Annotated in this window: 48 protein-coding genes and 1 pseudogene (1 of these 49 running past the window's edge); 32 read left to right on the top strand and 17 right to left on the bottom strand. The window is 66.2% G+C overall.

The genetic code is table 11. From position 1 onward, the window contains the following. The 9 genes from pilW to MXC11_RS07085 form a co-directional block, all read left to right on the top strand. A protein-coding gene (pilW, locus tag MXC11_RS07125) for a type IV pilus biogenesis/stability protein PilW (protein WP_250007039.1) crosses the window boundary here: on the top strand, window positions 1-725 show its 3' portion. It extends 34 nt beyond the left edge of the window; the window shows 725 of its 759 coding nt (coding positions 35-759); its start codon lies off the left edge, out of view; it ends in the stop codon at window positions 723-725. Further along, entirely contained in the window at window positions 722-1,729 is a 1,008-nt protein-coding gene (locus MXC11_RS07120) for a helix-turn-helix domain-containing protein (RefSeq protein WP_250007036.1), read from the top strand. The genes pilW and MXC11_RS07120 overlap by 4 nt, the downstream gene beginning before the upstream one ends. A gap of 1 nt (window position 1,730) precedes the next feature. Beyond that, the gene (ispG, locus tag MXC11_RS07115; RefSeq protein ID WP_250007034.1) at window positions 1,731-2,840 is read left to right on the top strand and encodes a flavodoxin-dependent (E)-4-hydroxy-3-methylbut-2-enyl-diphosphate synthase; all 1,110 of its coding nucleotides are present in this window, start codon (window positions 1,731-1,733) and stop codon (window positions 2,838-2,840) included. 9 nt (window positions 2,841-2,849) lie between these two features. Further along, on the top strand, window positions 2,850-4,139 hold the full coding sequence (hisS, locus tag MXC11_RS07110) for a histidine--tRNA ligase (RefSeq protein ID WP_250007032.1): 1,290 nt from the start codon (window positions 2,850-2,852) through the stop codon (window positions 4,137-4,139). Window positions 4,140-4,168: 29 nt separating this feature from the next. Beyond that, window positions 4,169-4,810 (top strand): YfgM family protein, encoded by a 642-nt coding sequence (locus MXC11_RS07105; RefSeq protein ID WP_250007030.1) that lies wholly within the window; start codon window positions 4,169-4,171, stop codon window positions 4,808-4,810. Further along, a complete protein-coding gene (gene bamB / locus MXC11_RS07100) occupies window positions 4,810-5,952 on the top strand; it encodes an outer membrane protein assembly factor BamB (RefSeq protein WP_250007028.1) in 1,143 nt (380 codons plus the stop codon). Before MXC11_RS07105 ends, bamB begins: the two co-directional genes overlap by 1 nt. Before the next feature lie 125 nt (window positions 5,953-6,077). Continuing rightward, the gene (gene der / locus MXC11_RS07095) at window positions 6,078-7,565 is read left to right on the top strand and encodes a ribosome biogenesis GTPase Der (protein ID WP_250007026.1); all 1,488 of its coding nucleotides are present in this window, start codon (window positions 6,078-6,080) and stop codon (window positions 7,563-7,565) included. A gap of 72 nt (window positions 7,566-7,637) precedes the next feature. Further along, window positions 7,638-8,795, top strand: coding sequence for a pyridoxal phosphate-dependent aminotransferase (locus tag MXC11_RS07090; protein WP_250007024.1), 1,158 nt, complete (start codon window positions 7,638-7,640; stop codon window positions 8,793-8,795). Continuing rightward, window positions 8,795-9,589: an amidohydrolase gene (locus tag MXC11_RS07085; protein ID WP_250007022.1), complete on the top strand. Its 795-nt coding sequence runs from the start codon at window positions 8,795-8,797 to the stop codon at window positions 9,587-9,589. Before MXC11_RS07090 ends, MXC11_RS07085 begins: the two co-directional genes overlap by 1 nt. A gap of 73 nt (window positions 9,590-9,662) precedes the next feature. Here the strand turns inward: MXC11_RS07085 and leuA are convergent, their stop codons facing one another. Further along, the gene (gene leuA / locus MXC11_RS07080; protein WP_250007020.1) at window positions 9,663-11,315 is read right to left on the bottom strand and encodes a 2-isopropylmalate synthase; all 1,653 of its coding nucleotides are present in this window, start codon (window positions 11,313-11,315) and stop codon (window positions 9,663-9,665) included. Between the two features lie 282 nt (window positions 11,316-11,597). On the opposite strand from leuA, the gene MXC11_RS07075 reads away from it, so the two are divergent. Together MXC11_RS07075 and MXC11_RS07070 are read left to right on the top strand one after the other, a co-directional pair. Further along, on the top strand, window positions 11,598-11,975 hold the full coding sequence (locus MXC11_RS07075) for a DUF2946 domain-containing protein (protein WP_250007018.1): 378 nt from the start codon (window positions 11,598-11,600) through the stop codon (window positions 11,973-11,975). A 74-nt stretch (window positions 11,976-12,049) separates the two neighbouring features. Further along, on the top strand, window positions 12,050-14,428 hold the full coding sequence (locus tag MXC11_RS07070; protein WP_250007016.1) for a TonB-dependent receptor plug domain-containing protein: 2,379 nt from the start codon (window positions 12,050-12,052) through the stop codon (window positions 14,426-14,428). A 66-nt stretch (window positions 14,429-14,494) separates the two neighbouring features. Here MXC11_RS07070 and MXC11_RS07065 read toward each other — a convergent pair whose 3' ends face one another. Both MXC11_RS07065 and xseA read right to left on the bottom strand, forming a co-directional pair. Continuing rightward, window positions 14,495-15,769: a mechanosensitive ion channel family protein gene (locus MXC11_RS07065; protein ID WP_250007014.1), complete on the bottom strand. Its 1,275-nt coding sequence runs from the start codon at window positions 15,767-15,769 to the stop codon at window positions 14,495-14,497. Window positions 15,770-15,814: 45 nt separating this feature from the next. Continuing rightward, window positions 15,815-17,173 (bottom strand): exodeoxyribonuclease VII large subunit, encoded by a 1,359-nt coding sequence (gene xseA, locus MXC11_RS07060; protein WP_250007012.1) that lies wholly within the window; start codon window positions 17,171-17,173, stop codon window positions 15,815-15,817. Between the two features lie 132 nt (window positions 17,174-17,305). Between xseA and MXC11_RS07055 the strand changes: the two genes are divergently transcribed. The 5 genes and pseudogenes from MXC11_RS07055 to tadA all read left to right on the top strand — a co-directional run. Then, window positions 17,306-17,854 carry a sugar ABC transporter ATPase gene (locus MXC11_RS07055; protein WP_250007010.1) on the top strand — a complete coding sequence of 183 codons (549 nt, stop codon included), beginning with the start codon at window positions 17,306-17,308 and terminating at the stop codon, window positions 17,852-17,854. A gap of 84 nt (window positions 17,855-17,938) precedes the next feature. Further along, a complete protein-coding gene (gene guaB, locus MXC11_RS07050) occupies window positions 17,939-19,408 on the top strand; it encodes an IMP dehydrogenase (RefSeq protein WP_250007009.1) in 1,470 nt (489 codons plus the stop codon). A 79-nt stretch (window positions 19,409-19,487) separates the two neighbouring features. Next, on the top strand, window positions 19,488-21,068 hold the full coding sequence (gene guaA / locus MXC11_RS07045; protein WP_250007000.1) for a glutamine-hydrolyzing GMP synthase: 1,581 nt from the start codon (window positions 19,488-19,490) through the stop codon (window positions 21,066-21,068). A gap of 118 nt (window positions 21,069-21,186) precedes the next feature. After that, a complete protein-coding gene (locus MXC11_RS07040) occupies window positions 21,187-22,140 on the top strand; it encodes a DUF445 domain-containing protein (protein WP_250006998.1) in 954 nt (317 codons plus the stop codon). 55 nt (window positions 22,141-22,195) lie between these two features. Further along, window positions 22,196-22,672 (top strand): annotated as a pseudogene (gene tadA / locus MXC11_RS07035) (tRNA adenosine(34) deaminase TadA); the annotation flags it as partial. Between the two features lie 129 nt (window positions 22,673-22,801). Here the strand turns inward: tadA and mltF are convergent. Further along, window positions 22,802-24,256 (bottom strand): membrane-bound lytic murein transglycosylase MltF, encoded by a 1,455-nt coding sequence (mltF, locus tag MXC11_RS07030; RefSeq protein WP_250006996.1) that lies wholly within the window; start codon window positions 24,254-24,256, stop codon window positions 22,802-22,804. Between the two features lie 169 nt (window positions 24,257-24,425). Here mltF and purL point away from each other — a divergent pair, with 169 nt between their 5' ends. Together purL and MXC11_RS07020 are read left to right on the top strand one after the other, a co-directional pair. Then, window positions 24,426-28,322, top strand: a complete 3,897-nt coding sequence (gene purL, locus MXC11_RS07025; protein ID WP_250006994.1) for a phosphoribosylformylglycinamidine synthase — start codon at window positions 24,426-24,428, stop codon at window positions 28,320-28,322. A 119-nt stretch (window positions 28,323-28,441) separates the two neighbouring features. Further along, entirely contained in the window at window positions 28,442-28,753 is a 312-nt protein-coding gene (locus tag MXC11_RS07020) for a YqfO family protein (protein ID WP_250006992.1), read from the top strand. Window positions 28,754-28,798: 45 nt separating this feature from the next. Here MXC11_RS07020 and MXC11_RS07015 read toward each other — a convergent pair whose 3' ends face one another. After that, window positions 28,799-29,335 carry a L,D-transpeptidase family protein gene (locus MXC11_RS07015; protein WP_284060429.1) on the bottom strand — a complete coding sequence of 179 codons (537 nt, stop codon included), beginning with the start codon at window positions 29,333-29,335 and terminating at the stop codon, window positions 28,799-28,801. Between the two features lie 176 nt (window positions 29,336-29,511). On the opposite strand from MXC11_RS07015, the gene MXC11_RS07010 reads away from it, so the two are divergent. From MXC11_RS07010 to purT, 4 genes are read left to right on the top strand one after another with little or no spacing between them, the layout of a single operon-like run. Further along, complete coding sequence (locus MXC11_RS07010; RefSeq protein WP_250006990.1) at window positions 29,512-30,114, top strand: CoA pyrophosphatase; 603 nt, start codon at window positions 29,512-29,514, stop codon at window positions 30,112-30,114. Window positions 30,115-30,148: 34 nt separating this feature from the next. Further along, entirely contained in the window at window positions 30,149-30,673 is a 525-nt protein-coding gene (locus MXC11_RS07005) for a gamma carbonic anhydrase family protein (protein ID WP_250006988.1), read from the top strand. Then, a complete protein-coding gene (locus MXC11_RS07000; RefSeq protein ID WP_250006986.1) occupies window positions 30,674-30,871 on the top strand; it encodes a DUF1289 domain-containing protein in 198 nt (65 codons plus the stop codon). A gap of 10 nt (window positions 30,872-30,881) precedes the next feature. Beyond that, window positions 30,882-32,063, top strand: coding sequence for a formate-dependent phosphoribosylglycinamide formyltransferase (purT, locus tag MXC11_RS06995; RefSeq protein WP_250006984.1), 1,182 nt, complete (start codon window positions 30,882-30,884; stop codon window positions 32,061-32,063). Between the two features lie 80 nt (window positions 32,064-32,143). Here purT and MXC11_RS06990 read toward each other — a convergent pair whose 3' ends face one another. Continuing rightward, complete coding sequence (locus MXC11_RS06990; RefSeq protein ID WP_250006982.1) at window positions 32,144-33,430, bottom strand: HlyC/CorC family transporter; 1,287 nt, start codon at window positions 33,428-33,430, stop codon at window positions 32,144-32,146. Window positions 33,431-33,446: 16 nt separating this feature from the next. Continuing rightward, window positions 33,447-34,247, bottom strand: coding sequence for a cytochrome C assembly family protein (locus MXC11_RS06985; RefSeq protein WP_250006980.1), 801 nt, complete (start codon window positions 34,245-34,247; stop codon window positions 33,447-33,449). A 143-nt stretch (window positions 34,248-34,390) separates the two neighbouring features. On the opposite strand from MXC11_RS06985, the gene ffh reads away from it, so the two are divergent. From ffh to thrC, 9 genes are all read left to right on the top strand, one after another. Then, window positions 34,391-35,764, top strand: coding sequence for a signal recognition particle protein (ffh, locus tag MXC11_RS06980; RefSeq protein ID WP_250006970.1), 1,374 nt, complete (start codon window positions 34,391-34,393; stop codon window positions 35,762-35,764). A gap of 265 nt (window positions 35,765-36,029) precedes the next feature. Continuing rightward, window positions 36,030-36,275 carry a 30S ribosomal protein S16 gene (gene rpsP, locus MXC11_RS06975; RefSeq protein WP_250006968.1) on the top strand — a complete coding sequence of 82 codons (246 nt, stop codon included), beginning with the start codon at window positions 36,030-36,032 and terminating at the stop codon, window positions 36,273-36,275. 10 nt (window positions 36,276-36,285) lie between these two features. Continuing rightward, window positions 36,286-36,822, top strand: coding sequence for a ribosome maturation factor RimM (gene rimM, locus MXC11_RS06970; protein ID WP_250006966.1), 537 nt, complete (start codon window positions 36,286-36,288; stop codon window positions 36,820-36,822). A 3-nt stretch (window positions 36,823-36,825) separates the two neighbouring features. Next, on the top strand, window positions 36,826-37,569 hold the full coding sequence (trmD, locus tag MXC11_RS06965; RefSeq protein WP_250006964.1) for a tRNA (guanosine(37)-N1)-methyltransferase TrmD: 744 nt from the start codon (window positions 36,826-36,828) through the stop codon (window positions 37,567-37,569). Window positions 37,570-37,608: 39 nt separating this feature from the next. Next, window positions 37,609-37,965 carry a 50S ribosomal protein L19 gene (gene rplS / locus MXC11_RS06960; RefSeq protein WP_250006962.1) on the top strand — a complete coding sequence of 119 codons (357 nt, stop codon included), beginning with the start codon at window positions 37,609-37,611 and terminating at the stop codon, window positions 37,963-37,965. A 134-nt stretch (window positions 37,966-38,099) separates the two neighbouring features. Continuing rightward, window positions 38,100-38,993 carry a site-specific tyrosine recombinase XerD gene (locus MXC11_RS06955; protein WP_250007097.1) on the top strand — a complete coding sequence of 298 codons (894 nt, stop codon included), beginning with the start codon at window positions 38,100-38,102 and terminating at the stop codon, window positions 38,991-38,993. Between the two features lie 84 nt (window positions 38,994-39,077). Continuing rightward, on the top strand, window positions 39,078-39,818 hold the full coding sequence (locus MXC11_RS06950; RefSeq protein WP_250006960.1) for a thioredoxin fold domain-containing protein: 741 nt from the start codon (window positions 39,078-39,080) through the stop codon (window positions 39,816-39,818). Between the two features lie 102 nt (window positions 39,819-39,920). After that, window positions 39,921-41,225: a homoserine dehydrogenase gene (locus tag MXC11_RS06945; RefSeq protein WP_250006958.1), complete on the top strand. Its 1,305-nt coding sequence runs from the start codon at window positions 39,921-39,923 to the stop codon at window positions 41,223-41,225. A gap of 48 nt (window positions 41,226-41,273) precedes the next feature. Beyond that, complete coding sequence (gene thrC, locus MXC11_RS06940) at window positions 41,274-42,683, top strand: threonine synthase (RefSeq protein ID WP_250006956.1); 1,410 nt, start codon at window positions 41,274-41,276, stop codon at window positions 42,681-42,683. Window positions 42,684-42,814: 131 nt separating this feature from the next. On the opposite strand, the gene MXC11_RS06935 is transcribed toward thrC, so the two are convergent. From MXC11_RS06935 to lnt, 5 genes are all read right to left on the bottom strand, one after another. Further along, a complete protein-coding gene (locus MXC11_RS06935) occupies window positions 42,815-44,119 on the bottom strand; it encodes a lytic murein transglycosylase (protein WP_250006954.1) in 1,305 nt (434 codons plus the stop codon). A 93-nt stretch (window positions 44,120-44,212) separates the two neighbouring features. Further along, entirely contained in the window at window positions 44,213-45,247 is a 1,035-nt protein-coding gene (gene holA, locus MXC11_RS06930) for a DNA polymerase III subunit delta (protein ID WP_250006951.1), read from the bottom strand. Window positions 45,248-45,284: 37 nt separating this feature from the next. Beyond that, window positions 45,285-45,848, bottom strand: coding sequence for an LPS-assembly lipoprotein LptE (locus MXC11_RS06925; RefSeq protein ID WP_250006949.1), 564 nt, complete (start codon window positions 45,846-45,848; stop codon window positions 45,285-45,287). A 60-nt stretch (window positions 45,849-45,908) separates the two neighbouring features. Then, the gene (leuS, locus tag MXC11_RS06920; RefSeq protein ID WP_250006946.1) at window positions 45,909-48,527 is read right to left on the bottom strand and encodes a leucine--tRNA ligase; all 2,619 of its coding nucleotides are present in this window, start codon (window positions 48,525-48,527) and stop codon (window positions 45,909-45,911) included. A 74-nt stretch (window positions 48,528-48,601) separates the two neighbouring features. Continuing rightward, a complete protein-coding gene (gene lnt, locus MXC11_RS06915; RefSeq protein WP_250006944.1) occupies window positions 48,602-50,122 on the bottom strand; it encodes an apolipoprotein N-acyltransferase in 1,521 nt (506 codons plus the stop codon). Between the two features lie 134 nt (window positions 50,123-50,256). On the opposite strand from lnt, the gene hrpA reads away from it, so the two are divergent. Further along, window positions 50,257-54,270, top strand: a complete 4,014-nt coding sequence (gene hrpA / locus MXC11_RS06910; protein ID WP_250006942.1) for an ATP-dependent RNA helicase HrpA — start codon at window positions 50,257-50,259, stop codon at window positions 54,268-54,270. A 68-nt stretch (window positions 54,271-54,338) separates the two neighbouring features. Here the strand turns inward: hrpA and MXC11_RS06905 are convergent, their stop codons facing one another. The 5 genes from MXC11_RS06905 to MXC11_RS06885 all read right to left on the bottom strand — a co-directional run. After that, window positions 54,339-54,869, bottom strand: a complete 531-nt coding sequence (locus tag MXC11_RS06905) for a hypothetical protein (RefSeq protein WP_250006940.1) — start codon at window positions 54,867-54,869, stop codon at window positions 54,339-54,341. Between the two features lie 26 nt (window positions 54,870-54,895). Continuing rightward, a complete protein-coding gene (locus MXC11_RS06900; RefSeq protein ID WP_250006938.1) occupies window positions 54,896-56,101 on the bottom strand; it encodes a GGDEF domain-containing protein in 1,206 nt (401 codons plus the stop codon). After that, window positions 56,070-56,447 (bottom strand): hypothetical protein, encoded by a 378-nt coding sequence (locus MXC11_RS06895; RefSeq protein ID WP_250006936.1) that lies wholly within the window; start codon window positions 56,445-56,447, stop codon window positions 56,070-56,072. Before MXC11_RS06895 ends, MXC11_RS06900 begins: the two co-directional genes overlap by 32 nt. A gap of 11 nt (window positions 56,448-56,458) precedes the next feature. Continuing rightward, on the bottom strand, window positions 56,459-57,127 hold the full coding sequence (locus tag MXC11_RS06890) for a transporter substrate-binding domain-containing protein (RefSeq protein WP_250006934.1): 669 nt from the start codon (window positions 57,125-57,127) through the stop codon (window positions 56,459-56,461). Between the two features lie 112 nt (window positions 57,128-57,239). Continuing rightward, the coding region (locus tag MXC11_RS06885; RefSeq protein ID WP_250006933.1) for a transposase at window positions 57,240-57,671 on the bottom strand (432 nt) is incomplete at its 5' end.

The following is a 57,671-nucleotide window of genomic DNA, read 5'->3' as shown; positions in this document are numbered from 1 at the left end:
CCCTGCTGAGCGGCTGCATGGTGTCGAGCACGCGTGATCCGCTGCGCCACGCCGAGGGCCGGGAGGCCGCCGCTGCCGCGTATGTGCAACTGGGGCTGGGCTACCTGCAGCAGGGGCGTAGCGAGCAGGCTCGTGAGCCGCTGCGCCAGGCACTGGCGCTGGATCCGGCGAGTGCCGAGGCCCATGCCGCCCTGGCGCTGGTCTTCCAGCAGGAAGGGGAGGTGGCGCTGGCCGAGCGACATTATCGCCAGGCGCTGAATCTGCAACGCAGCACCCGGCTGCTCAACAACTACGCGGGCTTTCTGTACCAGCGCCAGCGCTATGCAGAGGCGGCGGCACTGTTCAGCGAAGCGGCCGCCGATCCACTGTACGCCGAGCGCTCGCGGGTCTTCGAGAGCCTGGGTCTGACCGCCCTGCGCCGCGAGCGTCCGGGCGAGGCGCGTGAGCACTTCGAGCGCTCGCTGCGCCTGAATCCCCGCCAGCCCAGGGTGCTGCTGGAAATCGCGGAACTCGCCTACGCGACCCGCGACTATGCCGGTGCGCGCGGGTACTATGAGCGCCTTGTCGGTCTTGAAGCGCACCCGAGTGCGCGCCGCCTGCTGCTGGCGACCCGTCTGGCCCGTCTGTTCGATGACGAGTCAGAGGTCATGCGCCAGGTCCGCCAGCTGCAGCGGCTATATCCCGACTCCCCAGAACATCAGCGTTATCTTTCGGAGCAACCATGAGCACGTCGCCCCATGATGCCGTCGCCGCCGCGCCTGCAGGCAACCCGGGCGAGACCTTGCGCCGTGCCCGCGAGGCCGCCGGCTGGTCGCTGGAAAATGTCGCCACCGAACTCAATCTGACCGTCTACGCCCTGCAGCAACTGGAGGCCGGTGCCTTCGAGCGGCTGCCAGGGCATACCTTTGCGCGCGGCTACGTGCGCGCCTACGCCCGCCTGCTGGGTCTGGATCCGGCGCGCCTGGCTGAAGCCTTTGATCGTTATACCGGCACTGATGCGCGTGGCAGTACGGTGCAGAGTCTTGGCCGGATCCGTGAGCCGCTGCGCCTGTCGCGCAACGTACTGCGTCTGGCTACGGCAGGCCTGCTTCTGCTGCTGCTGATCCTGCTGGGCTTCTTCTGGTGGCAGGAGCGTCCGCAGCCCTTTGGCGAGCTGGGGGCGCTGAGCCTGCAGCATATCGAGGTGGACAGCGCCGAGGGCGTGACCCAGATCCATCCGGTCGAGGAGCCGGCCAGTGCGCTGCCGAGCCCGTCCGAGACCCGTACCGCGCTGCCGGATACCACCACCGAAGTGCTACCCGAGGCTGCGTCCGCTCCCGTGACCCGCCCTGAGGCCGCAGTGCCTCTGGCACTGCCCGCTGCACCGACCTCCGTTGCACCGGCAGTACAGCCCCCCGCGGTACCTGAACAGCCGCGCCTCAGTGCCGCTGAAACCGCCACGGCGCCGCCGCCGGCCGCCAGTGAGCCGCCCCTGGCCGCCGGTGAGGGGCAGATTGCCCTGGCCTTCACCGCCGACTGCTGGACGCAGGTGACCGATGGGCATGGCCGGGTGCTGCTCAGCACTGTCAAACGCGCTGGCGAGACCCTGCAGATCAGTGGCCGGACGCCTCTGGAACTGCGTCTGGGCAATGCCCGTGGTGCGCGGGATGTGCGCTACAACGGCGAGCTGGTCGAGCACCTGAAGAATATGACTGCCAGCGGCACCGTCCGCCTCAAACTGGGACAGTAACATGCACTGCCATTCCCCGATTGTTCGCCGCAAATCGCGGCAGATCCGTGTCGGCTCTGTGCTGGTGGGCGGCGATGCGCCGATCTCGGTGCAGAGCATGACCAACACCGACACCTGTGACGTGGCCGCCACCGTGGCGCAAATCCGCCGCCTCGAGCAGGCCGGCGCCGACATCGTGCGCGTCTCGGTGCCGGACATGGACGCCGCCGAGGCGTTCGGCCGCATCAAGCAGCAGGTCCGCGTGCCGCTGGTCGCCGACATCCACTTCGATTACAAGATCGCTCTGCGCGTCGCCGAGCTGGGCGTCGATTGCCTGCGCATCAACCCGGGCAACATCGGCCGCGAGGACCGGGTGCGCGCGGTGGTGGATTGTGCCCGCTACAAGGGCATCCCGATCCGCATCGGCGTCAACGCCGGCTCGCTGGAGAAGGACCTGCAGAAGAAATACGGCGAGCCGACCCCCGAGGCGCTGGTCGAATCGGCGCTGCGCCATGTTGAACACCTCGATCGTCTGGATTTTCAGGAGTACAAGGTCAGCGTCAAGGCGTCCGACGTGTTCATGGCGGTGGCCGCTTATCGGCTGCTCGCGGCGCAGATCGAGCAGCCGCTGCACCTGGGGATCACAGAGGCCGGCGGCCTGCGCTCGGGTACCGTGAAATCTGCAGTGGGCCTGGGCATGCTGCTCGCCGAGGGCATCGGCGACACCCTGCGCGTGTCGCTGGCCGCCGACCCGGTCGAGGAGATCAAGGTCGGCTTCGACATCCTCAAGTCGCTGCGCCTGCGCTCGCGGGGCATCAACTTCATCGCCTGCCCGAGCTGCTCGCGGCAGAACTTCGATGTGGTGAAGACCATGAACGAGCTGGAGAGCCGCGTCGAGGACCTCTTGGTGCCGCTCGATGTGGCGGTGATCGGCTGCGTGGTCAACGGCCCGGGCGAGGCCAAGGAGGCGCACGTCGGCCTCACCGGCGGCACGCCGAATCTGGTCTACGTCGACGGCAAGCCGGCGTACAAGCTGAACAACGACAACCTGGTGGATGAGCTGGAAAAGCTGATCCGCCAGAAGGCAGCGGAGAAGGCCGAGGCCGATGCCCGCCTGATCGCCCGCAGTTAAGGAATCTTTGTGAGCAAGAATATCCAGGCCATCCGTGGCATGAACGACATCCTGCCGGAGCAGACTCCGCTCTGGCGTCACCTCGAGAACAGCGTCGCCGGCCTGCTCGACGGCTACGGCTACCGGCAGATCCGCATGCCGATCGTCGAGTTCACCGACCTGTTCAAGCGCTCGATCGGCGAGGTCACCGACATCGTCGAGAAGGAGATGTACACCTTCGCCGACCGCAACGGCGACTCGCTGACCCTGCGCCCGGAAGGCACCGCTTCCTGCGTGCGCGCGGTGCAGGAGCACGGCTTGATCGGCGGCGGCCAGCCGCAGAAACTCTGGTACATCGGCCCGATGTTCCGCCACGAGCGCCCGCAGAAGGGCCGCTACCGGCAGTTCCACCAGATCGGCGTGGAGCTGTTCAACTTCGACGGCCCGGACGTCGACGCCGAGCTGATCGTGCTGACCTGGCGCCTGTGGGGCATCCTCGGCATCCGCGAGGCGGTGCAGCTGGAGCTCAACAGCCTGGGCAGCAGCGACGACCGCGCGCGCTACCGCGAGGCGCTGGTCGAGTACCTCTCCGCGCGCTTCGAGCAGCTCGACGAGGACAGCCAGCGCCGTCTGGCGAGCAACCCGCTGCGCATCCTCGACAGCAAGAACCCGGAGACCCAGGCGCTGCTGGTCGATGCGCCCAAGCTGGCCGACTACCTCTCCGAGGAGTCGCGCGTGCACTTTGCCGGCCTCACCGCGCGTCTGGACGCCGCCGGCATCCCCTATGTGCTCAATCCCAAGCTGGTGCGCGGCCTCGATTACTACGGCAAGACCGTGTTCGAGTGGACCACCGACAAGCTCGGCGCCCAGGGTACCGTGTGTGCTGGCGGGCGCTACGATGGCCTGGTCGAGCAGCTGGGCGGCAAGCCGACCCCGGCGGTGGGTTTTGCCATGGGCGTCGAGCGCCTGGTGCTGCTGATCGAGACGCTGGACAAGGTGCCGGCTGAACTGGCTCGTCAGGTGGATGTGTATCTTGCGGCCTTTGGCGAGGCTGCCGAGCTGGCCGCGTTCAAGCTCTCCGAGCAGCTGCGCGATGCGCTGCCCGGCCTGCGTCTGGTGGTCAACGCTGGCGCCGGCAGCTTCAAGAGCCAGCTGAAGAAGGCCGACAAGAGCGGCGCGCTGTTCGCGCTGGTGCTTGGCGAGGATGAACTCAATCAGCAGGTGGTCGGCGTCAAGCCGCTGCGCGGTGATGCGCCCCAGCAGACCATTGCCTGGGATGCGCTGAGTGCGCATCTGGCTGCCTGCCTGGCGCAAGCCTGAACCTGAACACGAGCTAGGGAGTGACCGCGGTGAGCGCGCAGAGCGAAGAAGAACAACTGGCAGCGATCAAGGAATGGTGGCAGCGCAATGGCAAGCCCCTCTTGAGCGGCGCTGCACTGGCCGTGGCCGGCGTACTGGGCTGGCAGATCTGGCAGGACAGCCAGGCCACCCGTGCCGACAATGCCTCGGCCCTCTACCAGCAGCTGGTCGAGCTGAGCCTGGCCGAGCCCGAGACCCGCGAGCTGGGCAAGCTCAGTGAGCTGGGCAATCGCCTGAGTGCTGATTTCTCCGGCACGCACTACGCCCAGTACGCCAGCCTGCTGCTGGCCCGGGTGGCCGTCGAGGGCGATCGCCTGGACGAGGCGGCCGCGGAACTGGGCAAGGTGCTCGACAAGCCGGTGGATGTCACCGTGGGCGAGCTGGCTCGCCAGCGTCTGGCCCGTGTACGGCTGGCCCAGGCGCAGGCCGAGGAAGCGCTGAAGCTGCTGGCAGGCGACGCCCCGGCGGCGTTCGTGGCCAGTCGTGAGGAGCTGCGCGGTGATGTGCTGGTCCGCCTCAATCGCCTGGGCGAGGCGCGCAGCGCCTATGAGAAGGCCCGCGCGGCACAGCCGCAGGATGCCGTCGGCGCCCTGCAGATGAAGCTGGATAACCTGACGGACAAAGAGGCCTGATGATGCGCTGGACACATGCAGTCATGCTGGCAGCGGCCGTGCTCGCGGCCGGCTGCAGCAGCAGCGGGAGCAAGGAGCTGCCACCGGCAGAGCTGACCCGCTTTGAAGAAGAGGTGCGCCTGGAGCGCGAGTGGAGCCGCTCGATCGGCGTCGGTCAGGGCAGCACCTGGAATCAGCTGGGGCTGGCCGCCGAGGGCAGTCGCCTGTTTGCGGCGGATGTCGAGGGGCTGGTCGTCGCTCTGGATCAGGAAAGCGGTGAAATCCTCTGGAAGCAGAAGCTCAAGCGTCCGGTCTCCGGCGGTGTGGGCGCCGGCTACGGCCTGGTGCTGCTCGGCACCCTCAAGGGCGAGGTGATCGCCCTGGACAGCGAAAGCGGTGAGGAGCGCTGGCGCGCCCGGGTCGGTGGCGAGGTGCTCGCGGCACCGGCCAGCAACGGCAGCGTGGTGGTGGTGCAGACCCAGGACGATCGGCTGATCGGGCTGGATGCCGCCGATGGTCAGCAGCGCTGGCGCTATGACAGCACCCCGGCGGTGCTGACCCTGCGCGGCACCAGTGCGCCGCTGGTCACCAACCGCCTGGCCGTGGCGGGGCTGTCCAGTGGCAAGGTGATTGCCGTGGATGTCGAGCGTGGCATCCCGGTCTGGGAGCAGCGCGTCGCGGTGCCCCAGGGGCGTTCCGAGCTGGAGCGCATGGTCGATATCGACGGCGGCCTGCTGCTGTCGGGCGGCGTTGTGTATGTCGTGACCTATCAGGGCCAGCTGGCGGCGCTGGATCTGCAGAGCGGTCGTCCGCTGTGGCAGCGTCAGGCCTCCAGTTATGTGGGGCTGGCCAGCGGTTTTGGCAGCATCTACCTGAGCCAGGCCAGTGGTACGGTCGAGGGCGTCGATCAGCGTTCGACCTCGGCGATGTGGAGCAACGAAGCGCTGGCCCGTCGCCAGCTGACCAGCCCGGCGGCCTTCTCCAGCAACGTGGTGGTCGGTGACCTTGAGGGTTACCTGCACCTGCTGAGCCAAGTCGATGGCCGCTTTGTCGCGCGTGTGCGGGTTGACAGCGATGGCCTGCGCGCGGCACCCCTGGTGGTCGGCGACTGGTTGTATGCCTACGGCAACAGCGGCAAGCTGGCGGCCTATCGCCTGCGCTGAGGCTGGCTGCGGCCGGCCAGGCGCCCAGGACCGCCGGGAGGCGGTCTGATTTATCCATCAGCGGCCGCTGCGTCCAGACTGCAGCGGCCGCTGCGTTTTTCACGAATCACCCCATGGAGAGCCGCATGGTTCCCGTTATTGCCCTGGTGGGCCGTCCGAACGTCGGCAAGTCCACCCTGTTCAACCGCCTGACCAAGAGCCGCGACGCCATCGTCGCCGATTACGCCGGCCTGACCCGCGACCGCAAGTACGGTGAAGCGAAATGGCAAGGCCGCACGTACATCGTCATTGATACCGGGGGGATCTCCGGTGATGAAGAAGGCATCGATGCCAAGATGGCCGCGCAGTCGCTGCAGGCCATCGAAGAGGCCGATGCGGTGCTGTTCATGGTCGACTCGCGCGCCGGGATGACCGCCGCCGATCAGATGATTGCCGAGCACCTGCGCAAGAACAACAAGCACACCTTCTTGGTCGCCAACAAGGTCGACACCGTCGATCCGGAGATCGCCCGCGCCGAATTCAGCCCGCTGGCCATCGGCGATGCCTTCCCGATCGCGGCGGCCCATGGCCGTGGCGTCAACGCGCTGCTGCAGGCGGCGCTGGGCACCTTCCCCAAGGATGAGGGCGAGGACGACGAGTTCGCCGAGGTGGGTGAAGGCGAGGAGGGCGCTGCGCCCGCCGAGCAAAAACCGCGGATCCCAGGCCCGGACGAGAAGACCGGGATCAAGATCGCCATCATCGGCCGGCCGAACGTCGGCAAGTCGACGCTGGTCAATCGCATGCTCGGCGAAGAGCGGGTGATCGTCTTCGATCAGGCGGGTACTACCCGTGACAGCATCTACATCCCCTTCGAGCGTGATGAGGTCAAGTACACCCTGATCGACACCGCCGGGGTGCGCCGGCGCGGCAAGATCTTCGAGGCGGTGGAAAAGTTCTCGGTGGTCAAGACCCTGCAGGCGATCCAGGACGCCAACGTGGTGGTGTTCGTCATGGATGCCCGCGAAGGCGTGGTCGATCATGACCTCAACTTGCTCGGCTTCGTGCTGGAGACCGGCCGCGCGCTGGTCATCGCCCTGAACAAGTGGGATGGCATGGACAGCCACGAGCGCGAGCGGGTCAAGACTGAGCTGGAGCGCCGCCTGCAGTTCGTCGATTTCGCCGACATTCACTTCATCTCCGCGCTGCATGGCACGGGCGTGGGGCATCTGTACAAGTCGGTGCAGGAGTCGTTCCGCTCGGCGGTGACCCGCTGGCCGACCAGCTACCTGACCCAGATCCTTGAAGATGCAATCAGCGTGCACCAGCCGCCGCTGGTCAATGGCCGGCGCATCAAGCTGCGCTATGCGCATCTCGGCGGAGCCAACCCGCCGCTGGTGGTGATCCACGGCAATCAGGTCGATGCCGTGCCGCGCTCTTATGTGCGCTATCTGGAGAACACCTATCGGCGGGTGCTCAAGCTGGTCGGCACGCCGATCCGCATCGAGTTCAAGGGTGGCGAAAACCCCTATGAGGGCAAGAAGAACACCCTCACCGTCCGGCAGGTGAACAAGAAGCGCCGCCTGATGAGCCACCACAAGAAAGCCGAGAAAAAGAAGAAGGACAAGCGCCGCTAACGGCCATCGTCCTGACGGTGCCCCGGCCAGCGGCTGGGCGCATCCCCTGTGCTGTCCCCGTGAGGAACGTTGATGCTCACCAGCAAACTGCCCAGCGTGGGCACCACCATCTTCACCCGCATGTCGCGCCTGGCGGCGGAGTGTGGGGCGATCAACCTGTCCCAGGGCTTCCCGGATTTTGACGGGCCGCAGGCCCTGCGTGAGGCGCTGGCCCGCCAGGCCTTGGAAGGTAATCAGCAATATGCGCCGATGACCGGGCTGGCCGCGCTGCGCGAGCAGGTGGCCGCCCAGGTGGCACGGCTGTATGGCCGCCTGGTGGATGCCGAGACCGAGGTGACCATCACTCCCGGCGCGACTGAGGCGATCTTCTGTGCGGTGCAGGCGCTGGTGCGTCCGGGCGATGAGGTGATCGTTTTTGATCCCTGCTACGACAGTTACGCGCCGGCTGTCGAGCTGGCCGGTGGGCGCTGCGTGCATGTACCGCTGAGCCTGCCGGGCTTTGCCATTGACTGGGACCTGCTGGAAAGCTGCCTGAGCGCGCGGACCCGGCTGATCATCCTCAACAGCCCGCACAACCCCAGCGGGGCGCTGCTCAGCAGTGACGACCTGCGCCTGCTGGCCGGACTGATCCGCGAAAAGCCGATCTACCTGATCAGCGATGAGGTCTATGAGCATCTGGTCTATGACGGTGCCCGCCACGCCAGCGTACTGGCCCATGAGGAGCTGTATGCGCGCGCCCTGGTGGTCAGCTCGTTCGGCAAGACCTACCACGTCACCGGCTGGAAGACCGGCTATGTGGTGGCCCCGGCGGCGCTGAGTGCGGAGCTGCGCAAGGTGCATCAGTTCGTCACCTTCTGCGGCGTCACGCCGGTGCAAGCGGCGCTGGCTGAGTTCATGGCCGCGCATCCCGAGCATGTCGAGGAGCTGCCGGGCTTCTATCAGGCCAAGCGCGACCTGTTCTGCAGCCTGCTCAAGGATTCGGGCTGGCAGTTCACGCCCAGCCCCAGCACCTATTTCCAGCTGGCCGACTACTCGCAGATCCGCCCGGATCTGGATGACGTGGCGATGGCCGAGTGGCTGACCCGTGAGCAGGGCGTGGCGGTGATTCCGGTTTCGGTGTTCTATCAGCAGCCGCCGGCTGAGCTGCGCCTGGTGCGCTTCTGCTTTGCCAAGCGCGACGAGACCCTGCGGGCGGCGGCCCAGCGCCTGAGAACCTGCGGAGAGCGATAATGCGTGACCTGACCCTCTTGCCTGACCTGACGCTGGCCCTGGTGCAGACCGCCCCGGTCTGGCAGAACCCGGCCGCCAGCCACGCCCACTTCGCCCGCCTGCTCGATCAGGCGGCGGGTGCCGATCTGGTGATCCTGCCGGAGATGTTTGCCACCGGCTTCTCGATGGATGCCGCTGCCTTGGCCGAGCCGGAAGACGGCCCGAGCCGCGCCTGGCTGCTCGAACAGGCCGCGCGCCTGAATGCCGTGGTGGTCGGCAGCGTGATCACTCAAGCCGCGGATGGCAGCTACCGCAACCGCCTGTACTGGGCGCGCCCGGACGGCAGCTGCGCCCACTACGACAAGCGCCACCTGTTCCGCATGGCTGGCGAGCATGAGCATTACGCGCCGGGCACCGAGCGCGTAATGCTGGAGATCAAGGGCTGGCACGTGCGCCCGCTGGTCTGCTACGACCTGCGCTTCCCGGTGTGGAGCCGCGACCCGCACGACACCGACCTATTGCTCTATATCGCCAGCTGGCCGGCGGCGCGGCGCAATCCGTGGAACCGTCTGCTGCCGGCCCGCGCCATCGAGAATCTGTGCTTTGTGGCGGCCGTCAACCGCATCGGCGCCGACGGCAACGGCTACCCGCACGCCGGCGACAGCCAGGTGCTGGATTTCATGGGCGACAGCCTGCTGGATGCCGGCGAGGCCGAGGGGGTGTTTCGCATCACCCTGTCGGCAGCGGCGCTGGCCAAGTTCCGCAGCCGCTTCCCGGCCTGGCGCGATGCGGATGCGTTCGAGCTGAAGGACTGAGCGGCACCCATGAAAACGCCCCGGCCTTGTGGGCCGAGGCGTGGCGCATCTCCCGGGGTGCGGGAGGCGGCGATCAGGCGTGCAGAGCGCGGTTCAGCGCGCTGAACAGGGCGCGGAAGCTCGCCGTGGTCAGGTTGCCGTCGATGCCGACCCCATGCAGCGGGCGGCCACCGTTCACACGCAGTTCGATATAGGCCGCGGCCTTGGCGTCGGTACCGGCGCCGATGGCGTGCTCGCTGTAATCCATGATTTCCAGTTGCTCGGGCAGGGCGGCGACCAGCGCTTCCAGCGGGCCGTTACCAGTCCCGGCGAGGGTTTGCGCGCTACCGTTGTGCTCGATCTGCACCTCGACCTGGGTGACGCCGTTCTCTTCCTGCAGGCGATGGCTCTTCAGCACATAGGCCGCCGGGCCACTCAGGTACTCCTCGACCAGCAGGTCGTGGATCTGCCGGGCACTCATTTCCAGACCGTGGCGGTCGGTCTCACGCTGCACCACCTGGCTGAACTCAATCTGCATGCGCCGCGGCAGGCTGATGCCGTATTCCTGCTCGAGCAGGAAGGTGATGCCGCCCTTGCCGGACTGGCTGTTGACGCGGATCACCGCCTCGTAGCTGCGACCGATGTCCGCCGGGTCGATCGGCAGATAGGGTACTTCCCAGATGCCATTCGGGTCCTGTTGGGCAAAGCCCTTGCGGATCGCGTCCTGGTGCGAGCCGGAGAAGGCGGTGTGCACCAGATCGCCGACATACGGATGACGCGGGTGCACCGGCAGCTGGTTGCACTCCTCGACCACCTTGCGCACGCCGTCGATGTCGGAGAAATCGAGCTTAGGATCAACGCCCTGGGTGTACATGTTCAGCGCCACGGTAACGAGGTCGACGTTGCCGGTGCGCTCGCCGTTGCCGAACAGGCAGCCTTCGACGCGATCCGCGCCGGCCATCAGGCCAAGCTCAGTCGCGGCCACGCCGGTGCCACGATCGTTGTGGGTGTGCAGGCTGACCAGCACGCTGTCGCGCTGGTTGATGTGCCGGCAGAACCACTCGATCTGGTCGGCGTAGACGTTCGGCGTGGCTGCCTCGACGGTGGCCGGCAGGTTGAGGATCAGCTTGCGCTCCGGCGTCGGCTGGAACACCTCGATCACCTGGTTGCACACCTCGACAGCGAACTCCGGCTCGGTGGAGCTGAAGATCTCCGGCGAGTACTGGAAGCGCCAGTCGGTGTCCGGATTCTCGGCGGCCAGACGCTTGATGATCTGCCCGGCGTTGACAGCGATCTGGATCACGCCGGCCTGGTCCTGGTTGAAGACGATGCGGCGGAAGCTCGGCGCGGTGGCGTTGTAGTAGTGAACGATGGCCTTCTTCGCGCCCTTGAGCGACTCGAAGGTGCGGGTGATCAGATCCTCACGGGCCTGGGTCAGCACCTGGATGGTGGTGTCATCGGGAATGTGGCCGCCTTCGATCAGCTCACGCACGAAGTCGAAGTCGGTCTGCGAGGCGGACGGAAAGCCCACTTCGATTTCCTTGACGCCAACTGCGACCAGCGCCTTGAACATGCGCAGCTTCTTCTCGGCGTCCATCGGCTCGATCAGCGACTGGTTGCCGTCACGCAAATCAGAAGACAGCCAGATCGGTGCCTTGTCGATCACCTGATTCGGCCAGGTGCGGTCGGGGATGTTGATCTGCGGGAACGGACGGTATTTGGTCGAAGGGTCTTTGAGCATGGGCATGGCAGATTCCTGAAGAGGCGGGACACAACAGCGGTCCGATGGCACTTACCCTAGAAGTGCCGGCAAGATATGGCAAGCATTGTAAAAAAAATGAGATTTCTGACTTTATGGCAAACGTTAATTCATTTTTTATTGCGCTAATCAGGCTAATTTTCGGCATATTTTGCGCAGCTATTTTGGCTGCGGCGGCGTGTCGCACCGGGTGACGGCAGCGCCCATGCGATGATCGCCACCGCAACGCGGTTCGTCGCCGCTCCACCCCGCGCACAGGAGGGCTTTCGGGTGATACGTCATGCACGCACGCATCTGGCGGCCTGGCTTGGCCTGTTCGCGGTGCTGATGGCTTTTGCCGGGCCGCTCTACTCGCAGCTGCGCGCCTTGGACGGCGCCGCTCTGGCTGATGTCATCGATCTGCAAGCCCTGCATTGCAGCGATGAGGCGCTTTCGGCAGAGTCGGGACCGCCCGAGTGGGTGCAATGCCTGGCGCAGTGTGGTTACTGCACCTTGCTGAGCGCGAGCCCCGCGCTGCTGCCTGCCTTGCAGTTGTGGCTGCCGGAGCCGACGGCCAACCCGCACCACTACCTGCCCGCACGCCAGAGCCTGCCGCAGGCGCCACCGGCGGCCCGCCGGCCACGCGGCCCGCCAACCTTCCACGCCTGAATTATCCGAAACCATCGCCCCGCGGCTGCGCCTGCGGGGGATGCTGTGCAGCGTTCTTGTGTGGAAATTTTGTCATGTCCGTTATCCGTTCGATCCGCGGCGCCGCGCGCCCGTCTTCCCTGTTTGCCCTCCATCCGTTCCAGCGCCGCTGGTGGCCGGCCCATGCGGCGCTGCTGGGGGCGCTGGCCCTGCCGTTGCAGGCTGCAGCAGCCTCCCCGGAGGCGATCTTGGCCGAATCCGAAGAGACCGCGCCGCTGGTGATCAAGCGTGGCAACCCGGCTGCACCTTCCCGTGAAGTGCGGGCCGTAGCCCGTGACTGGCCGGCCAGTCAGCGCGTCGAGCTGGGCGAGCGTGCGGCCAGCGCTAACCGTGCCGATACCGCTGAGCTGCTGCGCGGTGTCCCCGGCGTGAACCTCAATGGCGCCGGCGGGATCTCCAGCCTGCCCTCGATCCGCGGTCTGGCCGATGATCGCCTGCGCATCAAGGTTGATGGCATGGACTTGATCGCCTCCTGCCCCAACCATATGAACCCGCCGCTCTCCTACGTCGAGCCCAGTGCGCTCGGTGAGCTGAAGGTGTTTGCCGGCATCACCCCGGTGAGTGTTGGTGGTGACAGCATCGGCGGCACCATCATCGCCGACAGCCGCGAGCCGGAGTTTGCCGAAGCCGGTCAGACCCTGAACAAGGGCACGGTGGGGGCTTCATGGCAGAGCAACAATGATGCGCGCCGCGGCAACCTGTCCCTGACGCATGCCAGCGACGCCTTCAACATTCGTTACAGCGGCAGCTACAGCAAGGCCAACAACTACACGGCCGGGGGCGATTTCAAGGTATCCCAGGCCACCGGTCGCCTGGGCGAGCGCGCCGCGCTGGATGAGGTGGCTTCGAGCGCCTTTGAGAGCCGCAATCATCAGCTGAGCATGGCCCATCGCTTCGGTGAGGACCTGCTGGAACTGTCGCTGGGACGTCAGGAAGTGCCGGAGGAGCTGTTCCCCAATCAGCGCATGGACCTGACCGACAACACCCAGGAGCGGATCAACCTGCGCTATTTGAGCCAGCAGGCCTGGGGCAGCCTGGAAACCCGTGTGTATCGCGAGTCGGTCGAGCATGAGATGGACTTCGGCCCGGACAAGCGCTTCTGGTACGGCCCGCAGTCGATGATCCCGGGCTCGATCGACGGAAAACCCTGCGGTCCGATTGGTGCCACCTGCGCGGCGGGCATGCCGATGCTCAGCGAAAGCACCACCCTGGGCGCGAGTGTCAAGGCCAGCATCGATCTGAGCCGTCGCGATCAGTTGCGTCTGGGCAGCGAATATCAGCGTTACCGGCTGGATGACTACTGGCCGGCTTCCGGTGGCGGCATGTGGCCAGGGACCTTTGAGAACATCAATGACGGTGAGCGTGACCGCCTGGCCGTGTTTGCCGAGTGGGAGCGGGCCATCACGCCCGCGTGGCTGACCCTGGTAGGGCTGCGCTACGAGCGGGTCTCCAGTGACGCGGGGCCGGCGCGCGGCTACAGCACGAATCCGCTGGATGATGCCAAGCACATGGGCGCTCGCCAGGCCAGCGAAGCGGCGGCCTTCAATGCCCGCGAGCACCGGCGCGTCGATCACAACTGGGATGCCACGGCTTTGGCACGCTACAGCCACGATGAAACCCTGGACATCGAATTTGGCCTGGCCCGTAAGGTGCGCTCGCCCAATCTGTACGAGCGCTACACCTGGTCGAGCTGGCCGATGGCTGCGGGCATGAACAACTTTGCCGGGGACGGCAACGGCTACGTCGGTGATGTCGGGCTCAAGCCAGAAACCGCTTACACCCTGTCGAGCGCCTTCGACTGGCACAGTGCCGATCGACGCCATGAGCTGAAGATCACGCCGTTCTACACCCACATCGACAACTACATCGATGCGGTCAGCCGTCCTGACCGGCCGTGGCAGCCCAATACCTTCAACGTCCTGCAATACGCCAACCAGTCAGCGCGTATCTATGGGGTGGATATTGCCGGGCGCATGCCGCTGCTGCGCAGCGCGCTGGGGCAGTGGGGGCTGGAGGCGCTGGTCAACTACAGCAACGGCAAGAACCGTGACACCGATGATGAGTTGTACAACATCATGCCCCTCAACGCGACCGTCAGCCTGACCCAGCAGTGGCAAGGCTGGAGCAATCGTCTGGAGATGGTCAGTGTGCAGGCCAAGAATGACGGCTCGGATATCCGTAACGAAATCGAAACCCCGGGCTACACCCTGTTCAACCTGCGCCTCAGTCACCGCTGGGATCAGTTGCGGGTCGATTTCGGGGTCGAGAACCTTGCCGACAAGCTGTACTTCCTGCCCACCGGCGGCGCCTATACCGCCCAGGGCAGCACCATGCAGCTGCAAGGTCTGCCTTGGGGCACGGCGGTGCCAGGCATGGGGCGTTCCTTCTATGCCGGGATGAGCCTGGACTTCTGAGTCCGTGGCACCGGGCCCGGTATGTACCTAGGCCCGGTGCCTATAGCCGTTGTGTCAGGCCTGCATTCAGGCGCCGGACAGGGTGTTGTTGTGCTGTGCCGCAGGATGCATCGGCTGCAGGCGCTGCAGATCCTGCCCACTGGGATGCTGGAACACCCGCAGACCGAACTCCGGCAGAATCGCCAGCAGGTGGTCGAAGATGTCCGCCTGGATCGCCTCGTACTCCGCCCAGGCGGTGGTCGCGGTGAAGCAGTACAGCTCCAGCGGCAGGCCATCGGCGGTCGGGCCGAGCTGGCGCACCAGCAGGGTCATGTCCTGACGGATGCGCGGGTTGTGGCGCAGGTAGCTTTCCACATAGATGCGGAAGGTGCCGAGGTTGGTGACCCGGCGCTGGTTCAGCGCGGCCGCGCCCTGTTCGCGCAGGCGGCGGTTCCAGGTATCCAGCTCGTCCTGCTTGCTGGCGACATAGTCGCTGAGCAGGGCGAAACCGCTCAGATGCTCGATTTCCCGGGCATCGAGAAAATGCACGCTGTTCTGATCCAGATACAGGCTGCGCTTGATGCGCCGCCCGCCCGACTCCTGCATGCCGCGCCAGTTCTTGAAGGCGTCGGTGATAAAGCGGCGCGTGGGGATGGTGGTGATGGTCTTGTCCCAGTTCTGCACCTTGACGGTGTGCAGGGCGATGTCGATCACATCGCCATCGGCGCTCAGCGTCGGCATCTCCACCCAGTCGCCGACCCGCACGATATCCCCGGAAGAGATCTGCACGCTGGCCACCAGCGACAGCAGGGTGTCCTGGAAGATCAGCATCAGCACCGCCGCCATCGCCCCAAGGCCGGACAGCAGGATCAGCGGTGAGCGATCGATCAGGGTGGCGATGATCAGGATGGTGGCGATGGCAAACACACCGATCTTCACCACCTGGATATAGCCCTTGATCGGCTTCAGGTGGGCATCCGGGCGGCGCTGGTACAGCCGGTTGGCCAGCGTCAGGGTGCCGCTGATGGCCAGCGCCAGGGTCAGGACCACAAAGGCGCTGCACACGTTATGCACCACGCTGACCAGCGGCGCGGGCAGGTGCGGGATTAGCCCGATGCCGTTGGAGATGACCAGCGCGGGCGTCATGTTGGAAAGGCGGCGGATCACGCTCTGATCCCCCGAAACCACATCGCGCCCCAGCGCAGTAAAACCCAGCGCCCGGTGGATGCCTCGCACCAGCAGGTGCTTGACCAGCCAGTTGACCAGCCAGGCGACAAAGGCCAGCAGGCTCAAACAGAGAATGGCAAACAGTTCAGGCTGACCCTGCAGCCAGTGCAGGGCGATGCTCAGTTCCTCGGGCATGGGCTCTCCTGATTCATGGGGGAAGGGGTGCGCGAGCGCCGGGTGTCAGGCGGATGGCTCGGCCTTTTCCACCCGGATAGTCAGCGTGCCGTGTTGCAAACGGGCGGTCAGTTGCTGGCCGGGCTGGGTGTCGCTGCTCTGGCGGATCGCCCGGCCATCGGCATCCAGCAGGATGCTGTAGCCGCGCGCCAGAGTGGCCAGCGGGCTGACCGCCTGCAGGGTCTGGGCGCTGGCCTGCAGCTGCTGCTGGCGCTGGCGCAGGAGCGCCTGCATGGCGCGGGGCAGTCGCGCGGCCAGCGCGTGCAGGCGCTGATGAGCCTGGGGCAGCGCGCGGGCTGGATGCTGGGCGTGCAGGCGCGCGCTCAGGCTGTCCAGGCTCTGCTGGCGGCGCTGCTGGTGGCTCAGCAGGGCGCGTTGCAGGCGCAATTCCAGCTCGTCGAGGCGCTGTGCCTGCTGGTGCAGCCGCTCACCGGGGTGGCGCAGTCGCCGGGTCAGGGCATCGAGCTGCTGTTGATACTGGCTGAGCTGCTGGCGCAGGCGGCGCTGCAGGCGGGCCTGCAGATCGGCCAGGCGCTGGCGCAGCGCCTGCGTATCGGGCGCCAGCAGCTCGGCGGCAGCGGAGGGGGTGGGGGCGCGTACATCGGCGACAAAATCGGCGATGGTCACATCGGTTTCATGACCGACCGCGCTGACGATCGGGGTGCTGCAGGCCGCGATGGCGCGCGCCAGCACTTCTTCGTTGAAGCACCAGAGATCCTCCAGCGAGCCACCGCCACGGGCGAGGACCAGTGCATCAAAACCCTGGGCATCGGCCAGCGCCAGGGCGCGGACCAGTTGAGCCGTGGCCTCGTGGCCCTGTACGGCGCTGGGGATCAGGGTCAGCTCGATATGAGGCGCGCGGCGGGCAAACACGCTGACGATGTCACGGATCACCGCGCCGCTCGGCGAGCTGATGATGCCAACGCGCCGCGGGTGCGCGGGCAGGGTGCGCTTGCGCTCCTCGGCAAACAGCCCCTCGGCGGCCAGCTGCTCGCGCAGCGCCTCGAAGGCCAGACGCAGGGCGCCATCACCGGCCGGCTCCAGCGTATCGACGATCAGCTGGTAGTCGCCGCGCCCCTCATAGAGCGATACCCGGCCACGGGCGCGTACCGCCAGCCCGTCGCGCAGCGCCTGACGCACCCGCGCGGCATTGCCGCGAAACAGTGCGCAGCGCACCTGGGCACCGGCATCCTTGAGGGTGAAGTAGAGGTGCCCGGAGGAGGGACGCGCCAGGTTGGAGATCTCGCCCTCGACCCAGACCTGCGGGAAGACATCTTCGAGCAGCTGGCGGGCGCGCTGGTTGAGCTGGCTGACGGTCAGGACCTCGCGATCAAGGCCGAGCCGCTGGAAGGGATCGCTGTACATGGCCGGCATGATAAGCCGAGCAGGCCGTGATCTCCATGCTCGGCGCCTGCGCATCGCCACCGGGGCTACTGGGGCTTGCTTTGTCCGCGCCAGCGCCTAAGCTGCCCGGCCCTGACCCCGCCGCGTGTCGCCATGACCGAACAGCTGATCCTCGTTCCGCAGATTTCCACCGTGCCCGCCCACGAAACCCGCGCGCAGCGCTTGCTCAATAGCCTGATCCGCCGTGGCATTGTCGAGGCGCTGCCGAGCACCTGCGGGCAGACGGGCAACCGCATGGGCTGGGCGATTGCCTCCGGGGCGCGGCGGGTGGCCGTGCATCCGGAGCGGCTGCCCTTCGGTCAGCCGGTCAATGGCCTTGAGATCATCACCCGGCGCTGTATCTACACCCCGACCCGCGATTTTCTCGAGGAAGCCGGCTGCCCGCAGTGTCGCCGCGAGATTGGCGAGCCGCTGTTTGAGAGCCTGGAGGAGTGGTGGCCGGGGCAGACCGACAATTTCATCTGTCCCGAATGCGGCTTTGAGGACGACATCAACGGCTTTCTGTTCCTGCAGCCCTGCGGCTTCTCCAACCTCGGCTTCATCTTCAACGGCTGGGCCGAGGCGGGCTTGCACGAGGATTTTCTGGCGACCTTTGCCGAGCAGCTGGGCTTTGCCGTGCGTCTGGTGCGGGTCGAGCCCTGAGCGCGGCGTGCGGGGCGCGTTGAGTGCGGGCGGTGCGATGGGTATAATGCCGCGCTTCCATTTTTCCCGTCCGGGAGCCCCCGCATGCTGCGCATCAGCCAAGAAGCTCTGACCTTCGACGACGTTCTTCTGATCCCCGGTTACTCCGAGGTTCTGCCCAAGGATGTTTCCCTCAAGACCCGCCTGACCCGTGGCATCGAGCTGAACATTCCGCTGGTGTCGGCCGCCATGGACACCGTCACCGAATCGCGCCTGGCGATTGCCATGGCCCAGGAAGGCGGCATCGGCATCATCCACAAGAACATGACCATCGAGCAGCAGGCTGCCGAGGTGCGCAAGGTCAAGCGCTACGAGACCGCCATCGTCCGCGATCCGGTCACCGTGACCCCGGACACCAAGATCATCGATCTGCTGCGCAAGGCCTTTGAGCTCGGCTTCTCCGGCTTCCCGGTGGTCAGCGAGCAGGGCCTGGTCGGCATCGTCACCGGTCGTGACCTGCGGGTGAAGCCGGGCGCTGGCGATACCGTCGCCGCGATCATGACCCCCAGGGACAAGCTGGTCACCGTGCAGGAAGGTACCGGCCTTGAAGAGATCAAGGCCAAGCTCTACGAGCACCGCATCGAGAAGATGCTGGTGGTCGACAAGGACTTCCAGCTGCGCGGTCTGGTGACCTTCCGCGATATCGAGAAGACCAAGAGCTATCCGCTGGCCTCCAAGGACGAGCAGGGTCGCCTGCGCGTCGGTGCGGCAGTGGGTACCGGTGCTGATACGCCGGATCGCGTGGCAGCGTTGGCCGCTGCCGGCGCGGATGTGGTGGTGGTCGATACCGCCCACGGCCACTCCAAGGGCGTGATCGATCGCGTGCGCTGGGTCAAGGAGAACTTCCCGCAGCTGCAGGTGATCGGTGGCAACATCGCCACCGCCGAGGCTGCCCTGGCGCTGGTCGAGGCGGGCGCCGATGCGGTCAAGGTCGGTATCGGCCCGGGTTCGATCTGCACCACGCGCATCGTTGCTGGTGTCGGCGTGCCGCAGATCAGCGCGATTGCCAACGTCGCCACCGCGCTGCGCGAGCATGGCGTGCCGATGATCGCTGATGGCGGCATCCGCTTCTCTGGTGATCTGTCCAAGGCCATCGTCGCTGGCGCCAACGCGGTGATGATGGGCTCGATGTTCGCCGGCACTGAAGAAGCGCCGGGCGAGGTCGAGCTATTCCAGGGCCGCTCCTACAAGTCCTACCGCGGCATGGGCTCGCTGGGCGCCATGGCGCAGTCGCAGGGCTCCTCGGATCGCTACTTCCAGGACTCCTCGGCCGGTGCCGAGAAGCTGGTGCCCGAAGGCATCGAAGGCCGCGTACCCTACAAGGGCGCGCTGGCTGCGATCGTCCACCAGCTGATGGGCGGCCTGCGCGCCTCCATGGGCTACACCGGCTGTGCGACCATCGAGGAGATGCGCACCCGTCCGCAGTTCGTGCGCATCACCGGGGCCGGCATGGCCGAATCCCATGTGCACGATGTTCAGATCACCAAGGAAGCACCGAACTACCGCGTCGGTTGATTCCAGACTTCCGCCAGAGCGATACGGGGCTGCTTTTTCAGCCCCGTGTCGTTTGTGCATTCCGCTACGAGAGACGGCCATGGCCCACCACGACATTCACGCTCACCGGATCCTGATCCTCGATTTCGGTTCCCAGTACACCCAGCTGATCGCCCGCCGCGTGCGCGAGATCGGTGTGTACTGCGAGATCCACCCGTTCGACATGGACGATGCGGCGATCCGCAGCTTCGCACCGCGCGGCATCATCCTCGCCGGTGGTCCTGAGTCGGTGCATGAGGCGAACAGCCCGCGCGCCCCGCAGGCGGTGTTCGAGCTGGGCGTGCCGGTGCTGGGCATCTGCTACGGCATGCAGACCATGTCCGAGCAGCTCGGTGGCAAGGTCGAGGGCTCGGAGCTGCGCGAGTTTGGCTACGCCCGCGTCGATATCGTCGGCAAGAGCCGCCTGCTGGATGGCATCGAAGACCACATGGATGCCGATGGCATGCTGAGCCTCGATGTCTGGATGAGCCATGGCGACAAGGTCACCCAGCTGGCGCCCGGCTTCCACATCATCGCCAGCACCCCCAGCTGCCCGATTGCCGCTATCGCCGATGATGCGTGCGGCTACTACGGCGTGCAGTTCCACCCGGAAGTGACCCACACCAAGCAGGGCGGGCGCATCCTGTCGCGCTTCCTGCTGGAGATCTGTGGCTGCGAGGCGCTGTGGACGGCGGCCAATATCGTCGAGGACGCCATCGCCACCGTGCGCCAGCAGGTCGGTGATCGCAAGGTGCTGCTGGGTCTTTCCGGCGGCGTGGATTCCTCGGTGGTCGCGGCGCTGCTGCATCGCGCGATCGGTGAGCAGCTGACCTGCGTGTTCGTCGACAACGGCCTGCTGCGCCTGAACGAAGGCGATGCGGTGATGGCGATGTTTGCCGAGAACATGGGCGTCAAGGTGATCCGCGCCGATGCCGAGGCGCTGTTCCTTGGCCGCCTAGAAGGCGTCAGCGATCCGGAAGAGAAGCGCAAGATCATCGGCCGCACCTTCATCGAGGTGTTTGATGCCGAGGCCAAGAAGCTCGATGGCATCGACTTTCTCGCCCAGGGCACCATCTACCCGGACGTGATCGAGTCGGCCGGCGCCAAGACTGGCAAGGCCCACGTGATCAAGTCGCACCACAACGTCGGTGGCCTGCCGGAGGACATGAAGTTCCAGCTGGTCGAGCCGCTGCGTGAGCTGTTCAAGGATGAGGTGCGCAAGATCGGCCTCGAGCTGGGCCTGCCCTACGACATGGTCTATCGCCACCCGTTCCCGGGTCCGGGCCTTGGCGTGCGGATCCTCGGCGAGGTGAAGAAGGAGTACGCCGACCTGCTGCGTCAGGCTGACCACATCTTCATCGAGGAGCTGCGCAACTTCGACTGGTACCACAAGACCAGCCAGGCCTTCGTGGTGTTCCAGCCGGTCAAGTCGGTCGGCGTGGTCGGTGATGGCCGCCGCTACGCCTGGGTCGTGGCGCTGCGTGCGGTGGAAACCATCGACTTCATGACCGCGCGCTGGGCACACCTGCCCTATGAGCTGCTGGAGAAGGTCTCCAACCGCATCATCAACGAAATCGCCGGCATCTCCCGCGTCACTTACGACGTGTCGAGCAAGCCGCCGGCGACCATCGAGTGGGAGTGATCGGCGCTGGGCGTTGAGCGATGAACAGAGGCAGCTTCGGCTGCCTCTGTGCCGTCTGCCGGAATTGCTGGATGCCGTCAGCCGCTTTCGCCCGTGATGCCCGGTGTCGCTGCCGACCATGAGTCGCCAAGCGCCCCCTGCCCTTGTCCTGTTGCTGGCCCACTGGCTGGCTGAACCGGCCGTCGCCCGTGCGCTGGCCGGCAGCAGCTGCCGCGCGCTGGCCGTGTTGCTGCGCCTGAGCGAGCTGCGGGTGCTGCGCCGCTGGCTGTGGCACCGTCTCTGGCCCCAGCTGGCGTCACAGGATCTGGCCGTGCTGCTGGCGCGCGGCTGGGCGCGGTTGCAGCGGCTGGATCTGCCTGCCGCCTGGGTCGAGGCGACCCTGCGCCAGCTGGCTGCAGGCCTGCGCGCCCGCGCCCCGCGTGCCGCGCTGGTGGAGGCGCTCTGTGCGCTGGAGGCGCGCGGGCAGTGGCTTGAGTCGCGACTGTCGCCAGTTGCGCTGGACGCCTGGCTGCTGCAGCTGGCGGCGCTGTGCCAGGAGGTGGCGGACACCCCCGCCCATCCGCTGTGCCTGGCGGCGCTGGCGCGTGGCAAGCAGCTGGCCGGGCAGCTGAGCGAGGTACTGGCCCGTGCTCAGGCAGAGGGCTGTTCGCTGGCCTGGCTGCGGGACGAGCTGCGGCGTCATCCGGCCTTGCTGCAGCGCGGGCGACGCTACCTGACCCGCGGCCAGCGCGCGCTGCGTCAGGATCTCTCGGTCGCCGAGGGTCGACTGCCGCGCCTGCTGGCGCAGGGGCTGGTCAACCTTGGGCAGGCGCTGCAAGCTCAGCCGGATTACTGCGCATTGCTTGACCAGCAGTGGTATGGCGCCCTGTGCCGCCTGGATCGCGCTCTGGCGCTCCAGTGGCAGGGTGTGCGCCGGGAAGTGCAGGCGTGCTGGCAGGCGCTGGATGCCAAAGAGCGCCAAATACTGCACGAGGCGCTGCACGCGCTGCTGCTTGAGGGGCTGGCGCTGCTGCCGGCCGAACTGCGCGAGCGTCTGCTGCAGCGCGCTGCTGCGCTCTGGCCGGCGGCTTGACGGCGCGCGCCGATGCGCCACACTGCCCGCCTTCTGTAACAGACAATCTGCGGCCATGAATACATTCCAGATCATCGATCGAAGCCAGGACGAGCACTTCATGCGCGAGGCACTGGCGCTGGCCGCCGAGGGCGCAGCGCAAGGGGAGGTGCCGGTCGGTGCGGTGCTGGTGATCGGGGGGCAGATCGTTGGGCGCGGCTTCAATTGCCCGATTTCCACCCATGATCCCAGCGCCCATGCCGAGATGGTGGCGATCCGCGATGCCGCTCAGCGGCTGGGCAATTACCGGCTGCTGGACAGCACCCTGTACGTGACTCTGGAGCCGTGCAGCATGTGTGCGGGGCTGATCGTGCATGCCCGTATTGGCCGGGTGGTGTACGGTGCGCGCGAACCCAAGGCCGGGGTGGCGGAGAGTCGTGGGCGCTTCTTCGAGCAGCCCTTTCTCAATCACCGCCTGCCGGTCGAGGGTGGGGTGCTGGGGGAGGCCTGTGGGACGCTGCTCAGTGAATTTTTCCGCGCCCGGCGGCGCAAGGTGCCCGCCCCATCCACAGAAGTATCACTGTCTGTGGACGCCGCTGAGGCACCGCTGCCGCAGGGGGCGGAGGATTCGGCGGGCGGTGCATGAGGTGTGCCGTGTGGGCGCACTGCGCAGAGCGCCCCGTCACAAGGATGGGCTGCGCTCGCTGCGTTTGTCGATGCCCGGGCGATGCAGGCCGCGCTCTGCCACCTGGCCGCCTTCCAGCGGCGGCTGGGTGACCCAGGAGAGGATGTCGTAATAGCGGCGGATGTTGTTGACAAAATGCACCGGCTCGCCGCCGCGCGCATAGCCGTAGCGGGTCTTGGTGTACCACTGCTTCTGCGACAGGCGCGGCAGGATCTTCTTCACATCGCGCCACTTGTTGGGGTTGAGGCCGGCTTCGCGGGTCAGTTTGCGGGCATCCTGCAGGTGGCCGCCGCCGATGTTGTAGGCGGCGAGGGCGAACCAGGTGCGATCCGGCTCGCGGATTGAATCGGGCAGTCCGGCATGCACCTCGGCAAAGTAGCGCGCGCCGCCGCGAATGCTCTGCTGCGGGTCGAGGCGGTTGCTCACGCCCATCGCCCGGGCGGTGCGTTGGGTCAGCATCATCAGGCCGCGCACGCCGGTCTTTGAGGTCGCCTCCGGCTCCCACATGGATTCCTGATAGCCGATGGCTGCCAGCAGGCGCCAGTCGATCTGGTGCTGCCCGCCGGCCTGCCGAAAATGTGCCTCGTAGCGGGGCATGCGCTGCTGCAGGTGACGGGCGAAGGTGGTGGTGCCGACATAACCCAGCACATCCGCCTGCCCGTAATAGCGCTCCTTGAGCTCGGTCAGCAGCTGATCCTCGCGGGCCTTGCTCAGGAAGGCGTTGACCGCCTGCAGTAGGCTGCTGTCGGTGCCCTTGGGCAGCGCCCAGGCCAGCTGCTGCTCGCCGTCCAGATCGAAAGCCACGCGGATGTTGGGCAGTGCAAAACGGTTCATGGCCAGCTCGTTGCTGCCGACCAGGGTCAGGTCGATCTGGCCTTCATCGACCATGCGCAGCAGGTCGGCGACTTCCAGTTCATCGGATTCCTCATAGGTCAGTGCCGGTAGTTCACGCTGCAGTTTGGCGAGGATCCGTGCGTGATGACTGCCTTTCATCACCATGATGCGCTGCCCGACCAGCTGCTGCCGTTGGGTCGGTCGCGGGCGGTTGCTGCGATAGACCACCTGCAGGGTCACCTCCAGATACGGGGTACTGAAGCGTGCCTGCGGGTGTGTGCTGCCCGGAAGAAACAGGCCAGCAGCGGCTAGGTGTGGGCCGTTCGCGCTGTTCAGGCGGTTGAACAGGGTCTCGAGGCTGTCGGCGCTTTCCACTTCCAGTGTCACGCCTAGCGACTGCGCAAAGCGCTCAGCCAGCTCGTATTCAAAGCCAGTTGGGCCGTTGCGGTCCTGATAATAGGTGGAGGGACTGTTGCGGGTGACGATCCGCAATACGCCCTCTTCCTGCACGCGCTCGAGCGCTGTCGGGGCCTTGCCGCAGGCGCCGAGCAGCAGAACCAGCGTGGTGGTCAGCAGCCAGGCGCAGCGGCGCATTCGGGGGATGGCAAGGGTGAACATGGCGGCGAGTATACGCAAAGCGGCTGCCCGGCCATACCGCTGCGCGGGCTTGGGCGGGTCGCCCGCACGGCGGGTGAGGGCGCCGGCCGCGCCTGCGGGTGCCGGGGCGCGGTGCTTTGCGCTAGAATCACGGCCTTTCGCACTCCTTGCCCAAGAGGCTGTTCCGACAATGCTGATCCTGCGCGGCACTCCCGCCCTTTCCGCCTTCCGTCACGGCAAACTGCTCGAGCAACTGACCCTGAAGGTTCCGGCCGTCACCGGCCTGTATGCCGAGTTTGCCCATTTCGCCGAGGTGTCCGGCGCCCTGGACAGCAACGAGGAGCAGGTGCTGGCGCGCCTGCTGCAGTACGGCCCGAGCGTGCCGGCTCAGGAGCCGGTCGGGCGTCTGCTGCTGGTGGTGCCGCGTCTGGGCACCATCTCGCCGTGGTCGAGCAAGGCCACCGACATCGCCCGCAACTGCGGACTGGACAAGATCCAGCGTCTGGAGCGTGGCATTGCCTACTACGTGGCTGGCGAGCTGTCCGAGGCAGACCTGGCCAGCGTTGCCGCATTGCTGCACGACCGCATGACCCAGCTGGTGCTGGCGCGCCTGGACGAGGCGGGCGCGCTGTTCAGCCATGCCCAGCCCAAGCCGCTGAGCGTGGTCGATGTGCTGGGCGGCGGTCGCGCCGCCCTGGAAGCCGCCAACCTCGAGCTGGGCCTGGCCCTGGCCGAGGACGAGATCGACTACCTGGTGAAGAGCTTCACCGACCTGGGGCGCAACCCCCACGACATCGAGCTGATGATGTTCGCCCAGGCCAACTCCGAGCACTGCCGGCACAAGATCTTCAACGCCAGCTGGGACATCGACGGCGAAGAGCAGGCCAAGTCGCTGTTCGGCATGATCAAGAACACCTACGAGCTGCACCGCGAAGGCGTCCTGAGTGCCTACAAGGACAACGCCTCGGTGATTGAGGGCTTCAGCGCCGGGCGCTTCTTCCCGCAGCCGGGCAGCCATGAGTACGCCGCGCATGAAGAGCCGGTGCACATCCTGATGAAGGTGGAGACCCACAACCACCCGACCGCCATCGCCCCGTTCCCCGGCGCCTCCACCGGCTCCGGCGGCGAGATCCGCGACGAGGGCGCCACCGGGCGCGGCTCCAAGCCCAAGGCCGGTCTGGTCGGCTTCACCGTCTCCAACCTGCAGATCCCGGGCTTCGAACAGCCGTGGGAGAAGCCCTATGGCAAGCCCGAGCGCATCGTCAGCGCGCTGGACATCATGGTCGAAGGCCCGTTGGGCGGCGCGGCGTTCAACAACGAGTTCGGCCGTCCCAACCTGACCGGCTACTTCCGCACCTTCGAGCAGAGCATCGACACCCCGCGCGGTGAAGAGGTGCGCGGCTACCACAAGCCGATCATGCTCGCCGGCGGCCTCGGCAACATCCGCGAGGAGCATGTGCAGAAGGGCGAGATTTCGGTCGGCGGCAAGCTGATCGTGCTCGGCGGCCCGGCGATGCTGATCGGTCTGGGCGGCGGCGCGGCCTCGTCGATGGCCACCGGCGCCAGCTCCGCGGATCTGGATTTTGCCTCGGTGCAGCGCGAGAACCCGGAAATGGAGCGCCGCTGTCAGGAGGTCATCGACCGCTGCTGGCAGATGGGCGACCAGAACCCGATCAAGTTCATTCACGATGTCGGTGCTGGCGGCCTGTCCAACGCCCTGCCGGAGCTGATCAACGATGCCAGCCGTGGCGGGCGCTTCGAGCTGCGCAATGTGCCGAACGCTGAGCCGGGCATGAGCCCGCTGGAAATCTGGTGCAACGAGTCGCAGGAGCGCTATGTGCTCTCCGTCGATGCGGCCGATCTTGAGACCTTCCGCGCCATCTGCGAGCGCGAGCGCTGCCCGTTCGCGGTGGTCGGCGAGGCCACCGAGGAGCGCCAGCTGACCGTCCACGACGCGCATTTCGACAACAACCCGGTGGACATGCCGCTCGAGGTGTTGCTCGGCAAGCCGCCGCGCATGCACCGTTCGGTGGCCCGTGAGGCGGAGCTGGGCGATGACTTCTCGGCCGCTGGCGTCGAGCTGGGCGAGGCCGTCGAGCGCGTGCTGTGCCACCCGGCGGTGGCCTCCAAGAGCTTCCTGATCACTATTGGCGATCGCTCGATCACCGGCCTGGTTGCGCGCGATCAGTTCGTCGGCCCGTGGCAGGTGCCGGTGGCCGACTGCGCGGTCACCGCGACCGCCTTTGATGTGTACACCGGCGAGGCGATGGCGATGGGTGAGCGCACCCCGCTGGCGCTGCTCGATGCCCCGGCGTCCGGCCGCCTGGCGGTCGGTGAGGCGATCACCAACCTGGCCGCCGCGCGCATCGGGCAAATTTCCGACATCAAGCTCTCCGCCAACTGGATGGCCGCGGCTGGTCATCCGGGCGAGGATGCGCGCCTGTACGACACCGTCAAGGCGGTGGGCATGGAGCTGTGCCCGCAGCTGGGCATCACCATCCCGGTCGGCAAGGATTCCATGTCGATGAAGACCCGCTGGCAGGAGGGTCGCGAGGAGAAGAGCGTGACCGCGCCGCTGTCGCTGGTGGTTTCAGGCTTTGCGCCGGTGCAGGACATCCGCCAGACCCTGACCCCGCAGCTGCGTCTGGACAAGGGCGCCACCGAGCTGCTGCTGGTCGATCTGGGCCGTGGCCGCAACCGCATGGGCGGCTCGATCCTCGCTCAGGTCTACAGCCGTCTGGGCCGCGAGGTGCCGGATGTCGACAGCGCCGCCGAGCTCAAGGCCTTCTTCGAGACCATTCAGGCGCTCAATGCCGACGGTCATCTGCTGGCCTACCACGACCGCTCCGACGGCGGCCTGCTGGCCTGCGTGCTGGAAATGGCCTTTGCCGGGCACTGCGGCCTCGATCTGCAGCTCGATGCACTGACCGACAGCCGCGAGGCGCTGGCGGCGGTGCTGTTCAACGAGGAGCTGGGCGCGGTGATTCAGGTACGCCAGGGCGATGTGGCCGAGGTGCTGGTGCGCTTTGCCAACGCCGGCCTGGATGGCTGCGTCAGCGTGATCGGCCAGCCGGTCGCCGAGGGTGATATCCACCTGAGTCTGGCGGGCGAGAGCGTCTACCGGGCGCCGCGCAGCACCCTGCAGCGTCTGTGGAGTGAGACCAGCCACCGGATCCAGCGCCTGCGCGACAACGCCGAGTGCGCCGATCAGGAGTTCGCGGCCCTGCTGGATGACAACGATCCGGGCCTCTCTGCGCAGCTGAGCTTTGAGGTCAATGACAACATCGCGGCGCCCTATATCAACACGGGGGTGCGCCCGCGTATGGCGATCCTGCGCGAGCAGGGCGTCAATGGCCAGACCGAGATGGCTGCGGCCTTCCACCGTGCCGGCTTTGCCGTGGTCGATGTGCACATGAGCGACATCATCGCCGGTCGCGTCAGCCTGGCCGATTTCAAGGGCCTGGTGGCCTGCGGCGGCTTCTCCTACGGCGACGTGCTGGGCGCTGGCGGCGGCTGGGCCAAGTCGGTGCTGTTCAATGAGCGTGCCCGCGACAACTTCGCCGCCTTCTTCGAGCGCAGTGACAGCTTTGCGCTCGGCGTGTGCAACGGTTGCCAGATGCTCTCGCACCTGACCGACCTGATCCCCGGCAGCGAGGTCTGGCCGCGCTTTGTGCGTAACCGCTCCGAGCAGTTTGAGGCGCGGGTGGCGATGGTCGAGGTGCAGGAATCGAAGTCGATCTTCCTCGCTGGCATGGCCGGTTCGCGTCTGCCGATCGCCATTGCCCACGGTGAAGGTCACACCGAGTTTGCCAGCCAGGCGGCGCTGCAGCAGGCCGATCTCTCCGGTCAGGTGGCGCTGCGCTTTGTCGACAACTACGGGCAGGTCACCGAGCGTTATCCGGCCAACCCCAACGGCTCGCCGCTGGGCATCACCGGTCTGACCAGCGCCGATGGCCGTGTCACCATCATGATGCCGCACCCGGAGCGGGTGTTCCGCGCCGTGCAGAACTCCTGGCGCCCCGATGAGTGGCAGGAAGATGCCGGCTGGATGCGCATGTTCCGCAATGCGCGGGTCTGGGTCGGCTGATCCGGCGCTCGCCGGGCGGTCTGCCGCCCGGCCTGACCCCGTTCAAGGGCGCCGCGTTGGCGCCCTTGGCGTTTGTGGGCAGGCTTTTACGTTCAACGCTGATGCAGCGAGGTGCCTTCATGTACAAGCTGAATTTCTTCGTGCCTGCCAGCCACCTGCAGGTGGTCAAGGATGCCCTGTTTGCTGCCGGTGCCGGGCGCATCGGTGACTATGATCAGTGCTGCTGGCAGGTGGAGGGACTCGGGCAGTTTCGCCCGCTGCCGGGCAGCCAGCCGTTCATCGGCAGCCACGGCCAGGTTGAGCAGGTGCCGGAGTGGAAGGTAGAGATGGTGGTGAGCGATGCGCTGATCCATGCGGCGGTGGCGGCGCTCAAGGCGGTGCATCCTTACCAGACGCCGGCCTATGAAGTCTGGCGGCTGGAGGATTTCTGAGTCGTCGCGAGGCGCCGCCCGGCCTGGATGGCTGCGGCGGCGGATTCAGGGGCGGATCTCAATCAGCGTGCCGTCGCTGACCAGCTCCCAGAGCTCGCGCATGTCATCGTTCTTCAGGGCGATGCAGCCCTCGGTCCAGTTGAGGGTATGGAAGAACCACTCCGGATACTCCTCATCCAGCGGGGTGCCGTGCAGCATGATCATGTTGCCCGGCGACAGGCCGTGCCGCGCGGCATAGGCGCTGTCGCGCGCATTGGGGTAGGAGATGTGCATCGACAGGTGGTACTTCTCGCTGCTCTGCCGCCAGTTGATCCAGTACAGCCCCTCCGGCGTGCGCTGATCACCCTCAAAGCGCTTGGGCCCTGGCTGCTTGCCCAGCGAAACCCGGTAACTCTTCAGCACCTCGCCACGGCTGAGCAGGTGCAACTGGCGCTCGGACTTGACCACCAGCACCTTGTCCACAGACGGTGCGCGCAGGGAGACGCTGGTGCTGGCATGGCCGGGGTAGGCGAGCAGCAACAGGCAAAGCAGGCACAGCCCGCGAATGAGCGGATGTACCAGCGGCAGTGAGAGGGATGTCATGGTTGGCAGCTCGCGCAAGGCAGAGGTGTGAACGGCGCCGCATGGCCTGCAGCGCCGGGCATTCTAGGCAAGTGCGCGAGTCCGGCAAAGGGGGCGCGGTGCGGCGGGCGTGCCTTTTGGTGGCGATGGCTTTCGTGCCATCATGCGCCAGCGTTTTCTGACCGCGAGACCGCCCCATGCTGGACGACCTGCGCCACCGCGTGCGCACCCATCAGCCCTTGTCCCTGCCCAGAACCCAGGCCTTTCCGGAGGCGGCCGTGCTGATGCCGGTGACCTGCGGCTGCGAGCCCGGACTGATCCTCACCCAGCGGGCCATGAACCTCTCGACCCACGGCGGCGAGGTGGCCTTTCCGGGCGGGCGACGGGATCCTGGTGATGCCTCGCTGGCCTTCACGGCCCTGCGCGAGAGCGAGGAGGAGGTGGGACTGGCGCCGTCGCTGGTCGAGGTGGTCGGCCCGCTCAGCCCGCAGGTCTCGCGTTACGGCATCAAGGTCACGCCCTACGTCGGTCTGGTGCCCGAGGCGGTGCCGCTGCAGGCCAATCAGGATGAGATTGCCGCAGTATTCTCCGTGCCGCTGGCGTTCTTTCGCACCGACCCGCGTGAGGTCACCCACCGCATCGACTACCTGGGCGTCAGCCACTATGTGCCGAGCTATCGCTGGGAAGGCTTTCACATCTGGGGGCTCACCGCGCTGATGATCGTCGAGCTGGTCAATGTGCTCTACGATGCCGGCATTGACCTGCGCCACCCGCCGGCTGATTTCCGTATCCTGCGCTGACTGCGCGCTGCCCCGCTTTGAAAGGAGCCTGCCGATGAAATACCGCTTGGGCGATGCCCGTGTAGAAGTCCATCCCGATAGCTGGATCGCGCCGGATGCCAGCCTGATTGGCAAGGTGCGCCTGGAGGCGGACGCCAGCGTCTGGTTCGGCGCCGTGCTGCGTGGTGACAACGAGCTGATCCACGTTGGCGAGGGCAGCAACGTGCAGGATGGCAGCGTGCTGCACACCGATATGGGCTGGCCGCTGAGCATTGGCAAAGGCGTGACCATCGGCCACAAGGTCACCCTGCATGGCTGCACCGTCGGCGATCACAGCCTGGTCGGCATCGGTGCGGTAGTGCTCAACGGCGCGAAGATCGGCCGCAACTGCCTGATCGGCGCCGGTGCGTTGATTCCCGAGGGCAAGGAAATTCCTGACGGCAGCCTGGTGATGGGCGTGCCCGGCAAGGTGGTGCGCCTGCTCAGTGAGGAGCAGATCGAGGGCCTCAAGCGCAACGCCGCCCATTACGTCGAAAATGCGCGGCGCTATGCCCGTGAACTGAGCGAGCAGCTGGACTGAATGAACCCGCAAGACCAATCTGTCGCATCGCCCTGCGTACACGTCTGCGCGCTGGATGACGAGGACATCTGCATCGGTTGTCAGCGCAGCGGTGCAGAAATCACCCGCTGGGGGCGCATGGATAATGCCGAGCGCCGCGCGGTGCTGGCACGCTGCCGCGAGCGCGCCCTGGCCAGCGGATTGTTGAAACCCCTCTGAGGAATGCTTTGTGACCATGATCGGAACCCCGCTGTCGCCGAGCGCGACCCGTGTACTGCTGTGCGGCTCGGGTGAGCTGGGCAAGGAAGTGGCTATCGAGCTGCAGCGTCTGGGCTGTGAGGTGATTGCCGTCGATCGCTACGCCCATGCCCCGGCCATGCAGGTGGCGCACCGCAGCCACGTGATCAGCATGCTCGACGGCGCGGCGCTGCGCGCGGTGATCGAGCAGGAGCAGCCGCATTACATCGTCCCGGAAATCGAGGCGATCGCCACCGACACCCTGGTCGCGCTGGAAGCCGAAGGCTTCACGGTGATCCCGACCGCCCGCGCTGCACAGCTGACCATGAACCGCGAGGGCATCCGCCGTCTGGCTGCCGAAGAGCTGGGCCTGCCGACCTCGCCGTACCGCTTCGCCGATACCTTCGAGGACTATGCCGCGGGAGTGGCTGCGCTGGGCTTCCCCTGTGTGGTCAAGCCGATCATGAGCTCCTCCGGCAAGGGCCAGAGTCTGCTGCGCAGTGACGCCGATGTGCAGAAGGCCTGGGACTACGCTCAGGAAGGTGGACGTGCCGGCAAGGGGCGGGTGATCGTCGAGGGCTTTATCGACTTCGACTACGAGATCACCCTGCTCACCGTGCGCCACAGCGGTGGCACCACCTTCTGTGCACCGGTCGGCCACCGTCAGGAGCGGGGCGACTATCAGGAATCCTGGCAGCCGCAGGCGATGAGCCCGCAGGCCTTGGCCGAATCCGAACGCATCGCCTGCGCGGTCACCGAGGCGCTCGGTGGGCGTGGGCTGTTCGGGGTCGAGCTGTTCATCAAGGGCGATCAGGTGTGGTTCAGTGAAGTGTCGCCGCGCCCCCATGACACCGGGCTGGTGACGCTGATCTCCCAGGATCTGTCGGAGTTCGCCCTGCATGCACGGGCGATCCTCGGTCTGCCGATTCCGGCGATTCGTCAGCTTGGCCCCTCGGCGTCGGCGGTGATTCTGGTCGAGGGTGAGTCGCAGTCTGTGCGCTTTGGCAATCTGGAGGCCGCGCTGGCCGAAGCCGATACCGCGCTGCGCCTGTTCGGCAAGCCAGAGGTCAGTGGTCAGCGGCGCATGGGGGTGGCTTTGGCCCGCGATGAATCCATCGAGGCGGCGCGGGCTAAGGCGCTGCGGGCTGCGCAGGCGGTACGCATCGAGCTGTAGGTGGTTTGTCTTTCGCCTGCAAAAAGGCCGGCTCTTGGTGAGGGGCCGGCCTTTTGTATGGTGGGGCGGGGGAGGCTGGATCAGCCATCGCCCTCCGTGGGCGCCGGGGCCTGCACTGCCAGCCAGGCGCGCAGGCTCTTCACCCGGTTTTCGGTGGCCTGGATGATCTCCAGACGGTAGTCGCCGATCTGTAGGCAGACGCCGCTGTCGGGGATCTGCTCAAGGGCTTCGGTGATCAGGCCATTGAGGGTCTTGGGGCCTTCCCAGGGCAGCTCCCAGCCCAGGCTCTTGTTCACGTCACGGATGTTGACGCTGCCCTCGATCAGGTAGCTGCCATCGGGCTGGGCCTGGATGTCCGGGGTGCGCTGGCTGGCTGGGCTGGTGAACTCGCCGACGATCTCCTCGAGTATGTCCTCAAGGGTCACCAGGCCGATCACCTCGCCGTATTCATCTACCACGATACCGAGGCGACACTTCTCGTTCTGGAAATTGATCAGCTGGGTGGATAGCGGCGTGCTTTCCGGGACGAAGTAGGGGCTGCTGCAGGCCGCCAGCAGGCTGTCCTTGCTGAGGGTGTTGTGGGTCAGCAGCCTTGCGATCTGGCGCATGTGCACCACGCCCTCGATCTGGTTGAGATCGTGCCGGTAGACCGGCAGGCGGGTGAAGGTGGTGGTGCGCAGCTGCTCGGTGATCTGCTCAAGGTCGCTGTCCAGGTCGATACCGATGACCTCGTTGCGCGGGATCATGATGTCGTTGACGGTGACCTTTTCCAGGTCAAGGATGCCCAGCAGCATGTTCTTGCGGTTGGCCGGCAGGGCGTGGCCGGATTCACGCACCACGCTGCGCAGCTCCTCGGTGGACAGGCTGTCCTGGGGCTTGTGGGCCGGATCGACGCCGAGAAGACGCAGCAGCAGGTTGCTGATTGCGCTGGTGATCCACACCACCGGGTAGAGCAGGCGCATCAGCAGGCTCAGCACGCTGCTGGCCGGGAAGGCGATGGTTTCCGGGCGCAGGGCGGCGAGGGTCTTGGGGGTGATTTCGCCGAAGATCAGCACCACGATGGTCAGCAGTACGGTCGAGATGGCGATTCCGGCTTCACCCCAGATATCGACCGCCAGCACGGTGGCGATCGAGGCGGCGAGGATGTTGACCACGTTGTTGCCGACCAGAATGGTACCGAGCAGACGGTCAGGGCGCGCCAGCAGGTTGCTGGCGCGCTGCGCGCCCTTGTGGCCTTCACGCTCCAGGTGGCGCAGACGGTAGCGGTTGAGGCTGAGCATGCCGGTCTCGGAGCTGGAGAAGAAGGCCGAGCAGAGGATCAGGAAGATCAGCAATCCGAACAGGAAGCTGGAATGGAGGTCGTCCACGGTGGGTGCCTTGGTCTCAGATGTGCAGGATAAATTCGCGTACCAGCTTGCTGCCAAAGTAGGCCAGCATCAGTAGCAGGAAGCCGGCCAGGGTCCAGCGGATCGCCGTGGCGCCGCGCCAGCCGAGCCGGTAGCGCCCGCCCAGCAGTACGGCAAATACCAGCCAGGCGAGGCAGGCCAGCAGGGTCTTGTGGGCCAGATGCTGGGCGAGCAGGTCATCAAGGTACAGCCAGCCCGACAGCAGCGACAGCGACAGCAGGGTCCAGCCGGCCCACAGAAAGCCGAACAGCAGGCTTTCCATGGTCTGCAGCGGCGGGAAGGTGCGGATGATCCCCGAGGGGTGCTTGAGCTTGAGCTGGCGGTTCTGCAGCAGCAGCAGCAGCGCCTGCAGCACGGCGATGGTCAGCAGGCCATAGGCCAGCAGCGACAGCAGGATATGCGCAAGAATCCCCGGCGCCTCGCGGATCGGCTGCAGGGTGCCGGCGGGCACCAGGACCGCCAGCAGGCTGGTCAGGCTGCCCAGCGGGAACAGCAAGAGCAGCAGGTTGTGCACCGGCATGCGCAGGCAGGCCAGCAGGGTCAGAGCGATCACTGCCGCTGCCAGCAGGCTGGCCGCATTGAAGAAGTTGAGCAGCAGGGTACCGTCCCCCAGCAGCAGCTGATAGAGGGCTAGGAGGTGCAGCAGCAGGGCAGGAACACCGAGGCCGGCCAGCAGGCGCGGGGCAGGGCTGGTGCGGCGGGAGAGCAGCAGGGCCTGGTAGAGTGCAGCGCCGGCATACAGTCCGGCAGCTGCCAGGCTGGGCAGCAGAGGCGTCATAAGTCCTTGTGGAGGATGCCTGTAGGGGGGCGAGTGTGGCACAGAACCAGCGGTCTTCGAAAGTCCGCTACCGGTGTCGGTGTGCGTTGCACTTCGCTATAATCCGCCGCCTTGCCGCAAGCTCCCTCCTTAAAGGACCGTGCATGTTCGAGAATCTGACCGAGCGCCTGTCGCAGACACTGCGCAATGTCACCGGCCGCGCCAAGCTGACCGAAGACAACATCAAGGACACCCTGCGCGAGGTGCGCATGGCCCTGCTTGAGGCCGACGTCGCGCTGCCGGTGGTCAAGGATTTCGTCAACAAGGTCAAGGAGCGTGCCGTCGGCACCGAGGTGTCCAAGAGCCTGACGCCGGGCCAGGTCTTCGTGAAGATCGTCCGCGCCGAGCTGGAAGCGCTGATGGGTGAGGCCAATGAGGACCTCAACCTTGCTGCCGCACCGCCGGCGGTGATCCTCATGGCCGGCCTGCAGGGTGCAGGCAAGACCACCACGGTCGGCAAGCTGGCGCGCTTTCTTAAGGAGCGCAAGAAGAAGTCAGTGCTGGTGGTCTCCGCAGATGTGTACCGTCCGGCGGCGATCAAGCAGCTGGAGACCCTGGCCGGTGAGGTCGGCGTCACCTTCTTCCCCTCCGACCTGAGCCAGAAGCCGGTGGACATCGCCCGGGCGGCGATTGCCGAGGCGAAGCTCAAGTTCATTGATGTGGTGATCGTCGATACTGCCGGTCGTCTGCATATCGATGCCGACATGATGGCGGAGATCCAGCAGGTCCACGCGGCGATCAATCCGGTCGAGACCCTGTTCGTGGTGGATGCCATGACCGGTCAGGATGCCGCCAATACCGCTCGCGCCTTCAATGATGCGCTGCCGCTCACCGGCGTGGTGCTGACCAAGGTCGACGGTGACGCCCGTGGTGGTGCGGCGCTGTCGGTGCGTGCCATCACCGGCAAGCCGATCAAGTTTCTCGGCATGGGTGAGAAGAGTGAAGCGCTGGATCCGTTCCATCCGGACCGGGTGGCTTCGCGGATCCTCGGCATGGGCGATGTGCTGAGCCTGATCGAGCAGGCCGAGCAAAGCATGGACCGCGAGAAGGCGGCCAAGCTCACCCAGAAGCTGAAGAAGGGCAAGGGCTTCGATCTCGAGGACTTCCGCGATCAGCTGCAGCAGATGAAGAATATGGGTGGCCTCGGCGGCCTGATGGACAAGCTGCCGATGCTCGGTGGCATGAACCTTGGGCAGATGGGTAACGCCCAGCAAGCGGCCGAGAAGCAGTTTCGCCAGATGGAGGCGATCATCAACTCGATGACGCCTGCTGAGCGTCGTGACCCCGAGCTGATCAGCGGTTCGCGCAAGCGGCGCATTGCGCTGGGTTCGGGGACGCAGGTGCAGGATGTCGGGCGGCTGATCAAGCAGCATAAGCAGATGCAGAAGATGATGAAGAAGGTCTCCACCAAGGGTGGCATGGCCAAGATGATGCGCGGCATGAGTAGTCTGCTGCCTGGCGGTATGCCCAAGATTTGATGAAAACGGCGCGGCGTGGTGCAGATCATGTCGTGCGTTAGTCGCTGATTCCGTGGAATCGGCGATGTTGATGGGGGGACACCGGGTACGCCTTCGGTGAGCCACTGCAGACAGGCGGGCGATGCGGATCGCTGGCCTGCCTGCGTGCAGGCGGAAAAACCGTTTGGCAAATGCCCGGGGAATCCTTAAGATATGCGGCCTTTCGGGCCGTGGGCCCTAGTGTGCATACAGTTTTTGCAAGCACCGACTACAGGAACGAATTTCAATGGTAACCATCCGTCTTGCTCGTGGCGGCTCCAAGAAGCGCCCCTTCTACCACCTGACTGTGACCAACAGCCGCTCTGCTCGTGACGGCCGTTTCGTTGAGCGCATCGGTTTCTTCAACCCGATCGCCGCTGGTAGCGAAGTGCGTCTGTCCGTCAACACCGAGCGTGCTCAGTACTGGCTGAGCCAGGGCGCCCAGCCGTCCGAGCGCGTTGCTCAGCTGCTCAAGGAAGCGGCGAAAGCCTGAGTCCCTGATCATGCAGCATTCGCCGACACCCGCCGGGGACCTGGTGGTCCTGGGCAAGATCACTTCGGTGTACGGCATCCGCGGTGAGGTCAAGATCTATTCCTACACCGATCCGCTGGACAACCTGTTGCAGTACCGCCGCTGGACGCTGATACGTGATGGCGAGGTGCGTCAGGTCGAACTGGCAAGCGGGCGCCTGCATGGCAAGGTGCTGACCGCCAGGATCAAGGGTCTCGACGATCGTGAAGAGGCCCGTGGCTACGCCGGTTTTCTGATCTGTGTCCCGCGCAGCGAGTTGCCTGCTCTGGATGCTGATGAGTACTACTGGTACCAGCTCGAAGGTCTCAAGGTCATCAATCAGGACGAGCAATGGCTCGGCCGGATCGATCACTTGCTGGAAACCGGTGCCAATGACGTGATGGTGGTCAAGCCCTGCTCCGGCAGTCTGGATGATCGTGAACGCCTGTTGCCCTACACGGCACAGTGCGTATTGCAGGTCGATCTGGCGGCAGGAGAGGTTCGGGTCGACTGGGATGCGGATTTCTGACCCATGCGGGTAGACGTTCTCACCCTGTTCCCGGAAATGTTCGCCGCCATCAGCGAATACGGCATCACCAGTCGTGCAGTGAAGCAGGATCTGCTCAAGCTGCAGTGCTGGAATCCACGGAACTACACCGAAGACCGCCACCAGACGGTGGATGATCGGCCCTTCGGCGGTGGGCCGGGGATGGTAATGAAGATCGAGCCGCTCGAACGGGCTCTGGCGGATGCCAAGGCAGCTTCAGGCGGTGCGGCAAAGGTGATCTATCTGTCCCCTCAGGGGCGTCGTCTTGATCAGACGGCTGTCCGTGAGCTGGTGAAAGAAGAACATCTGATCCTCATTGCCGGACGTTATGAAGGCATCGACGAGCGTTTCATCGAGACGCACGTGGATGAGGAATGGTCGATCGGTGATTACGTCCTGTCCGGCGGTGAGCTGCCGGCCATGGTGCTGATCGACGCGGTCACGCGGCTGCTGCCCGGAGCACTGGGGCATGCAGATTCCGCCGAGGAGGACTCCTTTACGGACGGCCTGCTCGATTGCCCGCACTACACCCGACCCGAGGTGTACGAGGGCAAGCGTGTTCCAGCGGTGCTGCTCAGTGGCAACCACGAACACATCCGGCGCTGGCGTCTGCAGCAAGCCCTTGGGCGTACCTGGCAGCGTCGAGCCGATCTTCTGGATAGTCGCTCGCTTTCTGGAGAAGAGAAAAAGCTGCTGGATGAATACCTCCTCCAGCAGAACGATAGTTAACGTATCGATGGCAGGGCAGCCCTGTCTACGGAGCACAGCATGAGCAACAAGAATCCGATCATTCAGCAGATCGAAGCTGAACAGATGAATAAAGAGATCCCGGCCTTCGCCCCTGGCGATACCGTGATCGTGCAAGTGAAAGTGAAGGAAGGCGACCGTTCGCGTCTGCAGGCCTTCGAAGGCGTGGTGATCGGCAAGCGTAGCCGTGGCCTGAACAGCGCCTTCACCGTGCGCAAGATCTCCAGCGGCTTTGGCGTCGAGCGTACCTTCCAGACCTACAGCCCGCTGATCGACAGCATCACCGTCAAGCGTCGCGGTGACGTGCGCAAGGCCAAGCTGTACTACCTGCGCGACCTGTCCGGCAAAGCCGCACGCATCAAGGAAAAGCTGGTCTGATCGACCGCCTTTCCAGCAACGAAAAAGCAGCCTGCGGGCTGCTTTTTTGCATTCTGGGCCGGTAACGGCGCGGCTGGTCGTACGCTCTAGGGGCGTGGCAGACTGTGCAGCCCATGCTGATCCGAGCCGTGCCGATGTCTGCCAGCGATCATCCCCTGCTTGTGCGTTTCCAGCAGCATCTGTGGCTGGAGCGCGGCCTCTCTGCCCATACCCGCAGTGCCTACCTGACCGATCTGGCCCTGTTCGATGGCTGGTTGCGTGAGCGGGGTAGCGAGCTGGCCCGCTGTGACCGTGATCACCTGCTGGAGTACCTCGACTGGCGCGCCCAGGCCCACTATCACCCGCGCTCCACGGCGCGTCTGCTGTCGTGTCTGCGCAATTTTTACGGTTACTGCCGGGTCGAGGGGCTGCTGAGCAACGATCCGACCCTGCAGGTGATGCAGGCCCGCCAGTCGCGTGCCGTGCCGCACAGCCTCAGCGAGGCCCAGGTCGAGGCGTTGCTGGCCGCACCGGATACTGGCGAGGCCCTGGGTCTGCGTGACCGGGCCATGCTTGAGGTGCTGTATGCCTGTGGTCTGCGGGTCAGCGAGCTGGTGGCGCTGACCACCGAGCAAATCGATCTGCGTCAGGGCCTGCTGCAGGTCGGTGGGCCAGGGCTGCGCAGCCGGCTGGTGCCGCTCGGAGAGGTGGCGGCTGACTGGCTGGTGCGCTACCTGCGCGAGGCGCGCGGCGAGCTGCTGCTGGGCCGTCCCAGCGATGTGCTGTTCCCCAGTCGGCGCGGTGAGCAGATGACCCGCCAGACCTTCTGGCACCGTATCAAGCGCCATGCCCAGACCGCCGGCATCGAGCAGTCCCTGTCACCGCATACCCTGCGCCATGCCTTTGCGACCCACCTGCTCAATCACGGGGCGGAGCTGCGAGTGGTGCAGATCCTGCTCGGGCATCGCGAGCCGACCAGTACTCAGATCTATGCCCAGATCGCCGAAGCGCGTCTTGAGCGGCTGCAGGGGCGCGAGCCTGCGCCGTGACCGCTGAGCAGGCGTCAGGGCGGCGAGGCTTGTGTGGTAATCTTGGCGACGTTTTTGCCCGATTGCCGATTTCCAGGAGCTGTCATGCGTCTGCCCCGTTACCTTGTCGCCGCCGGCTGTGCGCTGGCGATTGGCAGCCTGCAGGCTGCCGACCCTGCCCAGAGCATCCGCCAGAGCCTGCAGAGCCTGCAGCCGGATCTGGCGATTGCCTCGATCGAGGAAAGTCCGCTCCAGGGTATCTATCAGGTGCAGCTGGAGAGCGGCAGCGTGCTGTACAGCAGCGCCGATGGCCGCTTCGTCCTGCAGGGCTACCTGTTGCAGATTGCTGAGGGCAAGGCCACCAACCTGACAGAACAGGTGGAAAACCGTGGCGTGGCCAAGCTGATCAACGCCCAGCCGCCCGCCGAGATGGTGATCTTCCCGGCCGCTGGCGGGGCGCCGGCCAAGACCCATATCACCGTGTTCACCGACACCGACTGCAGTTTCTGTCAGAAGCTGCACGCCGAGGTGCCCGAGCTGAACCGCCGCGGCATCGAGGTGCGCTATTTGGCCTTCCCGCGTCAGGGTGTCGGCAGTGCTACCTACCAGACCATGGTCAATGTCTGGTGCGCCAAGGATCCTCAGGCCGCCATGACCCGGGCCAAGACCCGCGGTCAGGTGGACGAGGCGCAGTGTGCCAATCCGGTCGCTCGCCAGTTCGAGCTGGGGCAGCAGATCGGCGTGCGCGGGACCCCGGCGATCGTGCTGGCCGATGGCCAGATGATCCCCGGTTATCAGCCAGCCGCAGCGCTGGCTCCTGCGGCGCTGGCTGCGGCCGGCAAGTGATCGGTGGCTGATTGACTAACCACCGGCCGCTTCGTAATGTGCGGATCTTTTCTGTGGCCGGAGCGTCTGGCTGCGCTGTGTAGTGATGATGGGGATTAGTGAGTGAAACCGGTCAAAGTAGGTATCTGTGGGCTGGGCACCGTCGGTGGCGGTACCTTCAACGTGCTCAAGCGCAACGCCGAGGAAATCGCCCGCCGTGCCGGGCGTGGTATCGAGGTGGCGCAGATTGCCGCGCGTGACCCCAACCCGCACTGCGACACCACCGGTACCCCCATCACCGGTGATGTGTTCGAGCTGGTGGACAACCCGGACATCGACATCGTCATCGAGCTGATCGGCGGCTACACCGTGGCCCGTGAGCTGGTGATGCGCGCGATCGAGAACGGCAAGCACGTGGTGACCGCCAACAAGGCGCTGATCGCCGTGCATGGTAATGAAATCTTCGCCCGCGCCCGCGAGAAGGGCGTGATCGTCGCCTTCGAGGCCGCGGTGGCCGGCGGTATCCCGGTGATCAAGGCGATCCGCGAGGGGCTGGCGGCCAACCGCATCAACTGGCTGGCTGGGATCATCAATGGCACCGGCAACTTCATCCTCACCGAGATGCGTGAGAAGGGCCGTGCCTTCGAGGACGTACTCAAGGAAGCCCAGGCACTCGGCTACGCTGAAGCCGACCCGACCTTTGATGTCGAGGGTATCGATGCCGCCCACAAGCTGACCATCCTGGCTTCCATCGCTTTCGGCATCCCGCTGCAGTTCGACAAGGCCTACACCGAGGGCATCACGGCGCTGACCACCGCCGACGTCAACTACGCCGAGGCGCTGGGTTATCGCATCAAGCACCTGGGGGTGGCGCGCCGCACGGCCGCCGGTATCGAGCTGCGTGTACACCCAACGCTGATTCCGGCCGACCGGCTGATCGCCAACGTCAACGGAGTAATGAACGCCGTGATGGTCAATGGTGACGCGGTGGGCAGCACCCTCTATTACGGCGCCGGTGCCGGCATGGAACCGACCGCCTCGGCAGTGGTGGCCGATCTGGTGGATGTGGCGCGTGCCCTGACCACCGACCCGGAAAACCGTGTTCCGCACCTGGCCTTCCAGGCCGATGCGCTCTCCGATCACCCGATCCTGCCGATTGCCGAGTGCCAGAGTGCCTACTACCTGCGCATCCAGGCCAAGGACCATCCGGGCGTGCTGGCCCAGGTGGCGAGCATCCTCTCGGCGCGTGGCATCAATATCGAGTCGATCATGCAGAAGGAAGCCGAGGAGCAGGACGGTCTGGTGCCGATGATCCTGGTGACCCACCGCGTGCGTGAAGCGCAGATGAACGATGCCATCGCCGCTCTGGAAGCCCTCGAGGGCGTGGCCGGTGCCGTGGTGCGGATCCGCGTCGAGTCGCTCAACTAATCCCTCAGCGGCCACCCGGCGTGGCCGCCAAGAAAAGGTTCGTTCCCCATGCGTTATATCAGTACCCGCGGCCAGGCCCCGGTTCTCAACTTTGAAGATGTACTGCTCGCCGGCCTCGCCAGCGACGGCGGCCTGTATGTACCGGAAAACCTGCCGCATTTCACCGTCGAGGAAATCGCCTCCTGGGCGGGGCTGCCCTATCACGAGCTGGCCTTCCGGGTGATGCGCCCGTTCGTGGCCGGCTCGATTGCCGACGTGGACTTCAAGCGCATCCTTGAAGAGACCTACGGCGTGTTCGCCCACAAGGCGGTGGCGCCGCTGACCCAGCTGGGCGCCAACGAGTGGGTGCTGGAGCTGTTCCAGGGTCCGACCCTGGCGTTCAAGGACTTCGCCCTGCAGCTGCTTGGCCGCCTGTTGGACCATGTGCTGGCCAAGCGCAACGAGCGCGTGGTGATCATGGGCGCCACCTCCGGCGATACCGGCTCGGCGGCGATCGAAGGCTGCAAGGCCTGCGAGAATGTCGATATCTTCATCATGCACCCGCACAACCGCGTGTCCGAGGTGCAGCGCCGGCAGATGACTACCATCCTTGGCGAGAACATCCACAACATCGCCATCGAAGGCAACTTCGACGACTGCCAGGAGATGGTCAAGGCCAGCTTTGCCGATCAGGGCTTCCTCAAGGGCACCCGTCTGGTGGCGGTCAACTCGATCAACTGGGCGCGGATCATGGCCCAGATCGTCTACTACTTCCACGCCGCGCTGCAGCTCGGCGCACCGCACCGCTCGGTAGCCTTCTCGGTGCCGACCGGCAACTTCGGCGACATCTTTGCCGGTTACCTCGCGCGCAACATGGGTCTGCCGATCAATCAGCTGATCGTTGCCACCAACCGCAACGACATCCTGCACCGCTTCATGTCCGGCAACCGCTACGACAAGGACACCCTGCATCCGACCCTGTCGCCGTCGATGGACATCATGGTCTCGTCGAACTTCGAGCGCCTGCTGTTCGACCTGCATGGCCGCAACGGCGCGGCGGTCGCGGCACTGATGGATACCTTCAAGGCGACCGGTCAGCTGGCGGTGGAAGAAGATCGCTGGACTGAAGCGCGTCGCCTGTTCGACTCGCTGGCGGTGGGCGATGAGGCCACCTGCGCGACCATCGCCGAGGTGCATGCCGAGACCGGCTACCTGCTCGATCCGCACACCGCGATCGGCGTCAAGGCCGCCCGCGAGTGCCGGCGCAGCCTGGCGCTGCCGATGGTGGTGCTGGGGACCGCGCATCCGGTCAAGTTCCCGGAGGCGGTGGAGAAGGCGGGCATCGATGCCGTACCGCAGCTGCCGCCGCATCTGGCTGACCTGTTCCAGCGCGAGGAGCGCTGCACCGTGCTGGCCAACGACCTGAAGACGGTGCAGCAGTTCGTCAGCGCCCACGGCAACCGCGGCAAACCGCTGTAAGCCCTGCGCGATGCACAAAAAAGGCTGACTGCTTGCAGTCGGCCTTTTGCGTTTTGGGCAGCTGCCGGCGGTAGGCGCGGCAGGTGGGGCAGTGCCGCGCGGGCGGTTACGCTGACGCGACGGCGAGGGTTTCAGTGTGGGGTGTCACGCAGTGCTTCCAGCAGGCGCAGGGTCGGGTGACCATCGGCCGGCCAGCCGAGCTGCTGCTGGCTGGCACGCACCGCACGGCGGGTATTGGCACCGATGATGCCGTCGCTGATTCCCGGATCAAAGCCGCGGGCAGAGAGCTGCTGCTGCAGCTCAATGCGCTGACTGCGCGACAGCGGCGGCTCGCTACGCGGCCAGCTCGCCAGAATCTGTCCGCCGCCCTCGAAGCGCTCGGCCAGCAGACCGATACCCAGCGCATAGGCCGTGGAGTTGTTGTAACGCAGGATGCTGCGGAAGTTGTCGAAGACCAAAAACGCCGGGCCGCGATGCCCGGCCGGCAGCAGCAGGCTGGCCGGCTGGCGCAGATCCAGCGCCTGGGTGCTGCCGACAATCCGCAGGCCCAGACTCAGCCACTCACCGAGCGGGCGACGCTGCTCGGGATCGGCCAGTGCATAATCGAAGCCCGTCGGCAGCTGCACCTCGCTCCCCCAGCTCTGGCCGCTCTTCCAGCCGGAGGCTCGCAGGTAATTGGCGGTCGAGGCCAGCGCATCGGCCACCGAATGCCAGATGTCGCGCTTGCCGTTGCCATCAAAATCCACGGCATGTTGCAGGTAGGTGGTGGGGATGAACTGGGTCTGACCCATGGCCCCGGCCCAGGAGCCGAGCATGCGCTCCGGGGCGATATCCCCCTGCTGCAGGATGCGCAGGGCGGCCAGCAGCTGCTCATGGGCGAACTGCGGACGGCGCCCCTCATGAGCGAGGGTCGCCAGCGAGCGGATCACGCTCTTGTTGCCGGTATAGCCGCCGAAGTTGCTTTCCATGCCCCAGACCGCGACCAGCACCTGGCGTGGCACGCCATAGCGCCGCTCGATGGCCTCGAGCGTGCGGGCATGGCTGACCAGCAGCTGCTGGCCACGCTTGACCCGCTGCACCGAGGCTGCGCTGTCGAGATACTCCCAGATCGGCTTGCTGAACTCCGGCTGGCTGGCATCGGCGCGGATCACCGAAGGATCCGGCTGCAGCCCGGTCAAGACACGCGCCAACAGCGCCGCATTGACCCCTTCGGCCAGCGCACGCTGGCGGAACGTCTCGCGCCACTGGGCAAAGCTTTGCGCCGCTGGCGGATCGGCCTGTAGCGCCGGAGCGGGCAGGGGGGCTGCCTGGCGACTGGGCGTCAGGTTGTCAGCCGGTGGCTGGGCGCAGGCGGCCGCCTGGGCCAGCAGAAGCAGCAGCGCGCTGCGGGTCAGCAGGGCGTGGCGCGGCGAGGGCTGCATGAGGGCGTCGGACATGAACCGGCTTCCGGAAAAGGCAGAACGGGCGACAACCTTAGCATGCCGGAAGGCGCTGTGACTGCCCGGCAACGGTTGCAGTGTGGGGTGGATTCAGCCGCCCAGCGTCAGGCGGCCGCCGGCCAGTTGCAGGGTCAGCGCGGCCAGTCCATTCCATGGATTGCCGCTGGCCTGTCCCTTGATCTGCTCATCGATCTGCTGCGCTTCGCAGAGCAGCGCGGTGCACTGCTCAAGGCTCAGGCGCTGCAGGGCGCGACTGACCAGCGCGGGGCGTTTGCCGAACAGCGGGGGCTTGAGCTGGGCGATGGCCCGCTCGGCGGGCACCCCACGAGCCTGCTGTAGCAGCAGGCCCGCCAGCAGGCGCAGTTCGCGGGTCAGACCCCAGAGGACCACTGGTGCCTCGACACCCTCAGCGCGCAGACCGGTCAGCATGCGCAGGGCATGGGCGCGCTCGCCGGCCAGCGCCGCATCCAGCAGGCCGAACAGGTCAAAGCGCGCACTGTCGGCAACACTGGCTTGTACGGTGGCGGTGTCCAGCATCGTTCCGTCAGCCAGCAGGCGCAGTTTTTCGATCTCCTGCACGGCGGCCAGCAGGTTGCCCTCCGTGCGTGCGACCAGCAGATCGAGCGCCTCGGGGCTGGCGGCAAGGCCAGCCTGGGCGAGGCGCTGCTGCAGCCAGGCCGGCAGCTGGGCAGCATCCACCGGCCAGATCGCCACGAACTGGCTGTGGGTGCTTTCGATCAGCGCCTTCGCCCATTTGCTTTTCTGGGTCTTGCTGTCCAGGCGCGGCAGGCTGATCAGCAGGACGGTGTCTTCGGCCGGGCGGGCCAGGTAGTCGAGCAGGGCGGCGGTACCGGCGTCTCCCGGTTTGCCACTGGGCAGGCGCAGTTCCAGTAGGCGCCGCTCGGCAAACAGCGACAGGCTGGCGCCGGCTTCGCGCAGGATGTTCCAGTCAAAGCCGGCATCGGCATGCAAAACCTGCCGCTCGCTGAAGTCCTGCTGGCGGCAGGCGCTGCGCACCGCATCACAGGCTTCCTGGCAGAGCAGCGGCTCGTCCCCGCTGATCACATAGACCGGCGCCAGCGGTCCTTGCAGGTGACGAGCCAGCTGGTTGGCGTTGAGTTTCATGCAGGCCATTCAGGACGGGGCGCAGGCCCCGTCCCGCTCACTGGGCGGCCGCGGGCGTGGCCGCACGGCGCGCTTCAGCACGCTGCTCAGCGTCACGCTGCAGCTGCTCGAGACGCTCCTGCGTCAGCTGCTGCAGGCGCAGGGACATCTGCTGCACCAGCTCGCGGCGCATTTCGCGGCGCAGCTGGGCGGCTTCCTGGCTTGAGCCGATCAGGTTGCTGTCGTCCTGCACATAGACCTTCTGCACTTCAAGTCGATCGGCGAGCAGCAGCAGATCGGCCCGGTCACGCAGCTCGAAGTCGAGGATGGTGGTCAGTTCATACTCGGCACTGCGCGCCGAGCGGGTCACGCTGGCGGTGCGCTGGTTCTGCGTTTCGTTGACCAGCACAAGGCGCCAGGCAGCGTCGGGGCTGATGCGCACGCCACGGCTTTCCAGCAGCTGGCGCAGGTCGCGGTTCAGCTCGCCGTAGGCATTGCGGGCGCGCAGATCCAGTTCCTGCACGGCAAAATCATTCCCGGCAGTGCCACGCAGCTGGAAGCCGCAGGCACTGAGCAGGGTGGCCAGTATCACCAGCAGCAGGCCGGAGAGACTACGTTTCATCAGGCTTCCCTCATGTGAAACGCCGCCCGCAGGGGCGGGCGGCCGATTGGACGCGATGCGTCAGTTGGCGACGATATTGACCAGCTTGCCGGGGACCACGATCACCTTGCGGATGGTGGTGCCTTCGGTGAAGCGCAGCACGTTCTCGTTGGCACGCGCGGTCGCCTCGACCTCCTCGCGGGAGGCGCTGGCCGGCACGGCAATATGACCGCGCAGCTTGCCGTTGACCTGCACCACCAGCTCCAGGGTGTCCTGCACCAGAGCGGCTTCATCGACCTGCGGCCAGGGCGCGTCGATCACATGGTCGCCGTGACCCAGCGCCTGCCACAGGGCGTGCGCGATGTGCGGGGTGATGGGCGAGAGCAGCAGGGTGACGGCTTCCAGACCTTCCTGCAGCAGGGCGCGGTCCTGAGCGGTCGCGGTCGGTGCCTTCTCCAGCACGTTCATCAGGGTCATCACCTGGGCGATGGCGGTGTTGAACTTGCGGTGCTGGCCGATATCGCTGCTGGCCTGGCGGATCGCCTGGTGGATGGCGCGGCGGATGCCCTTCTGTGCCTCGTCCAGCGCGGCCTTGTCCAGCGCGCCCGGCAGACCGGCAGCGACGTGGCTCTGGGCCAGGCGCCAGACGCGGCGCAGGAAGCGGCTGGCGCCCTCGACGCCGGAGTCGGACCATTCCAGACTCATCTCCGGCGGCGCGGCGAACATCATAAACAGACGGCAGGTGTCGGCACCGTACTGCTCGATCATGGTCTGCGGGTCGACGCCGTTGTTCTTCGACTTGGACATCTTTTCGGTGCCGCCGATTTCCACCGGCAGGCCGTCGCTCTTCAGGATGGCCGACAGCGGCTTGCCCTTGGCATCGGTCTGTACCTCGACATCCGCCGGGTTGAACCACAGCTTGCTGCCGTTGTCCTGCAGGCGGTAGTAGGTCTCGGCGATCACCATGCCCTGGGTCAGCAGGTTGGTGAACGGCTCGTCGCTCTGCACCAGGCCTTCGTCACGCATCAGCTTGTGGAAGAAGCGCGCATACAAAAGGTGCAGGATGGCGTGCTCGATGCCGCCGATGTACTGATCAACCGGCAGCCAGTGATTGGCGGCCTGCGGATCGACCATACCGCCCTCGAACTTGGGCGAGGCGTAGCGGGCGTAGTACCAGGAGCTTTCCACGAAGGTGTCCATGGTGTCGGTTTCACGCTTGGCCGGCGCGCCGCACTTCGGGCAGCTGCAGTCGTAGAACTCCGGCATGCGCGCCAGCGGGCTGCCGGCACCGTCTGGCACCACGTCCTCGGGCAGCACCACCGGCAGCTGGTCTTCCGGCACCGGCACGTCGCCGCAATGCTCGCAATGGATGATCGGGATCGGGCAGCCCCAGTAGCGCTGGCGGCTGATGCCCCAGTCGCGCAGGCGGAAGCGGGTCTGCTTCTCGCCATGGCCACAGGCTTCGAGGTCAGCGACGATGGCATCGAAGGCGGCCTGGAACTCGAGGTTGTCGTACTGGCCGCTGTTGACGGTGGTGAGCCCCGCCTTGTCGGCGTACCAGTCCTGCCACTGGGCGGCGTCGAAGGCGGCGTCGCCTTCGCTCTGGCGGTAAACCTGCACGATCGGCAGACCGTACTTGTTGGCGAACTCGAAGTCGCGCTCGTCGTGGGCCGGCACCGCCATCACCGCGCCCTCGCCGTAGCCGGCCAGCACATAGTTGGCGACGAACACAGGGAGCTTGTTGCCGGTCAGCGGATGGATGACGAACTGGCCGGTGGCCATGCCCTTCTTCTCCATGGTCGCCACATCGGCCTCGGCCACTGAGCCGGCCTTGCACTCGGCGATGAAGGTGGCCAGCGCCGGGTTGCCTTCGGCGGCGCGCTGGGCCAGCGCGTGTTCGGCGGCGACGGCGACATAGGTGGCGCCCATCAGGGTATCCGGACGGGTCGAGTAGACCTTCAGGCGGCCCTCGCCGCCGCAGCTCTCGGCGTCGTAGTCGAACTCGATGTCGGCACCAAAGCTCTTGCCGATCCAGTTGCGCTGCATGGTCTTGACCTGCTCAGGCCAGCCGTCGAGCTTGTCCAGATCCGCCAGCAGCTCCTCCGCATAGGCGGTGATGCGGAAGTAGTACATGGGGATTTCGCGCTTCTCGATCAGCGCGCCAGAGCGCCAGCCGCGGCCGTCGATCACCTGCTCGTTGGCCAGCACGGTCTGGTCCACCGGGTCCCAGTTGACCGTGCCGTTCTTGCGGTAGATCACGCCCTTCTCGAACAGGCGGGTGAACAGCCACTGCTCCCAGCGGTAGTAGTCCGGCTTGCAGGTGGTCACCTCGCGCGACCAGTCGACTGCGAGACCCAGGCTTTTGAGCTGGGTCTTCATATAGTCGATGTTGGCGTAGGTCCAGGCCGCCGGGGCGACCTGATTCTGCATCGCGGCGTTTTCCGCCGGCATGCCGAAGGCGTCCCAGCCCATCGGCTGCAGCACGTTCTTGCCCTGCATGCGCTGATAGCGGGCGATCACGTCACCGATGGTGTAGTTGCGCACGTGCCCCATGTGTAGCTTGCCGCTCGGGTAGGGGAACATCGACAGGCAATAGAAAGCGTCCTTGCCGGGCTGCTCGCTCACTTCAAAGGATTTTTGCGCGTCCCAGTGGGACTGCGCGGCGGCTTCGATATCGCGGGGCTGATACTGTTCGTGCATGGCTCTGCCGGAGTGAAAATGAGGGGGAATGCAAAGCGCCCAAGCATACATGAGCGCTGCAGTTCTGGGGACGGTTAGCGCCGCGACTCGCGCCGGCGCTGCAACAGGGCATGGCCCAGCAGCAGCAGGCACAGGCTGCCCAGCGGGACGAGTCCCCAGCGCAGGTAGGGTGTCAGCCCCTGCATGGGCAGCACCTCGCCATGCAGCAGGGTGCGCTCGAAGGATGGCGCCTGTGCACTCAGCCGCCCCTGCGGGTCGATCAGCGCGGTGACGCCATTGTTGGTGGCGCGGATCATCCAGCGGCCGCTTTCCAGCGCGCGCATCTGCGCCATCTGCAGGTGTTGCAGCGGGCCGATCGAGCGGCCGAACCAGGCGTCGTTGCTGACGGTCAGCAGCAGCTGGCTGTCAGCAGCCAGGGCGGCGGCAAACTGCGGGTAGACCACCTCGTAACAGATGAAAGGGGCAATCGCGTAACCCTTTGCCTGCAGCAGCGATTGCCCGGCCGGGCCGCGGGCAAAGTCGGACATCGGCAGGTCAAAGAAGGCAATCAGCCCGCGCAGCAGCTCCTGCAGCGGCACGTATTCCCCAAACGGCACCAGCTTCTGCTTGAAGTACAGCCCATCGCCCTCACCCAGCGCCTGCAGGGCGTTGTAGTAGCGGTTGCGGCCCTCGGCATCGGTTTCCCGCACCGGCAGTCCGGTGATCAGCGCCGCCTGACGCTCGCGGGCCCGTTGCGCCATCACCCCGAGGTAGCCCTCGGCGTATTCCTTGAGCACCGGCACGGCGGTTTCCGGCCAGACATACAGATCGGCCGGGGCGGCATTGAGGGTCAGCTCGCGGTACAGCGCCAGTTGCGCCTGCAGCTGCTGCGGCTGCCACTTGAGATCCTGCTCGATATTGCCCTGCACGGCGGTGACCTTGAGCGGTGCGCCGGCCGGCTGCGTCCAGGCCTGTCCCTTGAGCAGCAGACCGCTCGCCCAGGGCAGTGCCAGCAACAGCAGGGCCATCAGCAGACGTGGGCGCTGTGGGTAGCAGGCCTGCAGATTGACCAGCAGCGCCGCGCTCAGCGCCAGGCTGAACGACAGCAGCCAGACCCCGCCGAGCGGCGCCAGCCCGGCCAGTGGCCCGTCGAGCTGGGCGTAGCCGGCATACAGCCAGGGGAAGCCGGTCAGCAGCCAGCTGCGCAGCCACTCCAGCGCCAGCCACAGGGCCGCAAAACTCAACGCATCGCTCAGCGGCGCCTGTGTGCGGCGCAGCCAGCGGCACCAGAGCCAGGCGGGCAGGGCGAAGAGCAGTCCGAGCCCGGCGACAAACAGCAGGGTCAGCAGCGCCGCCAGTGGCACCGGGGCCGCGCCGTATTCATGGATGCTCACATACACCCAGCTGGTGCCGGCGGCAAAGGTGCCAAAGCCGTACCACCAGCCGCGCCAGAAGCCGTGGCGACCCTCGCTCTGGCGCAGGCTCAGATAGAACAGCGCGATCGACAGCAGCCCCAGCGGCCACAGATCGAAGGGCGCCAGGGCCAGCGGCATCAGGGCGCCGGCGGCCAGCGCAATGAGGTGGCCCGGCCAGCCGGGGCGGGAAATCCAGTGCATGACAGCTCCTTGAGTGAGGCAGGCGCGCAGCTTAAAGCAGCCATGCGGTCAGCGGCCAGACACGCCTCGGTGCGCCGCGGTCGGCAAATCTGCGACAATCGCCGCCCTCTGCCGAATCAGCCGATGCCTGCCCGATGAGTGACGCCGTACCCGCCCTCGCCCCCTTGCTCAATAACCTCGATCAGGCGCTCAACGCCGACCGCCACCGCCTGCGCCGCCAGCTGCTCGAGCTTAAAAAACGCCCGGACGAGGCCCGGCTGGCGCAGTGGCTGGAGCGCTTTCAGGCCTCCTGTGCCAAGGTCGCCGCGCGGCGCGCCAGCGTGCCGCGCATCCGCTACGACGACGCCCTGCCGATCGCCGCGCGCCGCGAGGAGATCCGCGCTGCCATCGAGCAGCATCAGGTGGTGGTGATCGCCGGCGAGACCGGCTCGGGCAAGACCACCCAGCTGCCGAAGATCTGTCTGGAGGCCGGGCGCGGCGTGTTCGGCCTGATCGGCCACACCCAGCCACGCCGCCTGGCCGCGCGCAGCGTCGCTACCCGGGTTGCCGAGGAGCTGGGCACGCCGCTCGGCGAGCTGGTCGGCTACCAGGTGCGCTTTGAGGATCACAGCGGCGAGCAGTCGCTGGTCAAGCTGATGACCGACGGCATCCTGCTCGCCGAGACTCAGCACGACCGCTTCCTCGAGAAGTACGACACGCTGATCGTCGACGAGGCCCACGAGCGCAGCCTGAACATCGATTTTCTGCTCGGCTACCTGAAGAACCTGCTGCCGCGCCGTCCCGGCCTCAAGGTGATCATCACCTCGGCGACCATCGACCTGGAGCGCTTCTCCAAGCATTTCAACGACGCGCCGATCATCGAGGTGTCAGGGCGCACCTACCCGGTGGAGACCTGGTACCGGCCGCTGGCCGCCGAGCTGGACGAGAACGGCGAGCCGCTGTTCGACGACCTGTCGGTGGATCAGGGCATCCTGCGCGCCCTCGAGGAGATCGAGGCGCACGAGCGCGCGATCGGCAAGCGCCCCGGCGACGTGCTGGTGTTCCTGCCCGGCGAGCGCGAGATCCGCGAGGCCGCCGAGGTGCTGCGCAAGGCCAACCTGCGCCACACCGAGGTGCTGCCGCTGTACGCCCGCCTGACCCCGGCCGAGCAGCAGAAGATCTTCAAGCCTGCCGGCGGGCGCAAGATCGTGCTGGCCACCAACGTCGCTGAGACCTCGCTGACCGTGCCGGGCATCCGCTACGTGATTGACTCGGGCACCGCGCGTATCAGCCGCTACAGCTACCGTTCCAAAGTCCAGCGCCTGCCCATCGAGGCGGTGTCGCAGGCCAGCGCCAACCAGCGCAAGGGCCGTTGCGGGCGGGTCGAGCCGGGCATCTGCATCCGCCTGTACAGCGAGGAGGACTTCCTCTCCCGCCCGGAATTTACTGATCCGGAGATCCTGCGCACCAACCTCGCTGCGGTGATCCTGCAGATGCTGCATCTGCGCCTCGGCGATATCAGCGAATTCCCGTTCATCGAGCCCCCGGAAGGCAAGGCGATCAGCGACGGCTTCAACCTGCTGCAGGAACTCTCCGCGGTCGGCCGCGACAACCAGCTCACTCCGCTGGGCCGCCAGCTGGCGCGCCTGCCGATCGACCCGCGCTTGGGCCGCATGCTGCTGGAAGGCGCGCAGCAGGGCAGCCTCGCCGAGGTGCTGGTGATCGCCAGCGCCCTGTCGGTGCAGGACCCACGCGAGCGGCCGATGGAGCGCCAGCAGGCCGCCGACCAGGCCCATGCGCAGTGGAAGAACCCCGATTCCGACTTCGCCGCGCTGATCAACCTGTGGCACGGTTTCGAGGCGCAGCGCCAGGCGCTGGGTGCCAACGCGCTGCGCAACTGGTGCCGGCGCAACTTCCTCAACTACCTGCGCCTGCGCGAGTGGCGTGACGCCCACCGCCAGCTGCTGCTCACCTGCCGCGACCTCAAGCTGCCGCTGAACAAGCTGGAAGCGCCGGAGCCGGTCGCCGCGCCCGTGGTGACCGGAGAGCTCGACCAGCGTGCCCGCCAGGCCATTGCCGCCCAGGACGAGCGCCAGCAGGCCGCGCAGACCCTGAAGAACTACGCCGCGGTGCACAAGGCGCTGCTCGCGGGCCTGCTCAGTCAGATCGGCCAGAAGACCGAGGAGGGTGACTACAACGGCGCCCGCCAGCGGCGCTTCTGGCTGCACCCGGGCAGCAGTATCGGCCGCAAGCGCCCGCAGTGGGTAATGGCCGCCGAACTGGTGGAAACCACCAAGCTGTTCGCCCGCATGGTGGCGAAGATCGACCCGGACTGGATCGAGCCGCTGGCGCCGCACCTGGTGAAGAAGAACCATCTGGAGCCGCACTGGGAGAAGAAGCGCGGCCAGGTGGTGGCCTTCGAGCAGGTGACCCTGTACGGGCTGATCATCGTCGGCCGCCGGCCGGTGCACTACGGACCGATTGAGCCAACTGCGGCAAGGGAGCTGTTTATCCGCGAAGGTCTGGTGCGCGGCGAGATCAACAGCCGCGCCAAGTGCCTCACCGCCAACCGCCAGCTGCTCGAGAAGCTCGACGAGCTGGAAGCCAAGGCGCGCCGCCGCGACATCCTCGCCGACGAGGAAACCCTGTTCGCCTACTACGACGCGCGCCTGCCGGCGGACATCTACCAGACCGCCAGTTTCGAGAGCTGGTACAAGCGCGAGAGCGCGAAAAATGCGCAGCTGTTGATCATGCGCGAGGAAGACGTGCTGGCCCGCGAGGCCCGTGAGGTCACCGCGCAGCAGTATCCGGACAGCCTGAGCATCGGCCGCCTGCAGCTGCCGCTCTCCTACCATTTCGAGCCCAACCATCCGCGCGACGGTGTCACCGTGCGGGTGCCGGCGCCGCTGTTGCCGCAGCTGCCGGCCGAGCGCCTCGACTGGCTGGTGCCGGGCCTCTTGGAAGCCAAGTGCGTGGCGCTGGTGCGCGGCCTGCCCAAGGCGCTGCGCAAGAACTTCGTGCCGGTGCCGGACTTCGTCGGCGCCGCACTGGCCAAGCTGGCCTTCGCCGAGGGTTCGCTGCCCGAGGCGCTCGGCCGCGAGCTTATGCGTATGACCGGCGCCCGCGTGCCGGAGGAGGCCTGGGCGGAGTCCGCCGTCCAGCTGGACAGCCACCTGAAGATGAACATCGAGGTGGTCGACGCGCGCGGCAAGTTCCTCGGCGAGGGCCGCGACCTGGCCGAGCTGACCGCGCGCTTCGCCGAAGCCAGCCAGGCGGCGCTGGCCATCCCCGAAAGCCGCGCCGAGGCCAAACCGGTCGAGGCCAAGGGCTTTCGCGTGGCCGCGAGCACCCAGCAGAAGATCGCCGGGCTGTCGCTGACCGTCTACCCGGCGCTGGTCGAGGAGGGCGGCGCGGTCAAGGAAGGGCGCTTCCCGACCCAGGCCGAGGCCGAGTACCAGCACCGCCGCGCCCTGCAGCGCCTCTTGCTGCAGCAGCTGGCCGAGCCGGCCAAGTACCTGCGCGGCAAGCTGCCGGGGCTGACCGAGATGGGTCTGCTGTACCGCGAACTGGGCCGCGTCGAGTCACTGGTCGAGGACATCCTGCTGGCCAGCCTGGACAGCTGCATCCTCGACGGCAGTGACCCGCTGCCGCGCGACGGCGCCGCGCTGGCCGCGTTGGCTGAGCAGAAACGCGGCAGCTGGAGCGAGCACGCCGAGCGGCTGGCGAAGCTGGTGCTGGAAATCCTCAAGCTCTGGCATGGCCTGCAGAAGCGCTTCAAGGGGCGCATCGACCTGGCGATGGCGGTGGCGCTCAACGACATCAAGGCCCAGCTGGCCAACCTGATCTACACAGGCTTCGTGCGCCAGACCCCGGCCGAGTGGCTGAAGGAATATCCGCGTTACCTCAAGGCCATCGAGCAGCGCTTGGACAAGGTCGGCAGCCAGCTGCAGCGCGACCGGGTGTGGAGCGGCGAGCTGGCCGGCTACTGGGAGCAGTACCAGGCGCGCTTGAAGAAACACCAGCAGGAAGGCAAGCGCGACCCGGAGCTGGCGCTATACCGCTGGATGCTCGAAGAGTACCGGGTGTCGCTGTTCGCCCAGCAGCTGGGGACGAAGATGGCGGTTTCCGACAAGCGTCTGAGCAAGCAGTGGGCGCTGGTGGACGCCTGATCAGCCGCGAGCCGGCACAGCCCAAGCCAGCCCGGCAGGCGGCGCTGGCGGCTTAACCGTGGTAGCGCCTAGCGGCTTTGTGGGAGTGTCGCAGGCTCAGCCTGTGCCTCGATCAGTTCGCCACGCTCCAGCCCCTGGGCCAGCAGGGCATCGCGGGCGACCCGGTAGCAGTCCTCGACATGGGCGTTGCCGAGCAGCTTCATCGCGCCGAAGCTGACCGAGGCAGCCACCGCCTGGCCGAGCACCGGCACCAGGCGGGCGGCGGTGCGCGTACCGATCCGCACGCCGATGCCCTTGAGCGCCTGCGTGACCAGCTGACGGGTGATCAGCTGGCCGATCAAGTTGTTGCCCAGGCTGGTCGCCCCCAGCAGGATCAGGCGCTGCAGCTGCGGGTCCAGCCCGCGCACCTGCTCGGCCGCCAGACCAAATTTGCGGTTGATCGCCGGCAGCAGCTCGATTAGCAGGGCCAGATCGGTGCCCAGATCCAGGCCCGGAATCGGCAAGACCGCCGCACCCGCCGAGATACCGGCGCGGCGGGTGACCATGGCCCGGCATTCGGCGCGCAGGGCATCGAGTTGTTCGAGGGTGGTGGGCAGCATGGCGGCAGACCTGTGGCAGCGGAGGGTCAATTATGCGTCAGGGTCTGCGCTGTCCGGGAGAGGTCTGGCGCGGCGGCACTGGCCATTTCGACGCGGTTGCGGCCACTGTGCTTGGCCTTATAGAGCGCCTGGTCGGCCTGCTCGATCAGCTGTTCGATGTCCCGCGCACCGCTTTCCGGCAGGCTGGCAACGCCAGCACTGATGGTCAGCGCAACACGCTCGCCCTGCTCGCTGTACAGCTGCAGCGCCTGCGTCTGCTGGCGGATCTGCTCGGCAACCTGCCAGGCTTCATTCAAGGGCATTTCCGGCAGGATCAGCGCGAACTCCTCACCGCCATAGCGAGCGGCTAGGTCGCCCGCCCGGCGGCTGTACTGTGCAAGCACGCCGGCCAGACGGCGCAGGCAGTCATCGCCGAACAGGTGGCCGTAGGTGTCGTTGATCCGTTTGAAGTGATCCACATCCAGCATGATTAGGCACAGGTTATGGCCGTGCCGACAGGCGCGGGCGTATTCATCGAGCAGCACGCTGTCAAAGTAGCGGCGATTGGCCAGCCCGGTCATCCCGTCGCGCTGCGACAGCTGCAGCAGCTCGCGATTGGCCTGCTGCAGCTGGCGGGTCAGGTCGCTGTACTGGCGCACGCTGCGGCTGATGGTGTCCAGTTCATGGAACAGGGTGGGCGGCGGCAGCACCGTGTACTGCTCGCGGTTCAGGCCCTCGAGGGCGGCATTGCACAGCAGGATCGGTCGCAGCAGGTAACGCTGGAAGGCCAGCAGTGTCAGTGCGGTGAACAGGCCGAGCAGAAGTAACAGCCAGATGCCGTAATGGTGGGCCTGGGTGGCTTCTCGCTCGACAGCCTTGGCAATCTGCTGGGTTTTCAGCGCGGTATCAGTATTGAGGATGGCAGCCAGCTCCTGCTGGGTCTCGAGGGCTTGTCGATATTCGTGCGCGGCGCGGATGTCCAGGCGGTGCAGCGCCTCAAGATCGAGCAGCAGAGGGGCGAGGGCCTGCTGCAGGGGCGGTGCTTGTGAGGACTGCAGCGCCTGTCCCCGGCGATGCCACAGCTGCCAGTCGGTACCGATCTGCGCGAGCTGCGCGCTGCCGACCAGAAAGTGCTGCACGTCTTCATCGCTGCCGGTGGGCAGGTCCTGCAGCAGTGTATTGGCCCGATTGCGCATGGCGCTTAGTCGCAGGCGCTGGCTGTCACGCAGGCCAGCCAGTGCCTGCAGGTGCAAGAACGTGATGCCGGCACTGGCTGGCCAGGGCGCTGGCAGGATCGAAGGCGAAGCTGTCGATCAGTACCTGGGCCTGCAGGCGACTGTTGCGCGCCGCGCGCGGGTCCGGGCTCCAGTAGAGGGTTTCGATGAAGCCTGGCAGCTGCTCGACCCGCTGGGTGTTGTGGCGCCAGCGGGTCAGCTCCGGCAGGTACTCCTCGCGCACCTGATAGGCCTTGTCGATGATGCCGTTGAGCAGCGGCATGGACAGTACGATGGCGACTCCCAGCAGCAGGATGACGACCGCCACGCGTACGGTGTACGCCAGCGAGGGGTGATAGCCACCCTGTGCCTGTGGTAGCGCCATGATGCGGTTCCTCAGTAGATACTGAACGGGAAGTAGTGGCGATTGATGCGGTCGTAGACGCCATTGAGGCGGATGGCCTCGAGCGCAGCATTGAGACGTGCGAGCAGGGTCTTGTCCTGCCGGCGTACGGCGATATGCGCCTTGCTGTTGAGGCCTTCGGCGAGCAGTGGGGTGCCGATGAAATCGTAGTCGCTGGCCTCTGGACGCTGCAGGAAGCCCAGCAGGTTGATGGTGTCGGAGAGCACCAGATCAGCCTGGCCGGCCAGCAGCAGGGCAAAGGCCTCCTCCTGATGAGGCACCGGCAGCAGGCGGCTGCGGGGGTAGTGGCGGCGTGCGAAGTCAGCCTGGATGGTGTTGTCCATGACCGCCAGACGCAGACCAGCCAGGGTACCGGGCTGGCTGTCATTGGCCAGACCGATGCGTCCGGCGAAGATCGAGTGAGACTGGTAGTAGTGGTTGGTGAAGGCCACGCGCTGCCGGCGCTCGGGGGTCTGGGCCATGCTGGCGACCAGGATGTCCACCTTGCCCTGCTCAAGGCTTGGAATCAGCTGCTCCCAGACAATTGTCTGGATCATGCAGCTGACGGCCATCTCCTGACAGAGCGCCTCGGCGATCTGCACATCAAAGCCGGTCAGCCTGCCGCGGGCATCGTGATAGCTGAAGGGTACCTCTAAAAACACACATCCGAGCTGAGCCAGGCAGTGACGAGCACAACTCCTGGCATCCGAGTGCCGGGGGACGTGCTCGCAGAACATCCTTCGGCCGGTCGCGATACGCGACCGGTGGCCTGGCTCAGGCCAGTTCCAGCAGACTCGACATCCGCTTGAGGTTGTAGACCGCCGATTTGACCATCAGGCCAAACTCCGCACGGGCCAGGCCAATGCTCCGGATCATCTTGCCGCCCATCTGGGCGAGGCTGGCGAAGACATGCTCGACTCGAGCGCGGGGGCTGGCTATGCGCTTGTTCCGTGCCTTGCCCCGCTCACTGATGGGCTTGCCGGCCTGGCCCTTGCGCTGGATATGCGGCCGCCAGCCGATCATCTTGAGCCAGCGCTCCCGAGGCCCGTCGTGGTAGCCGCGATCTGCCCAGAAGTCCCGGCTGCTGTTATTCCGGTCGAGCACATCCACCAGATGCCGGGTGTCGGCCTCGCTGGCATCGCTCACCCGCACGCAGCGGATCAGCTTGTGCCGACGATCCACGCTGACCGACAGCTTGTAGCCGAA

This window comes from Pseudomonas eutrophicaquae, from assembly GCF_023544715.1.
Taxonomy (GTDB): Bacteria; Pseudomonadota; Gammaproteobacteria; order Pseudomonadales; family Pseudomonadaceae; genus Geopseudomonas.
This window is presented reverse-complemented; position numbering and strand designations above follow the sequence as displayed.

Coding starts and splice junctions, on each gene's coding strand:
- MXC11_RS07120 (WP_250007036.1), top strand. CDS start 722: ATGAGCACGTCGCCCCATGATGCCGTCGCCGCCGCGCCTGCAGGCAAC.
- ispG (WP_250007034.1), top strand. CDS start 1,731: ATGCACTGCCATTCCCCGATTGTTCGCCGCAAATCGCGGCAGATCCGT.
- bamB (WP_250007028.1), top strand. CDS start 4,810: ATGATGCGCTGGACACATGCAGTCATGCTGGCAGCGGCCGTGCTCGCG.
- der (WP_250007026.1), top strand. CDS start 6,078: ATGGTTCCCGTTATTGCCCTGGTGGGCCGTCCGAACGTCGGCAAGTCC.
- MXC11_RS07090 (WP_250007024.1), top strand. CDS start 7,638: ATGCTCACCAGCAAACTGCCCAGCGTGGGCACCACCATCTTCACCCGC.
- MXC11_RS07085 (WP_250007022.1), top strand. CDS start 8,795: ATGCGTGACCTGACCCTCTTGCCTGACCTGACGCTGGCCCTGGTGCAG.
- leuA (WP_250007020.1), bottom strand. CDS start 11,315: ATGCCCATGCTCAAAGACCCTTCGACCAAATACCGTCCGTTCCCGCAG.
- MXC11_RS07070 (WP_250007016.1), top strand. CDS start 12,050: ATGTCCGTTATCCGTTCGATCCGCGGCGCCGCGCGCCCGTCTTCCCTG.
- MXC11_RS07065 (WP_250007014.1), bottom strand. CDS start 15,769: ATGCCCGAGGAACTGAGCATCGCCCTGCACTGGCTGCAGGGTCAGCCT.
- xseA (WP_250007012.1), bottom strand. CDS start 17,173: ATGTACAGCGATCCCTTCCAGCGGCTCGGCCTTGATCGCGAGGTCCTG.
- MXC11_RS07055 (WP_250007010.1), top strand. CDS start 17,306: ATGACCGAACAGCTGATCCTCGTTCCGCAGATTTCCACCGTGCCCGCC.
- guaB (WP_250007009.1), top strand. CDS start 17,939: ATGCTGCGCATCAGCCAAGAAGCTCTGACCTTCGACGACGTTCTTCTG.
- guaA (WP_250007000.1), top strand. CDS start 19,488: ATGGCCCACCACGACATTCACGCTCACCGGATCCTGATCCTCGATTTC.
- MXC11_RS07040 (WP_250006998.1), top strand. CDS start 21,187: ATGAGTCGCCAAGCGCCCCCTGCCCTTGTCCTGTTGCTGGCCCACTGG.
- mltF (WP_250006996.1), bottom strand. CDS start 24,256: ATGTTCACCCTTGCCATCCCCCGAATGCGCCGCTGCGCCTGGCTGCTG.
- purL (WP_250006994.1), top strand. CDS start 24,426: ATGCTGATCCTGCGCGGCACTCCCGCCCTTTCCGCCTTCCGTCACGGC.
- MXC11_RS07020 (WP_250006992.1), top strand. CDS start 28,442: ATGTACAAGCTGAATTTCTTCGTGCCTGCCAGCCACCTGCAGGTGGTC.
- MXC11_RS07015 (WP_284060429.1), bottom strand. CDS start 29,335: ATGACATCCCTCTCACTGCCGCTGGTACATCCGCTCATTCGCGGGCTG.
- MXC11_RS07010 (WP_250006990.1), top strand. CDS start 29,512: ATGCTGGACGACCTGCGCCACCGCGTGCGCACCCATCAGCCCTTGTCC.
- MXC11_RS07005 (WP_250006988.1), top strand. CDS start 30,149: ATGAAATACCGCTTGGGCGATGCCCGTGTAGAAGTCCATCCCGATAGC.
- MXC11_RS07000 (WP_250006986.1), top strand. CDS start 30,674: ATGAACCCGCAAGACCAATCTGTCGCATCGCCCTGCGTACACGTCTGC.
- MXC11_RS06985 (WP_250006980.1), bottom strand. CDS start 34,247: ATGACGCCTCTGCTGCCCAGCCTGGCAGCTGCCGGACTGTATGCCGGC.
- ffh (WP_250006970.1), top strand. CDS start 34,391: ATGTTCGAGAATCTGACCGAGCGCCTGTCGCAGACACTGCGCAATGTC.
- rpsP (WP_250006968.1), top strand. CDS start 36,030: ATGGTAACCATCCGTCTTGCTCGTGGCGGCTCCAAGAAGCGCCCCTTC.
- rimM (WP_250006966.1), top strand. CDS start 36,286: ATGCAGCATTCGCCGACACCCGCCGGGGACCTGGTGGTCCTGGGCAAG.
- trmD (WP_250006964.1), top strand. CDS start 36,826: ATGCGGGTAGACGTTCTCACCCTGTTCCCGGAAATGTTCGCCGCCATC.
- rplS (WP_250006962.1), top strand. CDS start 37,609: ATGAGCAACAAGAATCCGATCATTCAGCAGATCGAAGCTGAACAGATG.
- MXC11_RS06955 (WP_250007097.1), top strand. CDS start 38,100: ATGTCTGCCAGCGATCATCCCCTGCTTGTGCGTTTCCAGCAGCATCTG.
- MXC11_RS06950 (WP_250006960.1), top strand. CDS start 39,078: ATGCGTCTGCCCCGTTACCTTGTCGCCGCCGGCTGTGCGCTGGCGATT.
- thrC (WP_250006956.1), top strand. CDS start 41,274: ATGCGTTATATCAGTACCCGCGGCCAGGCCCCGGTTCTCAACTTTGAA.
- MXC11_RS06935 (WP_250006954.1), bottom strand. CDS start 44,119: ATGTCCGACGCCCTCATGCAGCCCTCGCCGCGCCACGCCCTGCTGACC.
- holA (WP_250006951.1), bottom strand. CDS start 45,247: ATGAAACTCAACGCCAACCAGCTGGCTCGTCACCTGCAAGGACCGCTG.
- MXC11_RS06925 (WP_250006949.1), bottom strand. CDS start 45,848: ATGAAACGTAGTCTCTCCGGCCTGCTGCTGGTGATACTGGCCACCCTG.
- leuS (WP_250006946.1), bottom strand. CDS start 48,527: ATGCACGAACAGTATCAGCCCCGCGATATCGAAGCCGCCGCGCAGTCC.
- lnt (WP_250006944.1), bottom strand. CDS start 50,122: ATGCACTGGATTTCCCGCCCCGGCTGGCCGGGCCACCTCATTGCGCTG.
- hrpA (WP_250006942.1), top strand. CDS start 50,257: ATGAGTGACGCCGTACCCGCCCTCGCCCCCTTGCTCAATAACCTCGAT.
- MXC11_RS06905 (WP_250006940.1), bottom strand. CDS start 54,869: ATGCTGCCCACCACCCTCGAACAACTCGATGCCCTGCGCGCCGAATGC.
- MXC11_RS06895 (WP_250006936.1), bottom strand. CDS start 56,447: ATGGCGCTACCACAGGCACAGGGTGGCTATCACCCCTCGCTGGCGTAC.